This is a genomic window from Butyrivibrio sp. LB2008, assembly GCF_000621565.1.
Taxonomy (GTDB): domain Bacteria; phylum Bacillota; class Clostridia; order Lachnospirales; family Lachnospiraceae; genus Butyrivibrio.
In genome coordinates, this window is the sequence record NZ_KK211307.1 from 1 (window position 1) to 49249 (window position 49249).

Consider the following 49249-nt stretch of genomic DNA (forward strand, 5'->3'; position numbering starts at 1 on the left):
TTCGGTCCCTATCCGGCGCGGGCGTAGGATATCTGAGAGGAGCTGTCCTTAGTACGAGAGGACCGGGATGGACGGACCGCTGGTGTATCAGCTGCATCGCCAGATGCATAAGGCTGGGTAGCCACGTCCGGACGGGATAAACGCTGAAGGCATCTAAGCGTGAAGCCCTCCTCAAGATGAGATATCCCTGCTTCGGCAGTAAGACCCCTTGTAGAGTACGAGGTTTGATAGGCACAAGGTGTAAGCATGGTAACATGTTCAGCTGATGTGTACTAATAGGTCGAGGGCTTATCCATAAAGTGGTATAGAAGAATCTGGAAGAGATAATTCAGTGTTCGGTTTTGAAAGTACAAATCTTTTTTTAATTTTTAAAACAAATTGCATAAAGTATAAAAAAGATATTAATGAAAACTAAAAAGATGGTCAACTGCCCGCCTTTTTAGTTTTTTTGTATTTATTTTCAGAAAACTATGCTATACTATTTAGAGATATATCTATGAGATATTTATCGATTTTTTGATTGGTTTTTTATGGAAAAATCCTAATCTATTATATTTACACGTGAGGTGAGAGAATGGAATCAAAAATCCTGCTTGAAAACGGAACTAACGAACTTGAGGTCCTTGAGTTCAAGATTGATGATCATTGCTATGGAATTAATGTGGCTAAGATCAAGGAGATAATTGTCTATCAGGAGGTAACACCGGTACCTAATGCTCATCCGAGTATTGAAGGAATATTTATGCCGCGTGATACTATGATAACGGCAATTGATCTGAGGAACTGTTTGCAGCGTGGTGCTTCACAGCCCGGAGGATTATTCATCATTACAAACTTTAACAAACTCGATATCGCCTTCCACGTTGATGCTGTAGTTGGAATTCACAGAGTGTCTTGGGCTGACATCATTAAGCCTAACGCTACAATTTCTAAGACTGAGGAGAGTATCTCCACAGGTATCATTAAGTTTGAAAATCAGCTTATTATTATTCTTGATTTTGAGAAGATAGTTGCTGATATCAATCCTAATACCGGTCTTAATATGGATGCTCTTGAGGAAATCGGAACAAGACCGAGAAACGAAGTACCCATCGTTCTTGCTGAAGATTCCCAGCTTCTTAACAGACTTATCGTAGATTCTCTTAACAAAGCGGGATATAACAACGTAATACATTTTGAGAACGGTAAACTTGCTTACGATTATATTAAGTCCTGCAAGGAAAAAGGAACACTTGATGATATTAAGTGCATCATTACAGATATTGAGATGCCTATAATGGATGGACACAGACTTACAAAGCTCATTAAGAGCGATGATGCTACTAAGAAAATTCCTCTTATTATTTTCTCGTCATTGGTTAATGAAGAGATGAGAAGAAAAGGTGAATCTTTAGGTGCGGACAGGCAGCTTTCAAAGCCTGAGATTGGCAACCTGGTTGCTGTTATCGATGAACTTGTAAATGCACCGAATGCACGCTGATACGGACTGACTTTAACTCCCTTTGTTGGCTCAGTTATGAAACAAGTTTTCAGTGACTGTCTCAATAAAGGGAGTGTTTTCATCTTATACGAAATTATAGGGGTGCTTTTTTTACATGACATGCAAGCTTGCCGATCAGATTGAAAAATCAGATTTGATCATAATTGGAATAGGAAATGAATGGAATTGGGTCAAGAATGGGCTCAAAAATGACGATAGATATAAAGAGCTTATTAAATATTCAAGCCTGGAAGGGAACAGGTGGTTTTTACCTGTGATTGAATATGAATATGCATATTATAATTCCGACGAACGAATTGAGAATGCATATAAAGGGCTCAGGAAGCTTATCGGAGACAAGAAGTATTTTCTTGTAAGTGATCTTTGTTTACAGGATGCGCTTTTTTATGGATTTGATCCGGAAAAAAGTGTATACCCTTGCGGAAATTACATGTTTTTGCAGGATGCGCAAGGAGACGGTGAGCTTTGTAGCGCGGAAAAATGCGAAGAGTTTTTTTCTCTGGTAAAAAAAGTTCATGAAATAGTTGAATCAGGTGAGGTTTTACTTTCAGAAGATATGTCTTTTTCCAAACCTGTTGTGAACGGAAAAGAGCTATATCTTAATCAGAAAAGACAGGAATACAGTGATATTAAATACAATGAGAGTTTTTACCTCGGAAATTGGGATATTTACAAGAAGTATCTTACAAGAACTTTGAATTCCAATCTGCTTGTTTTGGAACTTGGAGTTGGACTTGAGTATCCCACGGTTGTCAGGTGGCCTTTTGAGAAAGTGACATTTATAAATAAAAAGGCTCGTCTTATAAGGGTTCATGAGCGATTATATCAACATATCCCTGAGATAGAGGATAAAACAGATTCAGTAAAAATGAATTCAGTTAATTATATTATTCAGGAGAGTAATGGGCTATGAAGTCTAGTGATGAGGAATATCTCGACAGCTTGCTAAATTCGGCAAAAACAAATAATAATCCTCAATCGGCACTTAGCAGAATGTCTTCGAAATCAAACAATGTAAACTCCGGTGAGATTCTTGAAACCGAATCAGAGAATCTTGATGCGCTTATAGATAATTCGACGGGTAATGAAGGCATCAGGGAAATCGGGGAATTGATGGATAAAGCCGATAAGGACGAACTTATCGATGATGCGCTTGCGAGTCTTCTCGACGATATACAAAAGCCTTCTGATGCAGGTATTCCTTCTTTTACAGTTGGAAACGAACCTTCGGGAGAGGATGTTCGTGATGCTGAGGAGATTGCTTTGGATGAAGCTATTGCCGATGCAGAGAAGATTGATGCAGAGAAGACCGATGCAGATATACAAAGAGGCGGGAAAGAGAGCGAAGAGGCACCGCAGGAAGAGCTTGTGATTCCGGATATTCCGGAACCGCTCCCGATAATAGATGATTCGGAAATAGTGGATGCTCTTGCAGAGATGGCTCCTGAAGTCGATCTTCCCGAGGAAAACAGTCTGATCACTGAAAAGGAATCTGATGCGGATCAGACGCCTGAAGAGATTCTTACTGACCTTTTGGATGATATGCCGGGTGGAAATCTCATGGATTCCCAGGAGGGACATGAGAGCAGCCTTAGCGATATCATTGACAGGGAGAGGAGCGCAGAGGAAGAAGCCGCTCAGAATGATGATAACGGTCTGGACTTGCAGAGCCTTGATAATATGTCAATCGATGAGCCGCAGGAAGCGCAGCCTGAAAGTGAGGATGTCCGGGAAGAATCTGTAGCGAATGATGATATTTCTTTGCAGGAACCCGGCGGCGAAGAAGTTTCCGATATGCCTGAAGTAAACGGTACAGTTGAAGAAGACAGCCTTTCTGAGCTGGAAAGTCTTTTAAACATGGCAGAGCCTGCAACAGAAGAAAGTCCCGAAACAGAAGAAAATCCTGAACCGGAAGAAAATGCTGCAGAAGCAGAAGAAGGTGGCATAGAGGATGCCGGCGAAGCGCCTGCCGTACCCGAAGCAGAAGCTCCTTCTGATACAGAAGAGCTCAATGTTACCGCAACAGAGCTTGGTTTTATCGAAGAAGATGATGAGCATCACGCACCTGTAAGCCTGGATGAGATTTCTGAAGATGATATAAATCTTAATGACCTGGAAGCAAATCTTGATGAGCTTTTGGGCGGAATAGATGAGACATATGAGACGACTGAGGGAGAAGTAGCCAAGATTCTTGGCGATGAACCTCAGGAAATATCTACAGAAGAGATCATGCAGGATTCAGAGGATGTATCTATCCCTGATCTTGACGCTCTTATGAACAGCCTTGCAAATGATGAGGTTGAGTCACTGGAAGATACGGCTCATCTTGATAAAGAGCTTGGACCGCAGGAAGAGGAGCTTCAAAAAGAAGATATTCTTGATGCTCTTACGGAAAGCGGATTTGACGATCTTGGAACGGATGTTGCACTTGATGCGATTTCCGCGCTTCCTCCCATGGATGAAAATGAGGAAGTAGATACCGGAGATTCGAAGTCTCACGGAAAACATAAAAAGCATAAAGAAGGTTTCTTCCAGAGACTTTTTCGTGCTCTTACCGAAGAGGACGAAGATTTTGAAAATATCGGAACAGAGGGACTTGCGGGACTTACAGATGAAAATCAGCAGGTTCTTTCAGAGCTTGGAGAAGTCGAAGTTAAGAAGAAACCCAAGAAAGAAAAGAAGAAAAAAGAAAAGGCCAAGAAACCTCCAAAGGAGAAGAAACCTAAGAAGGAGAAGCCTCCGAAAGAGAAGAAGGAAAAGAAGCCTAAGCCGCCTAAGGATCCGGGAGTTCCGGAAAAGGCCATAGCGCCCAGAAAAGTCATTATTTCCGGATTATTTGCGGCAAGTCTAGGAATACTTGTTTGTATTCCGGCACTTATTCTTCCTGTAAGAATTGCAACAGAGAGAGCAAAGACAGCTTATTCACACAACGATTATGCAAAGACATACAAACTTCTTCATGGAAAGACTCTCACATCCGAGCAAAATACAATGTATGAGAGAGCAAGAGTGCTCGCATGGGTAGACAGGTATATGAAGGGATATGAGAATTATAAAGCCATGAATAAAGAAGTAGAGGCTCTTGATATGCTTCTTATGTCTGAAAGAAATAAGCAGAACCTGCTCGATGAAGCAACGAAGTTTAATGTTGAAATTCAAGTGAGGAGCGTGTACGATAGTATAGAATCGTTGCTTTCAGAGAACTATGGTCTTTCCGAGGAAGATATCAATGAGATCAATTCCATAAAGAAAGACAGAGATTATACTATCAGAATCATGGAAGTTTTAGGGATGTTTGAAGAATGATCTGCATATTGTAACCGAAGGCATCGAAAGTTTTGAAAGGGGTTTGATGCCTGATGGTAGCAATAATTGATTATGATGCCGGTAACATAAAGAGCGTTGAAAAGGCTTTTGAGTATTTGGGCGCCGATACTGTCATCACCAGAGATCCGAAAGAAATATACAGAGCAGATCATGTTGTTCTTCCCGGTGTCGGAGCTTTTTCCGATGCAATGAAAAAAATAGAGGAATACGGAATGGAAGCGCCTATCAAAGAGGTGATAAATAAAAACATTCCGTTTATGGGAATATGCCTGGGACTGCAGCTCTTGTTCGATTCAAGTGAGGAATCGGAGGGAGTCAGCGGCCTGGGCATTTTGCGTGGAAAAATCGTAAGGATTCCCAATACGGATAAAGAAGGAACATATTACAAAGTGCCTCATATAGGATGGAATAACCTTTCATTCCCAAGAGAGGGCAAGCTCTTTAAGGGACTTGATGACGAATCTTATGTTTATTTTGTTCACTCATATTATCTTCAGGCAGAAGATAAGAATATCGTCACCGCTACAACCGATTATTCGGTTCGCATAGAAGCTTCCGTAGAAAAAGACAATGTATTTGCCTGCCAGTTCCACCCTGAAAAGAGCTCTGAGGTAGGAATGCAGATACTTAAGAACTTTTTGGCGGTATAAGGAGGGAGCAGGTATGCATACAAAGAGAATTATTCCCTGTCTTGACGTAAATAACGGCAGGGTTGTAAAAGGAATCAATTTCGTAAATTTGAAGGATGCAGGTGATCCTGTTACCGTCGGAGAAGCATATTCCAAGGCAGGTGCGGATGAACTTGTTTTCCTTGATATAACCGCGTCAAATGAAAGAAGAGCAACTGTTGCTGACATGGTCAGGGAAGTTGCCAAAAAAGTATTCATTCCCTTTACTGTTGGTGGCGGGATCAGAACAGTTGACGATGTCAAGGCAATCCTTAGAGAAGGCGCCGACAAGGTTTCGATGAATTCAGCAGCAATTGACAGGCCGGAGCTTGTCGCTGAAGCGGCAGACAAATTCGGAAGCCAGTGCGTTGTTGTTGCGATTGATGCCAAAAAGAGAGAAGACGGCTTAGGCTGGAATATCTATAAGCACGGCGGAAGAATCGATGTGGGAATTGATGCCGTAGAATGGGCAAAAAAAGTAACTGAGCTTGGAGCGGGTGAGATACTTCTTACAAGTATGGACGCCGACGGAACCAAGGCAGGTTATGACATAGAGCTTACAAGGCAGATATCCGAAGCTGTCGATGTTCCTGTAATTGCTTCAGGCGGAGCGGGAACAATGGAGCACTTCTATGATGCACTTACAACAGGCCAGGCAGATGCGGCTCTTGCGGCTTCTCTTTTTCATTACAAGGAACTTGAGATATGTGATGTAAAGAAGTATTTAAGGAGCAAAGGCGTTTCAGTAAGGCTATAAAAGAAAGAAGGTTGTGACTACAATGGCAATGATCTCAAATGACTGGTTGCCGGCATTGAGCGACGAATTTCATAAAGATTATTACAAAAAACTCTTTGAGTTTGTAAAAGAAGAATACAGTACTCATGTTATATATCCCGATTCTGAGGATATTTTCAACGCACTTCATTTGACACCGCTTGAGAAAGTCAAAGTTCTTGTCCTTGGGCAGGATCCGTATCATGAGCCCGGACAGGCTCATGGACTTTCTTTCTCGGTGCTTCCCGGTAAGGCAGATCCTCCGCCGTCTCTTGTGAATATTTATAAAGAATTAAATGACGATCTTGGTTGCAAGATTCCCAATAACGGCTATCTGAAAAAATGGGCGGATCAGGGCGTACTCTTGCTCAACACCGTTTTGACTGTAAGAGCCCATGCCGCTAACTCTCATAAAGGAAGAGGGTGGGAAGAGTTTACCGATGCGATTATCAGAAAAGTAAACGAACAGGACAGACCTGTAGTGTACATGCTATGGGGAAGACCTGCCCAGATGAAAAAGAGCATGCTAAATAATCCTAAGCATCTGATACTGGAAGCACCTCATCCGAGCCCGCTTTCAGCATACAGAGGCTTCTTTGGGTGCAAGCATTTCAGCAGAGCAAACGAGTTCTTAAAGCAGAACGGCTTGGAGCCGATTGACTGGCAAATCGAAGATATATAATAAAAAGTCGGTTTTCCGTTATAAGTTTTTTCTTGCATTTTTATGCGCTACCATGTTAAAGTGGTAAATGAATTCACACACGTATAATTATTAATTTGTAAAGCAGACATTTTTAGTGAGATATAATGAGAAATAGGGAATTAAAACGAATTGCATGTTGCATCATCGTTTTTGCTTTAGGTGTAACATCTTTTTTAGGATGCGGAAATAAGAACAGTTCTTCCGTTGGAGGCAGCGCTGTTTCCGAAGGCGGAAAGGTTGATAAGGAACGTGTTTTTAAACAGAAAGACTTTGAAGGTATTATTGCTGAAGGCGAAGATATTGTTTTTGCCGATTATGTAAATGGAAAGATTATGCTTGCTGCCAATTCCAAAGACGGAAACGGCAGATGCATTTCATTCAATCCTGACGGTACGCAGCTTCAGTCTTTTGATACAGGTTGTAACATAGCAGCCTGTGCGTTTGACGGAGAAGGAAATGCGTATATTCAATGTGTGGATAAGTCTTCAGGAGAAGATAAAGTTTTTCTCGGTAAGCTTGATCCTAATGGAAAAGAGCTTTTTAAAACGGATGTTTCTGAAGAATTTAGTGAAAATCCTGAAATAAGCGGTTTGGCGTGGAGTGAGAAATACGGCCTTGTATCTTGCACTCCAAACGGAATTCAGACATATGATGATAAAAACGGCTTTGGAATGCTTGTTGATAAAAAAGTTATTGGTGATTATGGCGATTACGGTATTATTTATTCATTTATGATGTTATCGGGTGATCGGATCCTGATGATATACCATGAAGGAAACGGTGAATCCAATGTAATTATCGATCTTGAGAATAAGGCGGCTGACAAAGCGCTTAGTGGTATAAGTGATACATTGCAGTATTCTTTTTTTACAGATAAAGAGGGTAATTTATATGCTTTATGGACTGATGGAGTCTACAAATACGATCCTGATTCCGGAGAAAAGAATAAACTGCTTGATTTTAGGGCTTCAAATATTGATTCGGCAACAGAGTATGTGGAAGGAAACAAGTTCCAAGCTGTTGCACTGAGTGATACAGATTTTATTATAGATTTACCGTTAGGCTCCGGTGATGATACTTCTCTTATGAGATTTACCAAAGAAAATCCCGATGAAGTTTTGAATAAGACTACAATTACTTTGGGAACCATTTGGCTTGAGCCGGAAGTTCAAAGCGAAGTAATGGAGTTTAACAGATCCAATGACAAGTATGAAATAGAAGTAATCGATTATTCTAAGTTATATCCGGACGGTGATCAGGAAGAAGCAAGAAAGCAACTGGATATGGATATAATATCCGGAAAAGCGCCGGATATTATAAATATTGACGGAAACGTAAGAAAGTACGTTGATAAGGGAATTTTTCTTGATCTTACACCTGAATTTGATAAAGGCGGTGCTTTGGAGGGAATAGAACTTCTTCCAAATATCGCCGAGATGATGAAATATGATGGTAAAATATATACATTTATGCCGTCTTTTAAAGTCGCAACATGTGTTGTCAGAGCAAAATTTGCCAAGGGAAAGGGATCACTTACATATAAAGAGCTTGATGATCTCATAAAGAGCAACGGTACTGATTACGAAACAGCTTTTGGCTCCAATCATGATAAATCTTATGGCAATTTACTTATGCCGCATTATGCAGATAAGTGTATTGATTGGAATGAGAAAAAGTGTGATTTTAAAAATCCTGAGTTTATTGAGTTTTTGAACTTTATAAATAAGTTTCCGGATAAAGCAAGCGGAAACAGCAATCTTGCAGAAATAGATAAGAGCTATGCCGAGGATAAAGGACTCTACTATAGAGAACTTTTTTCAAATCTCAATGAATATGCAAGACTTAAGCAGCTTGTATTTAATGACGACATCGAGCTTGTAGGCTATCCAAATAACAGCAGAGAAAATATTGCGTCTATATACGGCGAATTATATGCTGTAAACAGCAACACAGCTCATAAGGATATTGTACTTGAGTTTGTAAAAAATCTTATATTATCGGACAAAGATGATTCTAATAGTGGATTTTCCACTGTAAAACAAAAATTTGAAGAAGAGCTGCAGGAAGCTACAAAGGAAAAAAGCGATGACGATGAGAGCGCTCAGCTATGGGATCAGATAAATCATGTAATGGTGAAAATGAAACCATTATCTCAAGAGGAAGTGAGCAAGTTTTATGATTATACAGTTTCAATAAATTCATTGGATTGTATGGATAATGAAATTATCAATATAATTGCTGAAGAAGCTTCGGCATTTTACTGTGGCCAAAAGACAGCAGAGGAAGTGGCAGACATAATCCAGAACAGGGTCACAGTTTATATAAATGAAAATAGCTAAATATTTTTATGGAGGAAGTAATGAAGAAAGCATTTGTAACAAAAGAACAGGTTGAAGATATAGTAAAGAAGTATCCTACACCTTTTCATATCTATGATGAAAAAGGATTTGTAAATAATGTAAAAGCAGTTTATGACGCCTTTTCATGGAATAAGGGATTTAAGGAGTATTTTGCGGTAAAGGCCAATCCGAATCCTGTGCTTCTTGACATACTCAGAAAGAACGGTTGCGGATTTGATTGTTCCTCCAAGACGGAGCTTATTTTAAGTAAAGCGGTTGGAGCAGAGGGAAGTGAGATCATGTTCTCTTCAAACGATACGCCCGCTGAGGAGTTTGTGCTTGCAGATAAGCTTGGAGCGATAATCAATCTCGATGATTTCACTCATGTGGCATTCCTTGAGAAGACACTCGGTAAGATACCTGAGACAATCTCATGCAGATTTAATCCTGGCGGAGTGTTCAAGATGAGTAACGGAATCATGGATAACCCGGGAGATTCCAAGTACGGAATGACCAAGGATCAGCTCATCGAAGCATTTAAGATACTTAAGAGCAAAGGCGCAAAGCGCTTTGGAATACATGCATTCCTTGCAAGCAATACTGTTACCAATGAATATTATCCTCAGCTTGCAGGCCAGCTCTTTGAACTTGCTGTTGAGGTTCAGAAGGCTACAGGTGCAAAGATAGCATTTATCAACCTTTCAGGCGGCGTTGGAATTCCTTATACACCTGATATGGAACCAAATGATATTTATGAGATCGGTAAGGGCGTTAAGGCGCAGTACGATAAGATCTTTGTTCCTGAAGGAATGGATGATGTAGCAATCTTTACAGAGATGGGAAGATTCATGATGGGACCTTACGGAGCGCTTGTAACTAAGGCAATCCATGAGAAACACATCTACAAGGAGTACATCGGTGTAGATGCCTGCGCGGTAAACCTTATGCGTCCCGCTATGTATGGCTCATATCATCACATCACTGTTCTCGGAAAAGAGAATGAGCCTTGTGACCACGTTTATGACGTGACAGGTTCACTTTGTGAGAACAATGATAAATTTGCAATTGACAGAAAACTTCCCAAGATCGATATGGGAGATTATATCTATATTCATGATACAGGTGCCCACGGCTATGCAATGGGTTACAACTATAACGGTAAACTAAAAAGTGCGGAATTGCTTCTCAGAGAGGACGGTAGTGTTGAACTTATCCGAAGAGCTGAGACTCCTATGGATTATTATGCAACACTTGACTGCCTTGATGTGTACAGCAGATTAGGTGAGTTGGTAGATGGTAAAATCTGAAATGGAATGTCTTGTTGACGCATTTATCGAGTATCTTAAAAGCGTCAAAGATTATTCTGAAAACACGGTTAGTTCTTACAAACATGATGCTCTTATTTTTGTTCGTTTCCTTGAAGAACGGGGAGTACATAATATTGCGGAAGTTACAGAGGATATGATCTCTGAGTACCAGACTTTTCTTAAGGAAAAGAAGATGGCTGTCTCGACTATAGTCAGATATAATACCACGATCAAGAATTTTTTTACTTATCTTGTTGAGAACGGTAATGTATCAGACAACCCTGCGGAGATTATAAAAAGTCCTTCTGTCCCTGCGTCCAAAAAGATTCCGAGAATTCTTTCGGACACAGAGACTATGGATCTTTTGAATCAGGAATTCAGCGATAGTCCCAAAGGAGTGAGAGACAAGGCTATTCTTGAGATGCTTTATTCTACAGGGCTGAAAGTGTCAGAGATTATCGGGCTTAAGCTCAGTGATATTGACATGGGACTTGGTTGTATCATTCTTCCGAAATTGAGATCAGAGGAAGGAAATCGTGTCATTCCGTATGGAAAGATGACAAGAAGCGCTGTGACGTCTTATCTTCTTGAGGCCAGAAAGGCATTACTTGGAAAAAGAGAAGACAAAGGCTATGTCTTTCTTAACTGCGACGGTAAGCCGCTTAGCCGCCAGGGTGTGTGGAAGCTTGTTAAGTTCTATGCCCAGAGAGCAGGCGTGAGCAGCGATATTTCGCCGCATTCATTAAGACATTCTTTTGCGGCGCATCTTGTTAAGAATGGTGCGGAAATCACGGCCATTCAGGATATGATGGGCTTTTCGCCGAGTAATACCTTGTCGAAATATGTAAATAAAGAAAATATGCCTAAAGATCCGTATGAATGGGCAAGAATCAGATAATGTGTTAAAAAATAGATATTAAAGGGGGCTTGTGTTATGCAAGTCCTCTTTTCTATATATAAACAACAATAAATGTCCAAATTTAATACGTCAAATCTAATAAAATTGTGCTAATGTGATATTTTTAACAATAAAGTATTGTGTATTGATTTCACAGGTGGTATCCTTTTGAAGGATTATTTTTGGCAGGCAGGCGTTTTACCTATATAAGGGGAAAGCTTGCCTGACATATTAAGTTTTTTGGGAGGACATACTTTGTTTGCAGCACAGATTTTTGCCGTTATCATTTTTGTCGGAATGTTCGTTATGATCGTTATGGACAAGATTGAGAGGCATTATGTAACACTGGGAAGTGGTATTCTTACGCTTGTCGTTGTCTTTGGAATTTGTATGGGGGACATCAAGGCTATTCTGAATACACTCGCCTTTAAGGACTTTTTTACCCGTGATTTCTGGTATCAGATAGAAGAATCAGAGAGTTCGGGAATCAACTGGGCAACAATTCTCTTTATCGCAGGAATGATGCTGATGGTTGAAGGAATGGCTAAAGCGGGATTTTTCCGTTGGCTCTGCATGAAGATTGCATTTCTGGTTAAATGTAAGACTATTCCTATCTTTATTACATTTACAATAATGGCAGCGGTACTTTCAATGTTCATTGACAGTATAACCGTTATCATGTTTCTGGCAGCTGTGACTGTAGAACTTGCGCAGCTTCTTAAATTTAATCCAATACCAATGATATTATCGGAAATTTTTTGTGCAAACCTTGGCGGAAGCGCAACAATGTGCGGAGATCCGCCGAATATCATAATCGGTACTTCTCTTGGATTATCATTTTTTGATTTCCTTACAAATACAGGTGTTATAGCAGGAATAAGCCTTGTTGTGTCTGTTACCTTTTTGTATTTTGCATTTAGAAAAGAGCTTGTTACAAAAGGTGATGAGAAAACAGATATGAGCAAATTGCCCGATCCTTCGGAAGCAATCAGCAACAAGAAGGATTTCATTGTGAGCAGTATAATTTTTGGCTGCGCTGTAGTGCTTCTTATAACGCATGGCTCAACACATCTTACTGTTGCATCAATAGGTTTGTTTATTGGAGCGATCACACTTTTGACATCAGGCAAAGATGCCGGGGAGATCATTAAGAAAGTAGATTATAAGACACTTGTCTTTTTCATAGGTCTGTTCATTGTCGTAAGCGGATTGGAAGAAACAAAGATTCTTGATATAATCGCTTCGTTTATCGAAAAGATCAGCGGTGGTAACAGTAAAATGATGATAGCGATCATTATCTGGGTTTCAGCGATTGCAAGTGCGTTTGTTGACAATATACCTTTTGCGGCAACAATGGTTCCTGTTATCAAGAATCTTGCAGCAGCTTCGGGAATGCCTATAAATACACTTGCCTGGGCGCTTGCTATAGGTACAGATATTGGCGGAAGCGCAACTCCTATCGGTGCTTCTGCGAATGTTGTAGGTACTTCTGTTGCGGCTAAGAACGGATATCCCGTGACATGGGGACGTTACTGCAAAAAGCTTGCTCCGGCAACAATTTTAGTTTTGATCATTTCAACAATATATCTTTTTGTAATATACTTATAATAGTAATATTCAGGAGGGGTGCTTATGTCACAGATCATTATTTCCGTAGGACGTGAATTTGGAAGTGGCGGACGAGTTATTGCAGAAAAATTGTCGGAAAGATTTAACCTGCCTTTGTACGATCGCCATCTTATTACAGATATTGCTGAGAAGATGGGTATGACAATTGAGGCAGTGGCAAAATATAACGAGACTCCGAAGAATGTGTTCGTTTCAAGACGCGTAAACGGTTACAGCAACTCGATAGAGGATAATATAGCCGAGATGCAGTTTAATGTCATGGAAGAAAAGGCAAAGAGCGGAGAGTCATTTGTTGTAGTCGGCAGATGTTCGGAGACAAAATTAAAAAAATATCCGGGACTTATTTCATTCTTTATCCTTGGCGATATGGATAAGAAGATTGAGCGTGTCATGGATGTTTACGGACTTGATGAAGATGACGCGACAAGATTTATCCTTAAAAAGGATAAAAAGAGAAAGCGTTATCACAATTATCATTGCCAGGGTAAATGGGGCGATTCAAGATTGTATGATTTCTCAATTAACAGCTCGAAACTGGGGATTGATGAGACGGTAGATATAATTGAAGGGTATATAAGAGCCCGCATGGCAAAAATGGACTGAGAGTGCAAATAATGCATAAATATGAAAGGTGCAGAGGAAATGAAAAAACCTCTGCACCTTTTCTTATTTGAATATGATCAGACTAACTCAGCAATATCGAGAAGGAGACGCTCTGTGTCTGTCCATCCAAGGCAAGGATCTGTGATTGACTTACCGTAGATACCTTCGCCGATCTTCTGGCAACCTTCCTCGATGTAACTCTCGATCATGACACCTTTAACAAGGTTCTTGATATCGTTGTTGTGGTTCCTTGAGTGAAGAACCTCTTTAACAATCCTGATCTGTTCCTTGAACTGCTTGTTTGAATTGTTGTGGTTAGCATCAATTATGGCAGCAGGGTTAACGATGTTTCTTGAGTTATAGAGCTGTAAAAGAAGGCTCAGATCCTCATAGTGGTAGTTGGGGATCGACTGACCGTGCTTATTGTTTGAGCCTCTGAGTACGCAGTGCGCAAGAGGGTTTCCGTTTGTCTTAACTTCATAACCTCTGTATACGAAAGAGTGAGACTGCTGAGCTGCATATACTGAGTTAAGCATTACTCCGAGAGCTCCGCTTGTGGGATTCTTCATTCCGGCGGGAACATCAAATCCGCTGGCTGTCATACGGTGTTCCTGATCCTCAACAGAACGCGCACCGATAGCGACATATGAAAGAATATCAGCGATGTATCCCCAGTTCTCGGGATAGAGCATCTCATCGGCAGCAGTAAGACCTGATTCCTGAATTGCCTTGATCTGCATATGTCTCATGGCAATAAGACCTGCGCGGAAATCTGTCTTTCCCTCAGGATCGGGCTGAGAAGTGATTCCTTTATAACCTTCACCTGTTGTACGAGGCTTGTTTGTATATATTCTGGGAATAAGGATAAGCTTATCCTTAACTTTGTCATTGAGTTTTCCGAGGCGTGAAACATAGTCGCACACGGCATCCTCATTGTCTGCAGAGCAGGGGCCGACGATAACAAGGAATTTATCACTTTTACCTGTGAAGACATCGCTTATCATCGCGTCTCTTTCAGCCTTGAGTGCGGCAAGTTCTTTTGTTAATGGAAACTCCTCCCTGATTTCATCGGGTGTGGGAAGTTTCTGTATGTATTCAAATGACATTAATATATCCTCCGTGAATAAATATTCGTAAGCTACTATAGCACTTTAAACTGTAAAAGTAAACCTTTATTTACTTACTTTTAGTATTATATCAAGTTCGTCAAGAGTCAGGCCGTAAAGCTCTGCAATCAAGCCGTCTATCTCAGTAATGAACTGTACCGGAGCATTGTTATCGATAATTTTTTTCGCAAGGTCCGATATTTTCTTTTCGGTTAACTGATCGCACGCTGCAATCGGAAGCCTCTCAATCTCAGACCTTAGTACCTTCATATTTTTGCAGGTATGAGAGTAGTAAAAAGAAATAACGGGTGAATTCAGAACCGCAAGTATATAAAGTGCGCTGTAGCCCGGAACCTTGGGAATCAGTATATTTGCGCTGTTAAGTGAAAGGCGCTGCTTATCGTCATATGCAAAGACGGGCGTTCCCGATATAAATTTATAAAGCAGCTTTTCTTTTGCCCTGTACATACTCTCGGGAGCTATCTGCTGGAACCTTTTGGGCTCGTATTTGATGAAGTTTGTTATCGTTTTGATTGTATATTTATCAATATCAGAGCCTTTTATTATCTCTTCAAATCCCGGATTCTTAACGGGAGACAGCAGTGTTTTATTGGCTCCTGTGACGATCCCTAAGGCAAATTCGCTGTTTCCTTTAAGTGTGAAGTGCTCACAGCTTTCTATTTTCTTAAGTATCTTTTTCTCGGTATCGTCAGATAACATGTGAAAAGAGCTTGTATCAAGGCTCTCATTTTCAGTCTCAAAGGCCTTTGTTAGGATAAGTCTCTCGGGAAAGATTCCGTTTGCGGGATCAATCTTACCTTTTGCAGAAAGGCTTTTTTTGTAAAAAGCGACGGAGGTCTTTTGTCCGTTTACGTTAGGAACTTTAAGTGTGAGCAGTATGCAGGGGCACTGCACGTTATCAAATATTTCGCCCATATAATAAAGGGAAGAAATGTGCGAATTTTGTGCGATTATGCTCCGTATATTCTCGTGTACACCGGCGCCCAGCAGTGTTTCGGGGAGGACAAAAGACATGGTTCCTCCTTCTGATAACAGGCTGAGAGCTCTTTCCGTAAAAATAGAAAAAGACTCGGGATTGCCCGATACGCGCGCACATTTATAGGATTCGCTCAAAGTCCTTATTTCGTCCTTGCTGTAAGAGTAGCCCCAAGGTGGGTTTCCTATTATATGATCGTAGTTTGGCGTCGCGGCGCCGGTTGCAGATGGTGTCAGGAAATCATCCGCTTTGATGTTATTAAATAAAATATCGAGATCGGTGTTATCTTTTATTCTATATTTTACTGCGAGATTTATCCTTGCTATGGAGGTAGCAGTAGCGTCTATATCATATCCGTATATGTTCTTAAGCAAAATGGTTTTTGGAAGCCGAAGGAGAAAGTTTCCAGTTCCGCATGAAGGATCGCAGATTGTCTCATTCTTTGCCATATGCAGATTTTCTACGCATTTATCTACAACAAAGAAAGGTGTGTAATATGCGCCCGATGCCTTTTTTTCCTTGAGTGAGCGAAGCGAGATGTAGAGCATTCCCAAAGTGTCTTCGCCTTCTGTATATATAAGAGGATATTCTTTTAATATAGGTAAGATGCGGGAAAAAGAAGTGCCCTCTTCATAATGTAAAGGCGATAGAAGCTTCTTTTTGCCGGACTCATCGAGTGAAAGAGTATCGAGGAAAGACCTGCCGTAATAGGCGAGAATTGAAAGGAAGTCTTTCTCTGTGATGTCGGTATTTTCTTCAAGGCTCTTTATGAGCGTTGAGATCGTATTGTAATTTCCGGATGATTTGCTGATGTAAGATTTAGGGATAAAACGGCCGTTTGCGGTGCTCTTATTTCTTCTTCGCTTAAGGAAATCGGAGTCTGCAAGGCTTTCCTTTAGATTCAAGATCTTTTCTTTATTAAGAAGATATGTCTTTGCGCTTTTTTCGGCCGGGATTTTATCAAGCTTTATCCAGTTTTTTACAGTCGCTGAAGAAACGCCCAGAATCTCGGCTGTTTCGTCAATTGAGAGTATATCATTTTTGATAGAGATTTGTTCTTGTATGTCCATAGAAACAATTATCTCGGTAACGTGCTTTTTTTTCAAGAGCGGAATTGGGTATATATATGCATATGTGAGGAATATTGAATAAATGATGAATATATGTGCAAAATATGTGTTAAACTGAATTTGCGTGGTTATCATCTGATGGTGAAACTGCGAAGATAATAATTTCAAAATTTTTTATGAGAGGCATCTTAAATGGATAGAACCAAAAGTATTGTAAGAACAAGTATTATAGGAATTGCGGCAAATATTTTGCTTTCGGTATTTAAGGCATTTGTGGGAGTTATGTCACATTCGGTTGCGATAACGATGGATGCCGTCAACAATTTAAGTGATGCTTTTTCATCGGTTATAACTATAGTCGGAGCGAAGCTTTCAGCGAGAGAACCTGACAGGAAGCACCCTTATGGATACGGAAGAGTTGAATATCTTTCGGCAATGGTGATCGGCATCATTATTTTGTACGCCGGAATCACATCGTTTACCGAGTCTTTATCGAAGATAATTCATCCGGAGACGCCTGATTACGGGGCACCGGCGCTTGTCATCGTTTCGGCTGCGATCGTCGTTAAGATAGCGCTTGGCTTATATACTAAGAAGATGGGCGAAAAAGTTGATTCCGATTCACTTGTCGCATCGGGAAAAGATGCACTCAACGATTCAATAATCTCAGCATCAACGCTCATTGCCGCAATCATATTTATTGCTACTGGCTTTAGTATTGAAGCGTATATCGGAGTTGTAATTTCTTTTGTCATCATAAAGACTGGTTTTGAGACGCTTCGAGATACGATAAGCATGACACTCGGAGAGAGGATTACGCCCGAACTTGCAAAGAGCGTTAAGACAAGCATAAATGAGCTTGAGGAAGTTAGAGGCGTGTATGATCTTATTATTCATAACTACGGCTCCGAGAAGCTGATAGGCTCCGCGCATGTGGAGATTCCCGATACACTTTCCGCTGTCGAGATCGATGCACTTGACAGGATTATCGCCAAGAAAGTGTTCGCCGACACTGGAATCATGATGAGCGGCGTATCCGTCTATTCAACAAATACAGGAGATAAGGTCGCTGTAGAAGCGCACAAAAAGATTAAAGGCATCATCGGCGATTACAAAGACGCTCTGCAGATTCACGGCTTTTACATGAATCACAAGACAAAAGAGATCAGATTCGATCTTGTTATTGATATAGAGGCAAAGAATAAGAAAGAAGTACTTTCCAAGGTTTCAAAGCGCGTCGAGGAAATGTACCCCGGCTATGTGGTGGAAGTGCTCCTTGATTATAATTTCTCGGATTGAGGATGATATATTCGGATTTAAATATTCGAAAATTACATCGCAGACGTACGCAGCGCATTTCCGGACATATACCTTGCGGCCGGGCGTACGGAAAGGCAGCCACACCAATCTAGCGCGACTGCCTTTGCTTGTTAATTCAGCTACACCTTTCTATAACAAAATTGCTGCTGAAGATCACTCGAGATTGAGCTTCTTGTTCATGATCTTTATGGTTGCAAAATAGCAGCCTACCAAAAGGATAAATAAGAAGATCAGGTTTGCGGGACACCACAGATCGCGAAGGTCCCACCACCAGGTGCCGCGTTTAGCTACGCATACTGCAGTGTTGTAATAAATGATTATAAGCGAAGCTATAGCAATACCTGTATAGCTAAGTGCAGTAATCCCGGTTTTGTGTTTTTTGCACAGGTGTCCAATACTCATGCAGAAGAAAAGAGCCATGAGCTGGGAGAAGAGCCCGAGAAAAAGCAAAAACAGGAGAGGAAAAAGTTCTTCTAAAAGTTCTGCTACTGCACTTAAGGTAATCGGTTCGAAAACAGGATCATAAAGTCTTGTGATAATGGTTTCTCCGATAAAGAAGATGGTGGTCGCTGAAATTACATAAATAACAGCCCATGCAAATATAACTATCATTTTGGAAGAAACAACTTCGGTGATACTTGAAGGAAGAGTAAATGAAAGATATCCCTGATTCGAGTATAAAGTCTTGTGGTAGTATTTGATCATATATATTGCTGCAATTGTAGCTATAGCCGAAAGTATTAAAAAGAATACAAATGACATATTAGACAGTGAATAATAAAGATCAGGCAGGTTATCACTGTTTACCTGAATTGTATTTGCGTCTACTTCGACTGAATTGGCATAATATAATTTTTCCATAATGGCGTGAGTAATTAAGCCTATGATCTCCGGTATGAATAAAAGTGTTATTATTGCAAGCATTGCCGGACTGGTTTTTTTAAAGTCATATGCGATTAGTTTTTTTAACATCTGTATACCTCCCTGAATAATTCATCAACAGACTTACCGTGTTCAGCCCTTATGTCATCAACCGACTTGAAGAGTTTGATACTACCGTCCTGTAAAAAGATGGCTTCATCCAGCACCGGTTCTATGTCGCTGATAAGGTGAGTAGCGATGATCAAGGAAGCAGATGAATCGAAGTTACTTATGATAGTACGTAAAATATAATCTCTGGCAGCAGGATCCACACCGGCGATAGGCTCGTCGAGAATGTAGAGCTTAGCCCTGCGGCTCATTACAAGCATAAGCTGGACTTTTTCTTTGTTTCCTTTTGAAAGAGTCTTGAGCTTACTCTTTGGATCTATCTTGAGGCTTGCGAGCATCTCATTAGCCCTGTTTTCATCAAAGTCGTCATAAAAATATTTGAACATTGCAACAACGGCTTCTACCTTCATATCTTCATCAAGGTAGGTCTTGTCGGGAAGATAGGATACGACTGCTTTACTCTTTGGTCCTACCGGGTTATCGTCGATAAGAACTGTTCCGCTATCGGGCTGTAACAGTCCGCAAAGTATCTTGATAAGTGTTGTTTTTCCGCTTCCGTTTGGCCCAAGAAGCCCTATAATGTGCCCCGGAGCGATGCTAAGAGTTACATCGTTAAGGGCTTGGGTTTTGTCATATTTTTTTGATACTCCCTGTATTTCTAAAAGATTACTCATACTTTTCTCCTTCTTTCTCCAAAATTATTTTTCTACGTGCTGTTCAACCAGCTGTATGATCTCTTTCCCGGTAAATCCGAGTTTTCCCATGTTCTTGAAGAATTCTTCGATCTGCACATCTACAAGTGACTTTCGAAGTTCTTTTATTAAATTATCATCGTTTGTAATAAAACGACCGCTGGTCCTTTCTGAGTGAACCAGTCCCGTCGATTCAAAATCACTGAGCGCTTTTTGCATTGTGTTGGGATTAACGCCTGCTTCAGCAGCAAGGTCACGAACACTTGGCAATTTATCGCCCGGTTTATAAACGCCTGTAATAATATCAATCTGGAGATGCTCAATAATCTGAACAAAAATAGGTCTGTCCGAATTAAGATTCCATGGCATAGTGAGCGGTTCCTTTCTATAAAAATATTTTTTATCTATAATCAATCATTCAAGATTAAGCTTTTTATTTGTAATGAATATTGATGCGGCGCATGAGAATGCTGTCAATGCAATCGCGCAGAGCACAGTGGGAAGGCAGAATACATCTTCCCATTCCCAATATCCATCATTACCGCCTCGCCAGATATAGTTGTGTGAAAAGTTATAGAAAAATATATACAGCGAAGCGAAGCCTATAACCATATAGCACAGTGTTGCACATGTTTTTTTGTGCTTTTTACAGATCTGACCAAGGCTTATGCAGAAGAAGAGTGCCATAAGCTGTGAAATGATATAAAGTGAAAAGGCCAAAAAATTATATATACTCATCGCTAATTGATTAAGGGCTCTGTTGTGCTCAGGGTTAAGGTCAAACAATGCATCCGGATAACTTAGCATAAATGAGATAAGTATTGATAAAATAAAAAGTATTATCCATATGCAGGTAACTATCATTTTCGATACAACAACATTTGTTTTAGTTGTTGGAAGAGTAAATGAAAGATACCCCTGTGAAGAGTACAAACTCTTGGAGTAGTACTTGAGAATATATATTGTTGCTATCATGCTAAGTGATGCAATTGCCATTAAATGAAATAACGCTATTACTGTATCATCGGGAAAATGTTTAACATGTATGCCAATCGGAATACCCATTAGCATATTTACAAGGCATATCATGGTCATTGTCGCCTTTGTGTTTTTAAAATCTTGTACAATAAGTTTTTTTAACATCTGAAAAACCTTTCTTATAAAATATTGCTTGTGTTATTTACTGTGTATTGCTTAACCAGTTGTACAATCTCAGCGCCTGTAAATCCGAGCTTTTCCATGCTTCTAAAGAATTTTTCTATCTGAACATCTACAAGTGGTTTTCTTGGTCTCTTGATCATATTCCTGTCCTCCGTAATAAATTGTCCTTATGTTCTGTCTGTGAAAAAATATCTTGTACCATTGTACTAATCACTTAATACAGTAATACAATAACGCCTGTGATAAAATTTGTCAACAGGTTATACTTTTTTTGTTACGGACAATATAGTATTATCAAGGAAGTAATTGAAATTATGGAGGAAAAAGAAAATGGGAATCAATTCAATAGATGCAGAGGATGATCAGTTTGCATATCGTTATGATACACAGCTTTTGATAGACAGACGCGATAAAGATCTTGATGAGGATGAGATTGCTGATTATATTACGGAGCACTTTGAAGGAAACAGCCTGATCGCTGCAGGAGATGAGGATCTTATTAAGATTCATTTTCATACAAATGAACCTTGGAAGATTCTTGAGTATTGCAATACTGTAGGCGAGATCTATGATATCGTTGTTGAAGATATGATCAGACAGGCCAACGGGCAGCAGGGGTGAGATTGCTAGGGAAGCAGTAACATATGCTGAAAGCTTTTTTTATAGCAATGACCAATGAAATGATTTCCGGGAGAGCAGTGTGAAGAGCGAATATAAGACTAAACCAAGAAATCTTATCATAGAATATCTGAAGGATAATGCGGATACCAGGTTCACGGCAAGAGACATCCTTAACGCGGTCAAGGATAATGGCGACGGTCTCGACAGATCTACAGTTTATCGTAATCTTGAGAGGCTTAGCAAGGAAGGCAAGCTTGTCAAATACAAGGAAGCCGATGTAAATGCTACATGCTATCAGTACTCTGAGGAGCACGAATCATGCTGTGAGCACATGCACGCCCAGTGCTCGGTGTGCGGGAAAATTTATCATCTTGATAACAGTATGTTCAAGAGTGCAGCCAAAAAGATGATGGATGAATATGGAATTGAGATTGATTACGGTAAGAGCGTGATCATATGTATTTGTGATGAATGCAGAAACGCAGGTATGTCAGAGAACTTGCAATCTTGAATCAAAGATTCAAGATGTTCGCAAACAGGCCATTGAAGTTGGCTTCGCCGAAGGGCCTGTTTGCCTCCTGTATCATGTTCTCACGAAATCCGCAACCGGTGCGGATTTCTGTAATTTCATTTAAGATGTCATATATACTTAATTTGGCTCTTTCGGTATATTGAATTATGAAATCAATAAATCGGAGTTTGTTGCGATAATTATATTCCAGGATATCTTTCTACTAAGGAGCAATATAAAGGACTATGGAAACATTACGTAAGGTATCAAAAATCATAGATATATTTGTGTTTATAGCGACTACTCTGGCTATTGCAGGTGTGTTCTATGAAGGAATGACTTTGAAATGGTATGGCATAGTGGGAATACTTGTGATTTGTATGGATTATTCTTTTATGCCAGCAACTATCATACACCTTATCGTGGATAGAAAAGAAAAAATGATATGGTTCCATGTATTTTCTATGGTTATTATTTTGATAGCCATAGTAATGAAGATAGCTGGAATAGATTATCCAGCAATTACTCTTGTCTTGTGGTATTTCTACATATGGTTCCTATACGGAGCGTTAATAATAAAATCGTTTTAGCAGTCAAAAAAATAACCTTCCAGTATAATGGATGAAGTTTGATACAGGGAGAAGAAGGTTTGAACGAATCAGAGCTTCCGGGTTCTTGGCAAACGCAGACCGGAGTTTGTCATGCCATATATTACACAGTTACAGAAAATGTCAGAGACAGATAGTAACCGCGTAGTAAGGATACATTGCTTAGGTGCAATTAAAGCAACTAAGCGGGATTAGCGGAGGATATTATGCTAAAAGATTATGAAATAGATAAACCAATTCTTGAAACGGACAGATTGATCATTCGTGTGCTTAACGAAAATGATGTTCCGGATTTAAGAGAGTGGCTTGGGCGAGATGAAATCTATACATATTGGGGAAGAAAAGCAAGTAAGAATGAGAAAAATCCTGAACTTATGTTTATTGACGCCCGCCCTTGGGTAAAAAGAAAACCTTCGCCTGATTTTAATTGGGGAATTGTATTGAAAGAATCCAATAAAGTGGTAGGCATGATTGAGGTATTTAATATCCAAAATGCCAGAATGGGTGATATAGGGTACAGAATTAGTCCTGAGTACTGGAATATGGGAATTACTACAGAAGCTTTAAAGGAAGTGCTACGGTTTATATTTGAGAACACTGAATTAGAACGTTTGAATGGGAATGCAGATGTAAGAAACATTGCATCAAATAAGGTTATGGAAAAATGTGGCTTTATAAAAGAGGGGACCGTTCGCCAAGGAAAAATGGTTTCCGTTTATTGTGACTATAATATTTATGGCTTGCTCAGAGAGGATTGGAAGATATTGGAGGACAGTATGTCTGAAAGACCAACACTAACATTGGGATTAAAGAGACAAGATTTTCTTGAATATTATTACCTGAAGGAAGAACTTGTAAAGTTCTGCCACGATAACGGGTTGCCTGCTTCCGGCGGAAAACAAGAGCTTACTGAGAGGATTGCATACTATCTTGATACGGGAAAAATCAAGAATTCATCGGGGACAACATCTACTAAAAGAAAGGCAAAGATAACTACTATAACAGAGGCCAGTAAAATTGAAGAGAACATTATTTGTTCGGAGGTTCATAGAGCCTTTTTCAAGAGCAAAATAGGGGAGTCATTTTCTTTCAATGTGAAATTTCAAAAATGGCTCAAAGCGAATTCCGGGAAAACATATGGTGATGCCATTGATGCTTATTATGAGATTAAAAGAACAGCAAAGCAGGGGCAGACCGTTATTGGAAAGCAGTTTGAGTATAATACCTATATTAGGGATTTTTTTGCAGATAACAAAGGTGCTTCGCTGGATGATGCTATAAGATGCTGGAAGTATAAGAAAAGCCTCAAAGGTCAAAACAAATATGAGAGATCTGATCTTAAAGTGTTGGAACAGTAAATAGTAACGTGAACAATCGGTGTAAGACCAAACAAAAAAACAGACTTCATATATCCTAAATCTGTCCTTTTGTTTGGGCTTCAGACCGATTTTCATCAGAGTGAACTAAGTCGCGTCCGGGTGGCTGTGGAATTTCAATCTGCCACTATCTATACAAATCTTATCATTGTTTCCGGCTAAAAGACATCAATCATTCTCAAATACAGTCTTTATTCCACGCAAAATAAGCCTTCGTGAAAAGGCTTGTCTATCGATATGAGATCCATTTATTCAACAGAGCATATATCTGCCGTCCATGCGAAAAGTGATGAGAGGTTCACCACATTTGGAACATTTGCAAATGTCATGGTTGTAAAGAATCTTGATCTTTTCAGCAGTTGTCTTGCCTCTGAGCTTGGAAAGATATTGCTCGCATCCAAGAAGATTCCTGCATAGAGTCATTTTCTGTGCTTTGCATCTGCAGGCAAGTAACCCATAGTAGCGTATTCTTATAAATCCTTTTGGGAGTATGTGCAGCAGAAAGCGAGACACAAACTTTTCTCCTGAGATAGTCATAGGCCTGTACTTGCCATCTACACGGTAGTCCTTTGCCGCGAAGGTTACATTCTCAGAATCTATACTCAGAATTCGACTGTTGCTTATAGCAATTCTGTGAGTATATTTCCCCAGGTATTTAAATACTTCCTGTGCTCCTTTGAATGTCCGCTTGGAATATACAACCCAATCCATAGCGTAGAGCTTATCAAGAAGACTTTTGAACTCAAAGGTATTCCTTAGCTTTTCTGCGCCACCGGTATAAGACAGCTTCTCGGACTCATAAAGGTATTTAAGTTCTTCCAGATAGTATCTTTTGAAGACGGCAGACATAACCTTAGCTGGCAGGAAGAATTTATTTCCTTTGTCCTTCCAATGATTCCTGTCATCAAGCCCGCCTCCTAGAACTATCGTATGAATATGCGGATGATAGTTAAGTTTGGATCCCCATGTATGAAGAATGCAGATGTAGCCTATCTTTGCGCCAAAGTGCTTTGTGTCTTTGGAAAGCTCTGACAGAGTTTTATTAGTTGCATGGTAAAGCGCATCATAAAGAAGCTTCTGATTGGCATAGATCAGAGGATACAAAAGTCCCGGCACAGTAAATACAGTATGAAAGTATGGTGCATCCAATACGTCTTCACGCCTTAAGTCTATCCACTCATCCACCTCCATTGCCTGGCACATAGGGCAGTGCCTGTTCTTGCAGGAGTTGTAATGTATAAACTTTGAATGACAGGATTCACACTCACTTACATGTGCACCCATTTCAGCAGTGCGGCATGATCTTATACACTGGATTGCTTTGAACTGTTCATCAGAAAACGATCTGTCAGCGACCATTGGCAGGAACTGCTCAAATACATCCTGTATGGTCACGTTATTCATCCCCATTGTCCTCATTGTCTTTTGAAGTATCTTCCTCTATTGGAAGATCAAATGGACTCTTGACACCCATAATTGCTTTATTTGTCACATGAACGTAAATGGCAGTGGAAGAAGCAGATTTGTGTCCTAACAGTGTCTGCACATACTCTCTAGGCGTTTCGTTTTCTATAAGATGGGTAGCAAAAGAATGGCGCAGGATATGAGGATGCACATCAATCCCGGCCTCTGCTCCAATTTTTTTTAACATGATCTCGATACCGCCAGTTTTTAAAGGTTTATGGGGCTTGCGAAGAGTAACAAATAGAGTGTCTCTTTCCTCCGGGCATTCACGCCAGTATTGCTTTAGAAGTTCAAGCGTCCGTTCTGAAAGAATGCTCCAATGATCACCATGATTTTTACTGTTGCGGACATGAATCTGCATAGTAGACATATATATGTCACCAGGAGCGAGCTTTACAACCTCACCTACCCTTAATCCAGACGAATAGATCAATGCAATGATTGCTTTGTTTCGGGTATTTTTGGCGGTGTCCACAAGCTTTTCTATTTCAGAGCGGGTTAAGACTTGGGGGAGAGTCCATTCAAGCTTCATGCGTGGAACAATGTCATAGTTCCATGGCTGATGGAGTATATGTTTATAAAAAAATGTGAGCGCAGAATTAATACCATTGCAATATCCCGTAGTTTTACCATCCTTACGTTTCTCCAGGATATAGTCGCGGGCATTGTAAATGGTCAGTTCATCAATGTTTTCGCAATCATTCCATGCGATAAACTTGCTGATATGATACTCATATATACTGCAGGTCCGAGGTGATAAGTTTCTGATAAAGCACTCCTCTTTGAGTTGCTTTCTAATTTCGTTATTCATAAAAAAATCCTCCAGAATTAAATATTTTCAGTAATAAAAAACATTCTTCCGGAGGAGGGCGAACTCTCAGCAGTAAAGAGTTGTGAAGAAATACAGAAAATGTTAATCTTTTCATAGGCGGAAGTAGTGGTTTTGTTTTGGTGTGGTAACTTAAACAATACTCCTTTTAGGAGACACTATCTACCGCCTTTCTAAAAAGAAAAACGCTGCGCCACAGCCTTGGCAGGCCGTCGCGCAGCGACTTAGTTCAATTGGAAGATAAAAAGACAAATTCCAGTTTGTCGGGATGAGGGCATAGCCTTTTATCTCGCAATTTAAGCTGCTAAAAGGAAAGAGTTATGGAAATCAAACTGATTGATAATATTTTGAAAGCCGAGGATTTTGTAAGGCTCCGTATAGAAACAGGATTTGCTGAAGTTCCTTTGGAACATGCACGTCGAGCACTAGAGAACGGACTTCTAAATGTATCTGCATATTACCAAGGTGAATTGATTGGAATTGGTAGGTTAGTCGGTGACGGGGCCATGTATTGGTATCTTCAGGAAATAATTGTTTTACCTGAATATCAGAAAAAAGGTGTAGGAACTCAGATAGTTAATCATTTAATCGGGTATGCTAAGGAAAATTCAAAGACTTGTAAATTTACTACTATCGGCGGGGTTTCTGCAAAAGGAAAAGAAGGCTTTTATCAAAAACTTGGATTTGAAATAATTTCGAATGGAATTAAGAAAATGATAGAAAACGAATTATAAAGTTGATTCGTAATAGAACTTCCAATGTTCGGATGATTTTGTCTGTGCAATTCTATGCGGAGCATATGCTGTTTTGGATGAGGAATCTGAAATCAAATAAAAGGAGATGAAATGAAAGCATTTATAGTTTACTGTCATCCGTCAGAGGATTCATTTACAAGGAATATTCGAGATGCTTTTATCAATGGAATCATTGATTCGGGAAATGAATATATTCTATCGGATCTATACAAGATGAATTTTTCTTCCGATATGACGGAAAAGGAATACCAAAGAGATGCAAATTATCTTGATACAGATGATATTGCGGAAGATGTTCTGGCGGAACATGAGAAGATTAACTCATCGGATGTTATAGTATTCATTTATCCTGTTTTCTGGACTGAAGCTCCCGCAAAGCTTGTCGGGTGGTTTGACAGAGTCTGGTCATATGGATTTGCTTACGGTAACAGAAAAATGAAGATGCTTGATAAGGGCCTTGTCATGTGTTCTGCCGGGAATCCTGTTGAAAGACTTGAACAATTTGGACTTCTTGACAGCATGAAAAAGGCAATGCTTGGAGACAGGCTATATAACCGTATAAAGCAATCGGAATTTGTTGTATTTGACTGTACATCAAGAGAAAAAGAACAGAGAGATAAAAACTGGGATCGGAATCTTCGTAAGGCATATGAAAAAGGAAAGAATCTCTTTGCAAAAACCGATGAGGAGTTCTCTTTGGAAAATAGATTCTTCACAGCACTTGAAAACTCTGAGTCAGGTGAGGTTTCCTCAGATACAATCTTTAGCTATCATCAAAAAGGAAATGTTATTTGGGCAGAATATTCGGGTGGCAGTATTGTCAAAGGATACCTGATCGGAACCATGGATGATAAACACGAACTTCATTTTGATTACCGTCATATCAATACCAATGGCGAGTCAAAGTCCGGGACATGTGATTCGAAACCGTTAATCATAAATGAAAAACTACGGTTTAGCGAGAACTGGAGATGGTCAACCGGACAGGAAGGTACATCGGTAATTGAAGAGATCTGAACTGAAATTATAAATCGGAATTTGAGGTGATATGCATGAGAATAGAAATGGAGCCAATTGGTTACGTTAGAAATGAAGTAAAGGATAGAAAAGATACTGCTTGGGGAGAAGACACTTCTTCTATCTTGTTGGATAAACGGTACATATCAGGTTTGAAGGGCCTTGAAGACTTTTCTCATGTAATCATCATTTATCATCTTGATAAAGCAAAGTATGAGAAGGATAAGCATCTCCAAAGAAGGCCTCAGAACAGAGAAGATATGCCATTAGTTGGTATTTTTTCGCAGCGTGGAAAAGATAGACCTAATCGTATCGGTATGACTTCCGTCAAAGTGGTTTCTGTTTCAGAGGATGCACTTGTTGTTAAAGGACTTGATGCTGTGGATGGTACCCCAGTGTTAGATATCAAGCCATATTATCCTGTTTATGATAAGAAAGATGCAGTTGTTCCAGAATGGGTTAATAGATTGATGGAGCATTATTTCTAATAGATAAATTCAAATTTGCACGAATGACCTCTGAGCTCAAAATGAGCTCGGGGGTTTTTTTGTAAAAAATTGAGAGTGCCAAATTAAGTGTGTAAGTTTTTACAGCGGCGTATCATATTGACACGCCGTGTATTATAGAATTATAATGATTTGCAATTGTGTTGCATATTTAGAAGGAGCGATAATGGAAACAGCGGTACATATTTTTGCAGGGTTCCTTGATAGTGGTAAGACTACGGCTTTACAGGGGACTTTATTAAGAAAAGAAGATGTCGCAAAACGTTCTGTAGTCATATGCACAGAAGAAGGCGAGGAAGAGTACGATATTGATGCTCTTAATGATAGGGGAACAAGCCTTGTCACAATTGAAGAAGAGGAAGAACTGACAGAAGACTTTCTTGAGGAAATAAAGAAGGTTCACAATCCGGAAGTCGTATATATCGAATTTAACGGAATGTGGGATCTTAAGGCGTTTGTCAGAAAAGATCTGCCGGAAGGTTGGTATTTTTCAAATGTTTTCAGCCTTGTAGATGCGAACACTTATGATATGTACCTGATGAACATGCGTCAGACTATCATGAATCCGCTTAGTGTTTCGGATGTGATCCTTTTTAACAGGTGCGATGAAAGTTTCAAAAAGAGTGACGTAAGGCGTTCTTTAAAGATCTTAAACAATTTGGCTGAGGTTTATTTTACAAAGCCGGACGGAAGTATAGATTTTGCAAATGAAGAGTTTTCAGTTCCTGAAAAAGACGGAGTTCTTGATGTTACCGACAAGTTCTTTTGCCCATGGTTTATTGACTGTATAGAGGATACCGACAAATACTATGGGAAGACGGTCAGGTTCACGGCTCTTATAACAGGTGGTAACGGACTTGGCAGTAATCAGTTCTATGCGGGGCGTTATGCTGCGATATGTTGTGCGGAAGATGCGCAGTATATCGGATTTGTGGCAAAGTATGACGGTGAGATTCCCAAAAACGGCGACTGGGTGGTACTTGAAGCAAGGATTGCCAAGGGGCAGAGATCGGACAATAAGCTTGTTATTCTTTTGGTTGTAAATAAACTTACCAAGATAGAAGCACCGGAAGACAGATTTTTATATTTTTGAATAAAAAAGAATGGAGAAATGCAATGTCAAAGAGAGAAGTACCTATAGTGATCATTACCGGATATCTCGGATCGGGCAAGACAACCCTGATGCAGAATATCCTTAAGCAGGAAAAGAGAAAGATAGCGCTTATCGTAAATGATATGGGAAGCGTAAATATAGATGCGTCCATATTGAATAAATCGGGAAACAAGCTCCTTCAGGTTGAGATGGTTGAGATGCAGAACGGATGTATCTGCTGTACTTTGAAGGACGAGTTCATGGCAGAGATAGAGCGCTTGTCAGCTGATAAGTCAATTGAGGCTATTTTTGTTGAAGCATCAGGAATCAGCGAGCCGTCGTCAATTGCGGGCGCGTTTATAAATTACGAAGAGATGACTCCCGATACTAGAGTGTATCTTAAGGCTGTCGTTTCCGTGGTTGATGTAGACAGGATATACCGCGAGTTCCTTCATAACCTTGCTTCCGAGGAAGAGAACGACGACGGAGACATCATAAACCTCATCATGGATCAGATTGAATTTTGTAATCTGATGATACTTAATAAGACGGATCTTTTGACCGAAAGCGAGCTTTCAGAGGTAAAAGCGGGACTCCGAAACATCCAGCAGGAGGCGGAGATGGTAACTGCCGTACACGGAGACGTCGACCTCGATGTTATATTAAACAGACCTGACCTTGATTATGAAGAGGTTGAGGCCTACAGCGCTGTTCAGAAGGCTCTTAACAACTGCGAACATGACGATGAGAAGGCATGCGTTGACGAGTACGGAATTTCTTCATTTGTTTTTGAGGAAAAGAAACCCTTCAACCGTGAGGCTTTCAACAAGCTTGTAATGGATTATCCCGAGACGCTTATCAGAACCAAAGGTTACATCTGGTTCAGCGATGACTGGGATCACATACAGCTCTTCGAGCAGGCCGGAAGAAACGCTTCCATAACCGAAATGTCCGAGTGGGTATCCGCATGGCCCGAGCAGGAGCTTGCGCCTGTATTAAAAGACTTTCCCGATCTCACGGACGACTGGGACGAAGTATACGGCGACAGAGGCAACCAGGTCGTGTTCATCGGCAAGGGGTATGAGAAAGCGGAGATTGTGAAGCTTTTGTATGATTGTATAGATGAGAAATAAAGAGGAATAGTTGTATTAAAAAAGATAAGGACTTCAGTTTGTTTATGGTAATAGACTGAGGTTCTTTTTAATCTGTGGTATAAGAAAAGTAAATTTGAATGAATTCTACTGTATAATGTAAATAGATTTAAGGAGGGTGTTTAATGGAGCAGGGAGATATCATTAAAATTTCAGGCTTCAAAAAACAACTTTTTTGTTATAATTCTAGTAAGCTTCAATGAAAGAGTTAATGCGAGGAGGAGAGCTTATGAATACGGCAGATAAACTTGAGATACTTTTGGAAAAAGCAAAGAGTGATTCGGCGCTTAAGCAGAATCTTCTTGATACAAGAAATGAAGCAGATCCGCTTGCAGCTTTTTGCAAAGTGGCAGCAGGCGTAGGAGTTGAGCTGTCTGTTATGGATATAGTTAATCAGGGCGAAGAGTTTTACGCCGAAATCAAGCGCAGTACCAATGGCGGCGGAGAGAATTCACCGGATCTTGATTTTCAGAATGACGAGTATTCTATATTCATGATGAGGCTTTCTGATCTGTGAATTGATGGATTGTAAATGCTGAGTCTGTTTGCATTAGATGATATAATAAATGTATATTGAACGATATATACTAGGAGAAAGAAGTATGACTAAGGAAGTATTCTCTTTTGTTATATATATGATACATGCATGTGCAAATAAGTGGGGAAAACTACCGTCAGAAGTATATTCACTTTTGAAAAAAACTGAATGTATTAATTCATTTTTGGTTCCTCATTTTGATGTGCTCCATACGCAGAGTACAGCATATGTAGTAGATGATATCATGGAATATTTAAATGTCAGGGGAATAAAGATATGATTGTATACCATGGAACGGTTGAAGTGATAAAGAAACCTGATGTTTTTCATTCTTTTAGACCGTTAGATTTTGGAAAAGGTTTTTATGTTACGACGGTAGAAGAACAAGCTCGTAAATGGGCTGAACGAAAAGCTGATATATTGGGAAAGACAACAGGAATTGTCAATATGTATCATAACGGAATCTGGGACAGGGACAGAGCTTTAAAGGAAATAAAGGTGTATCAGACCTACGATCAGATTGCATTTATAACTCAAAAAGCTATTGATAAGTTGCTTAAGTTTGATTCATCATATGAGGTTTAAATATGGATGATAAAGTATTAGAACAGGTATATCAGGAGGGTTTGGAAGAGCGACTTATTGCATATATTGCAGAGCAGCATAATATTTCGCTTGATGAGGCAATGGATATTTACTATCGAAGTAAACTGGCGGATAAGATTAATGCGGGAACATATGGAATACAGTACTTGGATTATAAAGTTCTTGCTGATATATTAGAACAGACTGAGCCTGAATTATTGGTATGAGTATATAGTTTGATGGATTTTTGGGGAGTTGCTATTGTGGCGGCTCCCATTTTTGTTATAATGCTATAGCAGATAGAGAAAAATGTTTTAGGAAAGAAATAAATACAATGAAAGAAATATCACTTAATGACCTTCGCAAGCTGGCGGAGGGCTCATACAGACTTATAGATGTGCGCGATGAGGCGCTGGCTTCGTATGGCATGCTTCCCGGTGCGGTTCGCATTGATATGGAAGAGCTGGAAAAAGAAGATAGTGCGGTTATCGGCGAAATTCCGCAGGATAAGAAGCTTATTCTTTACTGCCAGATCGGTAAGAAGACCAAAGAAGCATGCGACCTTCCTGCTCTTAACGGGCGCGAGTATTACGGACTTGAAGGTGGTTATATGGGCTATCTTCAGGATGAGCTTGCGCACATGGAAGAAGGCGGCGAGAAGCAGAAGAAGGCTGAGATGAGTATCAGGAAGAAATACCATAAGCAGCTCTTTTCCAGATTCGCCAAGGCTTGCAAGACTTACAAGCTCATAAATGAAGGCGATCATATTGCGGTTTGTATTTCAGGTGGCAAGGATTCCATGCTGATGGCTAAGCTCTTTCAGGAGATTCAGACGCACAGGCAGGTGAAGTTCGATGTGACCTTCCTTGTCATGGATCCCGGTTACAACAAGGAGAACAGGCAGCTTATTGAGAGTAATGCCAAGGCGCTGGGAATACCGATCACGATTTTTGAGAGCAATATTTTTGACTCCGTCGACAATATAGAAAAGAGCCCTTGCTACATCTGTGCGAGAATGCGCAGAGGCTTTTTGTATAGCAAGGCAAAAGAGCTTGGATGTAATAAGATCGCACTCGGTCACCACTACGATGACGTTATCGAGACCATTCTTATGGGAATGCTCCAGGGCGGACAGATCCAGACGATGATGCCTAAGCTTCACAGCACTAACTTTGAAGGCATGGAACTTATAAGGCCGATGTACTTTATCCGCGAGAGTGATATCTGTGCGTGGAGAGATTACAACGAGCTTCATTTCCTTCAGTGCGCATGCCACTTTACGGAGACGTGCTCGACCTGTCATACGGATGGAACGACATCATCAAAGAGACTTGAGACCAAGAAACTAATCGAAAGGCTCAAAAAAGACAATCCTTTTGTTGAGTCAAATATCTTCAGAAGTGTCGAGAACGTGCAGCTTAATACGATCATCGAGTATAAAAAAGACGGCGTAAGACACAACTTCCTCGATGAGTACTGATCTGATCAAAAAACAAAAATAACGAAGATGGCATTGACGGAACTTGCGGAGTAAGGAAAGAGAATTATGAAAACAGCTTTTATAACGGGAGCAACTTCGGGGCTTGGCGCCGAGTTTGCACGCAGATATGCAAAAGAAGGATACAGACTTATTCTCACAGGCAGAAGAACGGAGCGTTTAAATGCCATGAAAGATGAGCTTGGCACAGAGTGCAGGATCATTACGGCGGACGTTTCGGATGAGAATAAGTGCAAGGAACTGCTTGATGATATAGCAGGCGAAGAGATAGATGTATTTATCAACAACGCAGGCTTTGGCACGGCGGGAAGCTTTCTTGAGACAAATCTTGAAAAAGAAATATCGATGGTGAAGGTAAATGATGTTGCGATGCACATCCTGTTCAAGGGAGTGCTTGCAAAGATGCATAAACAGGGGCACGGTACGATTTTGAATGTCGCATCGTCGGCAGGTCTTTTCCCTGCAGGGCCTTATATGGCGACCTACTATGCGACAAAGGCTTATGTAACATCGCTAACCAAGGCAGTAGCACATGAGCTTAAAGAAATCGGCAGCAGCGTGTATGTAGCATGCCTTTGCCCCGGGCCTGTAGATACAGAGTTCAACATGAATGCAGACGTTACATTTGCTCTAAAAGGCATAACTGCCGAAAAATGCGTTGATGAGTGCCTTAAAGGTATGAACAAAAAGAAAACGGTTATCATACCGACACTTAGAATGAAAGCTGCTATCTACGGAAGCAGGCTTGTTCCCGAGAACTTTGTGATCAAGATGACTGCAGGGCAGCAGAAGAAAAAAAGGCAATGAATTCGGTCAATTTTTAAGGCAGATGCACCACATAATAAATATATAATCGTGCTTTAGAAATTTGCAATCAACTGAACGAGTAATTATGGTTCAACCGGATCGAGAGATTTGGTTGAACCTTTTTATATTTCCGGGCTATTCTCTATCATTGATAAAAACGAAAGTATATGATAAAATGTTAATACATTGTTACGCAACTCTATATTGTAAAGTTACATAGCGAGGTGGGCTTGTAATCGGTGTGCTGGTTTGTGAGCATTTGAATTACTGAATTATCATCGGCCGGTACACCGCGATATAGAGATTTTGAGGAGTTTGATCATGCTTAGTGCGAAGATTTTTGTGGTAGGTTGCCTTTTATTTATTGGGATTATTTCTTTTATTGTGTCTGTTGCACTTAAGATTCATGGAAAGAAGCTTGCAAAGAACTGTGTCGGAAGTTGCATGGCTGAAGTTGTGGATATGAAACGCAGGGCCGGTAGTGATCATATGAATGATTCTCCCGGAATACACTACTCATATTTTCCGGTGTTCAAGTATATTGTAGATGGAAAAGAGTATAAAGCAGAAACAACTATGGGAAAGGAACTCAATAAGGTTCCGCAGATCGGAGAAAGAATCAATATTTTTTACAATCCGGTCAATCCCAAAGAAATCCTGGTTCCGGGAGATGATAAGCTATTTAAGATTGTATCTGTAGTAATGCTGATTACCGGAATTGTTTTAACTATCGCAGCAATCCTGTGCTATAGATTTATAGATATTGTATAATTCACTTTTATCAAAAATAACAGGATTGTTATTTAGTCTCGAGGTATTTACTGAGTCTGCAAGGGTGTTAAGGTCATCTGCATTAATGGTGACCGCCGGCAGATTCAGTTTTTTTATTATGTCACTTACATAGCTTATGCTTTCATCAATTCCTGATTTAGTAAGAACACTTGCAAGTGAAAGCAAAGTCTCTTCTAATTTCTTGTCGGTTTTTGCTTTTTCTTTTAGCAGTTTCCAGCATGGAATAAGGCAGAGAGCGACAGCATGTCCGTGAGCTATTTTATACAGAGAGGTCAGTTTGTAGCTCATTGCATGCGGGGCGGTGGTTTTGGAAATATTGATTGCTTTGCCGCTGTAATTTGAGGCTCTCAGTATATTTTTGGAAGCTGTAATATCGCCGCATAAAAAGGATTCGAGATTAGCCAATATCATCTCAATGCATCTTGCTGAATAGTGCCTGCTTTCATCATTTGCATTTGCAGCCCAGTAGGATTCTATCGCCTGGCACAAAGAGTCAGACAGAGTAGAGTTTCTCTGATATTCGGGAAGCGAAGCTAAAAAGCTGTGATCAAGTATTGCTACATCCGGAAGAACAGAGCCGTGTTCAATCGAGAGTTTTTGGCCATTATAATAGATCACGGCAAATGAAGTGGATTCACTTCCTGTACCGCAAGTTGTGGGAACAGCGATATGATATATGTTGTTGTAGTTGTACTTGCCGTTTAGAAAATCGTATTCGTTATCAAGAGTCGCAAACAGTTTTATGCATTTAGCTACATCAATGGCGCTTCCTCCGCCGATTGAAACAATCGTTTTGCAACCGGATTTTTTAAAGAGACAGGCTCCTTTTTTTACATCTTCATATTTGGGATTGGGAGAGTAGTCGCTGAAAAAAACGGCATCCACGCCTATACTCTTAAAATCTTCAGAAGCTTTTTCTTTTAATGATCTTGTGCATACAACAAAAGACGGCGACTTTTTATCGATATGTTTTTTAATACATGATATATAGTCGGAGCTTTCCTTTATTGTCTGTTCTCTATAGTCAAAATATTTTATCTCATTCGAAACGCGGATGTAGTCCTGCTCGTTGTCTATCTCGTCAATATAATCATCTTTGTAAGATAAGCCGTAAATACTGATCTCATCACTGATCTCGTTGAGGGCGTTCTCTGCATATACCGTGGTGATGCCGTTATTTACGAATTCCCTGACTTTGTTTTTCCATGCGGTTATAGCGCTTTTACCAAGCTTATACAGAGGCTGGAAAGCGTAGCAATCGGAATCGAAAATATTTATCGAGACCTCTTTTAGAATATTATCCTTAAAACGTCCCTTGAAATCCTTGGAGGGAAGGTCTTTATTCTCATTAAAAAGACATACCGATTCATGCGGATCTGAAAGGAGCTTGGGCACTAAGTTCTTGTTAAATACAAGATCTCCGTGCAGCATCAGGATATCATCATCCAGCATGTCATAGGCATAGTCCATGGATACGATATAATTTGTTGTCCTGTAATCAGGATTGTTAATAAAGGTAAAGTTAAGATGAGAGTACCTTTGTGAGGCTTCTTTAAGCTGTTCCTTGCAGAATCCCGTCGTTACGATGAATTCTGTTATCCCGCAGCCGCTAAGTATTCTTATCTGTCTTTCAAATATAGTTTCTCCGTTATATAATTCGGCCATGCATTTGGGAGCTTCTTTGGTAAGATGCCCCATTCTGGCTCCGATTCCGGAATTAAATATTAGTGCTTTCATATGTGCTCGCAATCTTTTTCATGAATTGTTCTTTGTTATAAATGGGAGTTGTGGTCGGTCTTCTGAGGTCTTTTCGCGAATCTGAATTTACGTTTATCACGATGGCGACCTTACCGGCTTCCTGCTGCTCTTTGAGTGCTGATACTATAGCCTCTTTGCAATCTGCGACAAGAACTTTTTTAAAGCCAAAACCTGAGAGGATTTTGGGAATATCGATATCATAAGCGATGGTAGGTTGTCCGCCGACCGATTCGTGGCAGCCATTGTTTATCAGTATATATTTAAAGTTATCGGGAGCGTTCTGCACTGCTACGGCAAGTCCGCCCATGTGCATGATAAAAGCGCCGTCGCCGTCAATACAATAGATGTTCTTGTCGGTGCTGCGGCTTATGCCAAGAGCAAGAGACGAAGTGTGGCCCATAGAGCCGACGGTGAGAAAGTCATTTGCGTGGCCCTCGTTATTTTTTTCTCTTATCTCAAATATTTCTCTTGAAGTTTTACCTGTGGTGGAAACAATAAAATCGTTATCATTAAGACTTTCTATGATCGCTGCGAGCGCTTCCTCGCGGGAGAGGGCATTTGTATTGGCTCGGTTACGACCTTCTTCGAATTTGGAAAAAGAATCTTTTCTTACGACAAGTGCGATCGGTCTTGAAGTCTCGGCTACATAGTCGCGGCAGTATTTTATCTGCTGCATGTAATTTTCGCACAGGATCATATACTTGATGCCCAATGTGTCAAGAAGCGGGAGAGTAAGTTCGCCCTGCTTTATATGCTGGGGCTCGTCCTTGGTTCCCGGTTCGCCGCGATATCCGATAATTAGTAGCATCGGAATCTTATATACCTTCTCGTCAGATAAGGACAGAAGCGGGTTAACGGCATTGCCAAGTCCCGAATTTTGCATATAGACAACGCCGTATTTTGACGTCGCGATATTATAGCCGCTTGCGAGGGCAACAGCATTTCCTTCGTTGGCGGTTATGATGTGATTTTCTTTGGAAAGAGTATTTACACAAAGGCAGAATTCTTTCAGTAATGAATCGGGAACGCCCGCAAAATAATCGAAATCATTGTTGATCAGTGTTTCATAAAAGGCCTTGGTATCAATCATTTTCATCTCCGATAAGATTTAGTATTTCTTTCATTGAAGTGCAATATTCTTTACTTGCGGCAAAAGAGCTTTCATCTTCAAGGATCTTTTTTGCGGCAGCGGACATACTCTTGTATGCGCTTCTAAGCAGCTGATTGGCGTAGATGACAATATTTGCGCCGTTTTCAAAGAGCTCTGTTTCGGTATATTTGGAGTACGTTGTCGGAATCAGAACGACCGGAACTTCAGGGTGTTTTTCTCTAAAACGCTTCAAAAATTCCATTATTTCAGCGCCGTCTTCTTTGTAACTGTGGATCATGATCCCGTCAGCACCTGCTTCGATGTAGCAATCGGCTCTTTCAAGAGCATCGCTTAAAGGCTTGTTTGCGATAAAACTTTCAATCCTTGCGATGATCATGAAGTCACTTGTTTGGAGAGCTTTTTTGCCCTGCTTTATCTTGTTTGCAAAAATCTCTTTGTCTTCAAGAGTATGCAAAGAAGGATCGCCGATAAGGGAATTTTGCTTTAAGCCCTTCTTGTCTTCAATTATGATGGCTGAGACGCCGAGCTTTTCAAGTGTTTTTATATTATATGCAAAGTGCTCCGGATGACCGCCTGTGTCGCCGTCAAAGATAAGAGGCTTTGAGGTGACTTCGAAGATTTCTTCAACAGTCTTTATCCTGCTTGAAAAATCAACTACTTCATTATCGGGCTTTCCCTTTAATGTCGAATCGCATAAAGAACTAAGCCACATGGCATCATATTCTTTGCCACAGACTTTGGTATTTTCAACGATAAGGCCGGTCAGTCCGTTAGATGCTTCCATGACTCTGACGGTTTTCTTCGCGGAAAGTAATTCCTTTAATTTTTTTCTTCTTACTTCGGGTAAACTATTCTTCGTACCGCATCAGTCCCTTCTTTTTGTATTTAATAGATTTCTATTGAACAGAAGCCTGTGGATGAGTATCAGATTAAGTGTTAAGAACATGCAAGTGTTTTGAAATACACTGACTTTATCCATGTAATTTACAGTTTCAACTCTTGTTTTATAAAAGTATTTCTCTTCGTAGATGTAAGCTGACAGCAGCGCGTCAATATCTTTTATGTTGTATCTGTAATACTTTTTATCCATGGTCACGGCGCCTGACAGCTCTATAAGCTTTGCGACAAAAGACATGCAGTTGTGCGCTTTGTAGATCCTAAAGCCGTGAATTACGGGCATTGTAGCCATGGAATAAAGGTTGAATACATAATTTGGATCATTTTCAATTTTTGAGATATAAGCCTGTATCTTAAGCTTGTTTTCCGGAGACACGGGGAGTCTTAATACTTTCATTTTGACTTTTTTGTTATCGCCAAAAGCGTAGCAATCAAGCGTCTCATGCATGAATCCGGAGTAGAACGGAGCATAATGCTTTTTTCTTGAAAAAGTAATAAAATCATCAAGCCTGTCATTTAAGCAGACCGCGATGTGAGTATATTCATATTTGGAAAAAACTCTTACGAATTTTCCAAGGCCCGAAAGAGCCTTTATAAGCACTACATAAATATATTCCTGTGTTTTATCGTTTTTCATCGTCTTTTAATTTTAATCTTTTGAATAATTGAATCTGTAACCGTATCATTTCGTAATACATTGGTATTCCGCCGGCGATAAATATGATGTCTGCGGCTTTAAATCGGAATCCGGATAATTCCAAAACAGGTTCGCTTCCGAATATCATGCCGAGGATGCAGATCGCTATGAACAGAAGATGCGTTTCGATAGGACCAAGTCTCGGGAAAAGAAATTCGTTTAAGTACCTGATATAGTTCATGGCCGTAAACATAAGAAGTCCGTAGACCGGAACCAGGAATATCGTTATCTCAAAGCTTGCGATTCCGGAGAAGGAGAGGGCTATCAGCAGATAAGTGATATGAAGTATATCTGTGATAAGGTCAAAAAAAGCTCCTGCGTCGGAAGACATATTCTTTTTGCGGGCGACATATCCGTCCAGATCGTCGCAGATAATATGCGTAAGGAGCCCAAATATTGTGCCGATTAAAAGCACCTTATTATATTTGGATAAAAAAGCACATATAATCCCAAACAATCCGCCAAGCGAACCGATCAGGGTTATCTGATTCGGTGTCATCCACGAAGGGACTATCTTGCCAAATGTGTTATATACGATTGGATAAAAAGCATTTTCCAATTTGCTTGGGACTATTTTCTTTACTTTGTTTTCGTCATTGCCGCTTGCTGAAGTATTATTCATATTCATTCCTTATCTTTTTAAATATGTTTGCGATGAATGATCTTATATAATCACCGTAGTCTATAAAATCGTATATTCCTTCTTTTTGCGCCTTTAAAAACAATTTGATTATCAAAATATAATAATGGAAATAATATCTCCTTATACTCATATTATTTGGCTTTGCAACTAAATGCAAATAGTCAAAATGAGACGGATCGTCTGTTATGATCCTGTCCTTGTAATTATCGTAATTTTCTATGCCAAGCTCAGGTGTGAGAATGGAAATCGCAACATGTTTAAGGTTGTGATCTTTTACCCATTTGTAGAGATACTTGAAATCCTTTTTGGTGAAATCAAGGTCGACAATAAACATGCCCATTAAGTTGATGCCTAAACTGTTGCAGATTTCTATGCTTTTTATATTTCTGTTTACGTCGGATCTTTTGTCATAGCCGCTTAAATGGTTATCGTTTACGGATTCAAGTCCTACGAGTACGTAATAAAGCCCAATGCTTTTTAAGTCTTTCATTAACTCTTCGTGCGTTGATATAAAGTCGGAGCGCCCGTAGCATATGTAATTCTTCTTGATGTTTCGCGCCTTTATAAGAGCTATAAACTTTTTTATCCTGTTTTCGTCAAAGAGAAAGTCATCGTCCACAATGTAGATGTTATCTGACTTTATCTCGGCTATTTCATTTACGACATCTTCAATATCACGCTCTATATATTTGCCGGAATTCATTCTGTTTCTTATACAGAATTTGCAGCGGTAAGGGCAGCAGTATGCGGTTCTGACCCAGGCGGAGTGCTCGAGCTCCAGATATCTGTAGTTGTTTGGATGCTCGTAGAAATAGCTCCTGTCAGGGCGGGGCAATCTTTTTATATCAAACGGAAGAGATTTATTCTTGTGCCACTTTCCGTCTTGCTTATAGCAGATGCCGTCAAGCTGCGAAAGATCTGTTTCCTTTTTGTATACGGAATAGTCGATGATATCAAGTATCTTAAAGATATCAAACGTGGTCAAAATATAATCGACATAGTCCCTGTACATTCTTTCGTAGCATAACTGGGCGTGAAGTCCGCCTATTACAGTCACGATATTTTCGTTATATTTCTTTGCGTCTTCGCAGTACTCGAGCATAAAGCTTTCCTGTCTGGTTCTGCCGCAAACATAGACAACGTCAGGATTGTATTTCTTTAGTGCATTTGGAATGCCTGTATTTTCTATCTGACCGTCATATAAATAAACGGTATGTCCTTTTTCTTTTAAAATGGTTGATATGTACTCTAATTCTAAACACTCGTTCTCGATAACACCGACAAAATTATACTTTGTTCTGGATATTTCCGGATGGACAAGCAGAATTGTTAGCTGGATCTTATTCATGCGTTGTCTGTTCTTCTTTCATTAATTCGTTATAAGCGACCTTTCCCACCAAGGTCTTGGGGAGATCGGTCCTAAATTCATATTCAAAAGGCCATGAATATTTGGCAAGATTTTTTTCGCAATGTTCTCTTATTGAGCGCATCACGTCATCACTTGCGGTTATGCCGTTTTTTAGGACTATAAATGCCTTTGCGACTTGTATTTTATAAGGGTGATCGATACCGATCACGCAAGACATCAGTACGTCAGGGTGCGAGTCTATCACGTTTTCGATATATTGCGGATAGATGCAATAACCGGAGCTTACAATGAGTCTTTTAAGTCTTTGCTTAAAATACACAAAGCCGTCCGCGTCCATATACCCGAGATCACCTGTATGAAGCCATGAAAGGCCGTCCTCATGAATCTTTATGGCTGCATCTGTTTCTGACTGATCGCCCAGGTAACCTTTCATAACGGTAGGACCGCTTAAGACGATCTCACCTTCTTCGCCGTAAGGAAGCTCTGTTGTTGTCTTGGGCTTTACTATTTTGTAATAGGTATCTGGATAGGGTATTCCGATACTTCCTTCGCGGTACTGATCTATCGGAGTAATGCAGCTTCCGGTAACGCACTCGGTAAGGCCGTAGCCTTCGCGAACCTGGGTATTTGAGCCGTGCTCGTGCAAAAAATCATCTATCTTTTTCTTGAGACTGACTGAGAGGGAATCGCCGCCTGAAATGACGCACTTTAAGAAAGACAGATCATAGCCGTCTAAATTCTTGTTCCGAAGCAGTGCTTCATATAAAGTCGGAACACCGGCAATGACATTTGGTCTGTATTTTTTGAGTAATTTATCAAAGGTTTTAATACTGAAAGTCGGGAGTAATATTGATGTCATACCGTGATATTGAGCGGTATGGATGCAAATACCCAGACCAAAACCGTGAAAAACGGGCATTATGGCTAAAATTTTATCTTTCGGATCCAAACAGGCACATGCTTCGATTCCTTGCATCGCAAGCGCATTGAAATTCAGATTCGTAAGTTCTATTCCTTTCGGGTAACCGGTAGTTCCGCCGCTGTATAATATTGCAGCTACTTCGGCGCCTTTGGAATTACAGGTCGAATGATCTGTATTGCCCTGACCTGATCTTATAAGGTCTTTCCATTTGAGCATGGAATCATTTTTTTCTAATTTAATTTTCCTGCCTTTTGTGAGCATGTACAAAACTTTCATGTACAAAGGCATTGAATCGGCAACAGAAACCAAAATGATCTTTTTTAGCCCGGTTTCATGGGATATATGATTGATCTTGTTAAAGGCAAGGTCGATCGTGATTATGTATTTGCTGTCTGATATGTTTATGAAGTATTTTATCTCGGGCTCTGCGGATAAAGGATGTATCATGTTTGCAACCGCACCGATCTTGTTTAGGGCATAGAAGCTTATGATCGCTTCCGGTGTGTTGGGCATGCAGATGCTTACTTTATCTTTGGGGCCGATGCCTAAATTTCTGAATGAGCGCGCACACAGGTCGATCTGATCCAGAAACTGTCTGTAGGTCTTTTTATTGCCGAAATAGTTATAACTTATGTTGTCCGGGTGACTGCCGGCAGTCTGCTCAAGCAGCTCAAACAAAGATATGTCGGGATAATCCAGGTGCTCTTTTATTCCGTTGTAAAAACGGTACCAGGGAGTTTTAACTGTATTTGTCATACTTAATCCTCACGGTTATTTCCTGTTATCGAGTATCAGCTGTTTTACTGTTTCGAATAATAAGACGTTTGCCTCTTCAACACTTAGAGCTGAAACATCCAAGGGCTTACCGAATACGATCTTCAGGTCTTTACTTCTGAATCTGTAGTCGCCGGTAATAGAGTAGGGGATTATCATGCTGTTTGTCTTTTTGGCCATTACGACCGCGCCGAATTTAAAGGGTAGCAGTACTTCGTCTGTGTAATTACGCTTTGCTTCCGGTGACAGATTTATCAGATTGCCTTCTTTCAGGTAATCGATGGCACTGTTAAGCGCTTCTTTGTTATGCTCGGCATGCAGGTCGACGGGAATCGTTCCGATTGCTTTGAAAAAACCTCCGAACGGGCCGTCGTGCAAATCCTTTTTGGCGAGAGTATGAACGACTCTGCCGGTACAGGCATCTACCAGGATAGGATCGAGGGCATGCTTGTGATTGCCTGCGATAACAGCGCTTCCTTCACTTGGAATATAATCTTTATTCACAATGGTCGGATTATAATAAAGTTTAAAAATAGGTCTGATAAGAGGCTGTATTATTTTATACAGAAAAGCGTCTTTGTTCTTCATAGACCACCTGTTTTATTTATCCGTAGTAATTATTATTGTTGTTGTTGTTATTCATCTGCTGATCGTTGTAGTAGTTGTTATCCGGCTGCTGGCCGTTGTAGTAGTTATTGTTATTTGCGGGTTGTTCGTTGTAATAGTTGTTGTTAGCCTGCTGATCGTTGTAGTAATTGTTGTTTATCTGCTGGTCATTGTAGTAACCGTTATTATTCATCTGCTGATCGTTGTAGAAAGTATTGTTGTTCATCTGCTGTCCGTTGTAGTAAGTATTATTGTTTGCGGACTGCTCATCGTACCACCCTGTTGACTGGAGGATAGTCTGGGGCTTTTTGTTGCTGATGACAACTTTGACCACTACTGCGACAATGATCACAAACACTGCTCCAAAGAAAATCCTTCCTGCCCAGTAATAGGGATTGGAAAAGAGCTCGTCGTCTGACTGGCCGATTCCGGGACGGCTGTTAAAAAATGCGTTCATGTCGATTGTCTGCTGGCTGCTTATATCCTGATAAGTCTCATAGGTGTCTGTGTTATTTACAGCCTGATCAACATCTTCAGGTGAACCCGAACCCTGTGCCGGAGCGGGCTGCGAACCTCCGGAATATCCGGGTGCTCCTGATGCGAGATTCGTAAATGTTGTGCCTTTTATGAGTTCTTCGGAATATTTCCTGAGTTCTCCCATACCTACACCTTGCTTATCACTTTTTACATTAAAATAATATGATCTTCCATGGAACATTGTTGAGAGCGAATATACACTCATCACTTCTCCGTCGTCGGTATATGTCGTCGAAAGTCCCATGTACTTGTTGCCGTTAATGGTGCAGACCTGGTCAAAAGTAGTTACATCATTCTTGCTCGCACCGTAGGATGTAGCTGATGAAGCCAGATCCTGAGCAATTTCTTCAATCTCTTCGTCGGTTAGCATATTTATGTTGGCCTGAGATGAAACGGTGATGCTGGATATTGATGCTTCATAATAACAATCTCTTTTCAGCATGACGGCATCAACATATGTATCGTTGTTTCTTAGTGAGTTCATAAGTTTTTCGGAGGATATTCCGTATTCATCTATATTTTTACGATATGATCTCTGTCTGTCAAAAAGGAAATCATATTGTGCCGGAACATTAACCTCTATGCCAATCTCAGGTACCTTTACTATATTTTCATCTATATTTCCGTTAGCGGCTGCATTGGATGCGATTGGCTGTGCCATGAATAAAACAGCACCCATTAATGCTGATGCAATTTTAATTATATTTTTCATTTTTTTCCTCGTCAAAATTATAATAATTAATCTTTTTATAACATAACACAAGTTTGTTAAATTAGCAATAATATTATCGGATTTGTGATTTTGAGTGGAAATCGTTGAGATTTAGTTGAATGCTGAGATTTTGCAGGATAACAGAGAGTTAACAAAAGGTTGTTTTTGGGGTAGAAAAAATTTTTTTGCCGCACAGTAGGTAACCTTGACAGCCGTAATATTATACGGTATATAATATTGTATCGAAACAAGTTTAGCGAGGTGAGTGCATGACGTATCAATTAACGGCACCTTTACTCGATGCATGTGTCTTGGGGATTGTCCGAAGTGAAGATTCATACGGATATACGCTTACGCAGAAAGTCAGGCAGGTCGTAGATGTCTCGGAATCGACGCTTTATCCGGTGCTCAGACGTTTACAGAAGGCAGATTATCTAAGGACATATGATGCACCTTATCAGGGGAGAAATCGGAGATATTACGCTATCACTGAAGAAGGTAAAAAAATGCTCGAGTTCTATGAAAGCGAGTGGAATGAATATAAGGGAAAAATCGACGGCCTTATCAAGGGGACAGGATTGGAGCCGTCGGAGGGAGTAACGGAGGAAAAAGGGTAATGAACAAAGAACAGTTTTTGAAGGAGCTTAATGCAAAGCTTAAATATCTTCCCGAGGCAGACAGAAGTGATGCAATTCGTTTTTATGACGAATATATTTCGGAGATGGAGCTTACGGATGATGAGGATGTTGCGGCTAAGCTCGGAACGCCGAAGGAAGTTGCTTCGGACATCATAAGCCAGTGCACTCAGAAACATATGGATAATGTAAGTGAACAGAAGACAGTAAAGGGAAGTGCCACAACAGCATGGCTTATCATACTCGGTATACTGTCGCTTCCGCTGTCGCTTCCGATCGCGATAGTGGTATTTACGATGATCTTTGTTTTAATAGTGATGTTTTTTGCGATGCTTGTCGTTGCATTTGTCGGAGCGCTTGCAATTCCGTGGAGCATAGCCGTTCCGGGATTTTCGCAGAAGATGTTTACTTTAGGCTACGGCCTTGTATCGCTTGGCGGCGGAATTTTGATGGCCTACGCACTTACGGCTGCGCTTAGAAAATTATTCAGATCTATTGTTTCAAAAGTTTCAAAGAAGAGAGTGAGGGTTGCATAAATGAATAAAAAAGTAATTCTTATTGCCGCCGCTTCAATGGTAGTTGCCGGTGCGGTATTCGTGGCTTGGGGAGTAAAGGGCGGAGCAACTCCCGTCATAATGATTGGTAACAAAAACGTTGAAGACTACAATAGCAGTAAAGAGAACGGAACAATTGATATCTCTGATTTTGATACACTAACAATTAACGCTGATTCAGTAGATGTGCGTATTATTGAAGGTGATGAATATAAGCTTGAGTATTATGTAAATAAGGAAAAAATACCTGAAGTAAGTCAGGACGGTAAGCATTTGACAATCAATCAGCCTGCTGTTAAGCAAGCGTTATACTTTTTTTCATGGGAGTACGCTATAGGTTTTCATGAAGAATCCAATTATACGATCACTGTACCCAAAGATGCAGCGCCTTTGAATGTTGATATTAAAAACGACTATGATGATATAATTATTGACGGCGTTGATGTGAACGGAAGCATTGTGACGGATAGCGACGATGTGGAACTTGAGAATGTTTCATCAAGTGACCTCAGCGTAAAGACTTCGGATGGAGAAATTCGTCTCAATAATTCTGAATTTGATAAGCTTACACTTGAGAATTCTGATGAGGAGATGTTTGCCGAAAAGTGCACTATAAATAATCTTGATGCGAAGTCTTCAGGTGATGCGATCACACTTAATGATGTCAGGATAAACACAGCAAATCTCGAGGCCGGCAATGATATAAGAATTGATATAGTCGGACCGAATGACTATTCGTTTGACCTTGTTTCCGACGACGGAGAAGATGTTGTTGTGGGAGAAAATAGGATGGAAGGCTCTTTTAAAGTGGATAATGGAAGCGGCAAGAGCATAACGGCCAGGTCCGATTCCGGCGAGGTCAGAGTTTCTTTTTCGGGCGAATGATGAGTGTATTTTGAGCGGTGCTTTTTTGCGTCGCTCATTTTTTAATTGAATAGGAAATTCCTATTCAATTAAAAACGCTCCGCTATGGATGCGACCGATGCGAAGAAGTATTATGCAAGCTAAAGCTTGCGCGCATCGGCGCGCAAAGAGTTGCAAAGCAACTCTTTGTTTTTGAATAGGAAATTCCTATTCAATTAAAAATACTCCGCAGAGATGCGCAGCTCGCGGAGTGGTAGATAATTGCTTCGCAATACCGCTCGCGCGCTAGCATTTCTCGAGCGAAATGCTTTTTTTATTTGTATTAAAGAAAAAAGTAATAATTTGTACGCAAATTACTCTGTAATCTTCATTGACAGCACTGTATCATATTGTATATGATATTTTGGATAATTGTAGAAGGAGAGAAGCAATGCAGACCGAAGTAATGGAAAAATGTGATCTTTTAGTCCAAAACAGAAATCTGATCTACAGAGGATTTATGCTTGAGGACAGCCTTATGCAGGTAATTGCTGCAACTGCTTTTGTTGATCGCGATGAGACAACGGAAGTTAAGGCAATAAAAGAGTGCAGAAAACTTTTACGTAAAAAACATAGCGCATTTTCATATCTTCGTGGAAATAATGAGCTTTTTATTTCATCCAAAATGGCACTTTCCGATGATCCGGAGAAGTATCTTAATAATGTCACTGAAATTTATGAAAAACTTCAAAGAGGTAAATTCATTGGTTCGATATTCAGGGTTTTATCCGCTGTGATCATTTGCGATGCAGGAAAAGCTGATGAGGCGGATGCGATAATAGAAAAGACCGAAGATCTTATGGAAGGCATGAAGTCGGCGCATCCTTTTCTTACCAATGATGAAGATACATGCATGGCAGTTCTTCTCGCAATGACCGATAAGAAGACCAAGGATATATTAAAAGAGCTTGAGTCGACTTATCTTGAGATAAAAAATGACTTTATGTTATATAAGAATTCAGCATATTCGTTGTGCCAGGTTCTTACGACATTTGACGGAGCATACAAGAAAAAGTGCGACAGGATACGTAAGTTGTCCGATGCATTTAATGAAGCGGGGATCAAGTATGGTAAGGAGTACGAGCTTGCATCCATAGGGCTTTTGGTAAATATTCCGATGGAACCTAAGGATATCGTCGCTGAGGTTGTGGGAACAGCAGAGTATCTTAGAACAAAGCCGGGCTTCAACTTCTGGTATATGACCAAGCAGACTCGTCTTATGTTTGCTGCGCTTATCTTCTCAGCAGTTCATCTTGACGACAAAGCCAAGGCTGAAGCCACAGTCACCGCCGGCACGCTCACAAGAGTAATAGCCCAGCAGGTAGCAATGCTCGTTGTGGTGGCAACTTCCTCGGCGGTTGCGATATCGGCTTCGACTAATAACTGATGGCTTCGCGGGCGCGGGGACGCATTGGTATATATAGGAATGTGCAGTGTACGGCTGCGCAGTGATTTTCATGGATTAAAAAAACAGGAAATGCCTCTTTTCACTTCGTTCAGAGAAGTCGGCATTTCCTGTTTTTTTAAATCTTGAAAATAATCTTGCTCGTCCGAAGACTGCACATTCCTATATATACCAACGCGTCCCAGCTGTTCTGTGAATGGAATCAGAATTATGAGGTGGAAGCGAGCACCGCACAGGAAGGCTGAGGAAGTATGCGGTGTAAAAAGTGAAGATGTCACCGCACAGGAAGGTTGCGGAGAATGTGTGCGGTGCAGAAAAGAGAAAGTGCACCGCACAGGAAAGCTGCGGAAGATGTGTACGGTGCGAAAAGGTGAAAGTGCACCGCACAGGAAGGCCACAGAGGAAGTGTGCGGTGCGGAAAGGTGAATGAGCACCGTACAGGAAGGTTGCGGAAGATGTGTACGGTGCGAAAAGGTGAAAGTGCACCGC

50 protein-coding genes, 1 rRNA gene and 1 pseudogene are annotated in these 49249 nt (G+C 40.3%); 34 read left to right on the forward strand and 18 right to left on the reverse strand.

Features of this window, described 5'->3' with window-relative positions; genetic code table 11:
- From T356_RS0114670 to T356_RS0114725, 12 genes are all read left to right on the forward strand, one after another.
- A 23S ribosomal RNA gene (locus T356_RS0114670) occupies positions 1-296 on the forward strand; the annotation flags it as partial.
- Between the two features lie 278 nt (positions 297-574).
- Positions 575-1480 carry a chemotaxis protein gene (locus tag T356_RS0114675; protein WP_026515137.1) on the forward strand — a complete coding sequence of 302 codons (906 nt, stop codon included), beginning with the start codon at positions 575-577 and terminating at the stop codon, positions 1478-1480.
- A 115-nt stretch (positions 1481-1595) separates the two neighbouring features.
- Complete coding sequence (locus T356_RS20565; protein WP_026515138.1) at positions 1596-2414, forward strand: hypothetical protein; 819 nt, start codon at positions 1596-1598, stop codon at positions 2412-2414.
- Positions 2411-4807, forward strand: coding sequence for a hypothetical protein (locus T356_RS0114685; RefSeq protein WP_026515139.1), 2397 nt, complete (start codon positions 2411-2413; stop codon positions 4805-4807). Before T356_RS20565 ends, T356_RS0114685 begins: the two co-directional genes overlap by 4 nt.
- Positions 4808-4860: 53 nt before the next feature.
- Positions 4861-5478 (forward strand): imidazole glycerol phosphate synthase subunit HisH, encoded by a 618-nt coding sequence (gene hisH, locus T356_RS0114690; RefSeq protein ID WP_026515140.1) that lies wholly within the window; start codon positions 4861-4863, stop codon positions 5476-5478.
- Positions 5479-5491: 13 nt separating this feature from the next.
- Positions 5492-6253 (forward strand): imidazole glycerol phosphate synthase subunit HisF, encoded by a 762-nt coding sequence (hisF, locus tag T356_RS0114695; RefSeq protein WP_026515141.1) that lies wholly within the window; start codon positions 5492-5494, stop codon positions 6251-6253.
- Between the two features lie 22 nt (positions 6254-6275).
- Positions 6276-6953, forward strand: coding sequence for a uracil-DNA glycosylase (locus tag T356_RS0114700; protein WP_026515142.1), 678 nt, complete (start codon positions 6276-6278; stop codon positions 6951-6953).
- A 125-nt stretch (positions 6954-7078) separates the two neighbouring features.
- The gene (locus tag T356_RS0114705; RefSeq protein WP_026515143.1) at positions 7079-9313 is read left to right on the forward strand and encodes an ABC transporter substrate-binding protein; all 2235 of its coding nucleotides are present in this window, start codon (positions 7079-7081) and stop codon (positions 9311-9313) included.
- 20 nt (positions 9314-9333) lie between these two features.
- Positions 9334-10620 (forward strand): diaminopimelate decarboxylase, encoded by a 1287-nt coding sequence (locus tag T356_RS0114710; protein WP_026515144.1) that lies wholly within the window; start codon positions 9334-9336, stop codon positions 10618-10620.
- The gene (locus T356_RS0114715) at positions 10607-11518 is read left to right on the forward strand and encodes a tyrosine-type recombinase/integrase (RefSeq protein WP_051563467.1); all 912 of its coding nucleotides are present in this window, start codon (positions 10607-10609) and stop codon (positions 11516-11518) included. The genes T356_RS0114710 and T356_RS0114715 overlap by 14 nt, the downstream gene beginning before the upstream one ends.
- 255 nt (positions 11519-11773) lie before the next feature.
- Positions 11774-13126, forward strand: coding sequence for an SLC13 family permease (locus T356_RS0114720; protein WP_026515146.1), 1353 nt, complete (start codon positions 11774-11776; stop codon positions 13124-13126).
- Between the two features lie 24 nt (positions 13127-13150).
- Positions 13151-13750, forward strand: coding sequence for a cytidylate kinase-like family protein (locus T356_RS0114725; RefSeq protein WP_026515147.1), 600 nt, complete (start codon positions 13151-13153; stop codon positions 13748-13750).
- A gap of 77 nt (positions 13751-13827) precedes the next feature.
- Here the strand turns inward: T356_RS0114725 and T356_RS0114730 are convergent, their stop codons facing one another.
- Positions 13828-14856: a 3-deoxy-7-phosphoheptulonate synthase gene (locus tag T356_RS0114730; RefSeq protein WP_026515148.1), complete on the reverse strand. Its 1029-nt coding sequence runs from the start codon at positions 14854-14856 to the stop codon at positions 13828-13830.
- A 66-nt stretch (positions 14857-14922) separates the two neighbouring features.
- Positions 14923-16923: a TaqI-like C-terminal specificity domain-containing protein gene (locus tag T356_RS19650; protein ID WP_197020926.1), complete on the reverse strand. Its 2001-nt coding sequence runs from the start codon at positions 16921-16923 to the stop codon at positions 14923-14925.
- 192 nt (positions 16924-17115) lie between these two features.
- Here T356_RS19650 and T356_RS0114740 point away from each other — a divergent pair, with 192 nt between their 5' ends.
- Positions 17116-18222 (forward strand): cation diffusion facilitator family transporter, encoded by a 1107-nt coding sequence (locus T356_RS0114740; RefSeq protein WP_026515149.1) that lies wholly within the window; start codon positions 17116-17118, stop codon positions 18220-18222.
- A gap of 174 nt (positions 18223-18396) precedes the next feature.
- Here the strand turns inward: T356_RS0114740 and T356_RS0114745 are convergent, their stop codons facing one another.
- From T356_RS0114745 to T356_RS21180, 5 genes are read right to left on the reverse strand one after another with little or no spacing between them, the layout of a single operon-like run.
- Positions 18397-19215, reverse strand: a complete 819-nt coding sequence (locus T356_RS0114745; protein ID WP_026515150.1) for a hypothetical protein — start codon at positions 19213-19215, stop codon at positions 18397-18399.
- Complete coding sequence (locus T356_RS0114750; RefSeq protein WP_026515151.1) at positions 19209-19907, reverse strand: ABC transporter ATP-binding protein; 699 nt, start codon at positions 19905-19907, stop codon at positions 19209-19211. The genes T356_RS0114745 and T356_RS0114750 overlap by 7 nt, the downstream gene beginning before the upstream one ends.
- A gap of 24 nt (positions 19908-19931) precedes the next feature.
- Complete coding sequence (locus tag T356_RS0114755; protein WP_026515152.1) at positions 19932-20294, reverse strand: GntR family transcriptional regulator; 363 nt, start codon at positions 20292-20294, stop codon at positions 19932-19934.
- Positions 20295-20339: 45 nt separating this feature from the next.
- Entirely contained in the window at positions 20340-21068 is a 729-nt protein-coding gene (locus T356_RS0114760; RefSeq protein ID WP_026515153.1) for an ABC-2 transporter permease, read from the reverse strand.
- Positions 21069-21082: 14 nt separating this feature from the next.
- Positions 21083-21226, reverse strand: coding sequence for a hypothetical protein (locus T356_RS21180; protein ID WP_155839053.1), 144 nt, complete (start codon positions 21224-21226; stop codon positions 21083-21085).
- A 190-nt stretch (positions 21227-21416) separates the two neighbouring features.
- Between T356_RS21180 and T356_RS0114770 the strand changes: the two genes are divergently transcribed.
- The 4 genes from T356_RS0114770 (at position 21417) to T356_RS21725 (ending at position 24184) form a co-directional block, all read left to right on the forward strand.
- A complete protein-coding gene (locus T356_RS0114770) occupies positions 21417-21707 on the forward strand; it encodes a hypothetical protein (protein WP_026515154.1) in 291 nt (96 codons plus the stop codon).
- A 79-nt stretch (positions 21708-21786) separates the two neighbouring features.
- On the forward strand, positions 21787-22218 hold the full coding sequence (locus T356_RS19655; RefSeq protein WP_051563469.1) for a Fur family transcriptional regulator: 432 nt from the start codon (positions 21787-21789) through the stop codon (positions 22216-22218).
- Between the two features lie 245 nt (positions 22219-22463).
- A complete protein-coding gene (locus tag T356_RS0114780) occupies positions 22464-22808 on the forward strand; it encodes a hypothetical protein (protein WP_026515155.1) in 345 nt (114 codons plus the stop codon).
- A 224-nt stretch (positions 22809-23032) separates the two neighbouring features.
- Positions 23033-24184, forward strand: coding sequence for a GNAT family N-acetyltransferase (locus T356_RS21725; protein WP_081777876.1), 1152 nt, complete (start codon positions 23033-23035; stop codon positions 24182-24184).
- Positions 24185-24454: 270 nt separating this feature from the next.
- Here T356_RS21725 and T356_RS0114790 read toward each other — a convergent pair whose 3' ends face one another.
- Positions 24455-25606, reverse strand: a complete 1152-nt coding sequence (locus T356_RS0114790) for an IS91 family transposase (protein ID WP_051563470.1) — start codon at positions 25604-25606, stop codon at positions 24455-24457.
- On the reverse strand, positions 25599-26477 hold the full coding sequence (locus T356_RS0114795) for a tyrosine-type recombinase/integrase (protein ID WP_026515158.1): 879 nt from the start codon (positions 26475-26477) through the stop codon (positions 25599-25601). The genes T356_RS0114790 and T356_RS0114795 overlap by 8 nt, the downstream gene beginning before the upstream one ends.
- A gap of 338 nt (positions 26478-26815) precedes the next feature.
- On the opposite strand from T356_RS0114795, the gene T356_RS19660 reads away from it, so the two are divergent.
- From T356_RS19660 to T356_RS0114855, 12 genes are all read left to right on the forward strand, one after another.
- A complete protein-coding gene (locus T356_RS19660; protein WP_035781336.1) occupies positions 26816-27229 on the forward strand; it encodes a GNAT family N-acetyltransferase in 414 nt (137 codons plus the stop codon).
- A 111-nt stretch (positions 27230-27340) separates the two neighbouring features.
- Positions 27341-28267 (forward strand): NAD(P)H-dependent oxidoreductase, encoded by a 927-nt coding sequence (locus T356_RS21345; protein WP_197020927.1) that lies wholly within the window; start codon positions 27341-27343, stop codon positions 28265-28267.
- A 35-nt stretch (positions 28268-28302) separates the two neighbouring features.
- Complete coding sequence (gene tsaA, locus T356_RS0114810) at positions 28303-28755, forward strand: tRNA (N6-threonylcarbamoyladenosine(37)-N6)-methyltransferase TrmO (RefSeq protein WP_026515159.1); 453 nt, start codon at positions 28303-28305, stop codon at positions 28753-28755.
- Between the two features lie 184 nt (positions 28756-28939).
- On the forward strand, positions 28940-29866 hold the full coding sequence (locus T356_RS0114815; RefSeq protein ID WP_026515160.1) for a TIGR03943 family putative permease subunit: 927 nt from the start codon (positions 28940-28942) through the stop codon (positions 29864-29866).
- A 23-nt stretch (positions 29867-29889) separates the two neighbouring features.
- Entirely contained in the window at positions 29890-30999 is a 1110-nt protein-coding gene (locus T356_RS0114820) for a CobW family GTP-binding protein (RefSeq protein ID WP_026515161.1), read from the forward strand.
- A gap of 247 nt (positions 31000-31246) precedes the next feature.
- Positions 31247-31534: a hypothetical protein gene (locus tag T356_RS0114825; protein WP_026515162.1), complete on the forward strand. Its 288-nt coding sequence runs from the start codon at positions 31247-31249 to the stop codon at positions 31532-31534.
- Positions 31535-31619: 85 nt separating this feature from the next.
- Positions 31620-31835, forward strand: a complete 216-nt coding sequence (locus T356_RS0114830; protein ID WP_026515163.1) for a DUF3791 domain-containing protein — start codon at positions 31620-31622, stop codon at positions 31833-31835.
- Positions 31832-32140 carry a DUF3990 domain-containing protein gene (locus T356_RS0114835; RefSeq protein ID WP_026515164.1) on the forward strand — a complete coding sequence of 103 codons (309 nt, stop codon included), beginning with the start codon at positions 31832-31834 and terminating at the stop codon, positions 32138-32140. Before T356_RS0114830 ends, T356_RS0114835 begins: the two co-directional genes overlap by 4 nt.
- A 2-nt stretch (positions 32141-32142) precedes the next feature.
- Complete coding sequence (locus tag T356_RS0114840; protein ID WP_026515165.1) at positions 32143-32367, forward strand: hypothetical protein; 225 nt, start codon at positions 32143-32145, stop codon at positions 32365-32367.
- 107 nt (positions 32368-32474) lie between these two features.
- Positions 32475-33620 carry an ATP-binding protein gene (locus tag T356_RS0114845; RefSeq protein ID WP_081777878.1) on the forward strand — a complete coding sequence of 382 codons (1146 nt, stop codon included), beginning with the start codon at positions 32475-32477 and terminating at the stop codon, positions 33618-33620.
- A 66-nt stretch (positions 33621-33686) separates the two neighbouring features.
- Positions 33687-34445: an SDR family NAD(P)-dependent oxidoreductase gene (locus T356_RS0114850; RefSeq protein WP_035781338.1), complete on the forward strand. Its 759-nt coding sequence runs from the start codon at positions 33687-33689 to the stop codon at positions 34443-34445.
- A 321-nt stretch (positions 34446-34766) separates the two neighbouring features.
- Positions 34767-35216: a DUF3592 domain-containing protein gene (locus T356_RS0114855; protein WP_026515168.1), complete on the forward strand. Its 450-nt coding sequence runs from the start codon at positions 34767-34769 to the stop codon at positions 35214-35216.
- Here T356_RS0114855 and T356_RS20570 read toward each other — a convergent pair.
- From T356_RS20570 to T356_RS0114900, 9 genes and pseudogenes are all read right to left on the reverse strand, one after another.
- Positions 35169-36974 (reverse strand): iron-containing alcohol dehydrogenase, encoded by a 1806-nt coding sequence (locus T356_RS20570; RefSeq protein WP_051563471.1) that lies wholly within the window; start codon positions 36972-36974, stop codon positions 35169-35171. The two genes, T356_RS0114855 and T356_RS20570, sit on opposite strands and share 48 nt — an antisense overlap.
- On the reverse strand, positions 36955-38085 hold the full coding sequence (aepY, locus tag T356_RS0114865; protein ID WP_026515169.1) for a phosphonopyruvate decarboxylase: 1131 nt from the start codon (positions 38083-38085) through the stop codon (positions 36955-36957). The genes T356_RS20570 and aepY overlap by 20 nt, the downstream gene beginning before the upstream one ends.
- Positions 38078-38917 (reverse strand): annotated as a pseudogene (gene aepX / locus T356_RS19675) (phosphoenolpyruvate mutase); the annotation flags it as partial. The gene aepY and the pseudogene aepX, both read right to left, overlap by 8 nt.
- Before the next feature lie 54 nt (positions 38918-38971).
- Positions 38972-39640: a hypothetical protein gene (locus T356_RS19680; protein ID WP_051563473.1), complete on the reverse strand. Its 669-nt coding sequence runs from the start codon at positions 39638-39640 to the stop codon at positions 38972-38974.
- The gene (locus T356_RS0114880) at positions 39627-40322 is read right to left on the reverse strand and encodes a CDP-alcohol phosphatidyltransferase family protein (RefSeq protein ID WP_035781425.1); all 696 of its coding nucleotides are present in this window, start codon (positions 40320-40322) and stop codon (positions 39627-39629) included. The genes T356_RS19680 and T356_RS0114880 overlap by 14 nt, the downstream gene beginning before the upstream one ends.
- Positions 40315-41691, reverse strand: a complete 1377-nt coding sequence (locus tag T356_RS0114885; protein WP_026515171.1) for a B12-binding domain-containing radical SAM protein — start codon at positions 41689-41691, stop codon at positions 40315-40317. The genes T356_RS0114880 and T356_RS0114885 overlap by 8 nt, the downstream gene beginning before the upstream one ends.
- Positions 41684-43390, reverse strand: coding sequence for an AMP-binding protein (locus tag T356_RS0114890; protein ID WP_242846624.1), 1707 nt, complete (start codon positions 43388-43390; stop codon positions 41684-41686). Before T356_RS0114890 ends, T356_RS0114885 begins: the two co-directional genes overlap by 8 nt.
- A 15-nt stretch (positions 43391-43405) precedes the next feature.
- Positions 43406-43996 (reverse strand): lysophospholipid acyltransferase family protein, encoded by a 591-nt coding sequence (locus T356_RS19685; RefSeq protein ID WP_051563474.1) that lies wholly within the window; start codon positions 43994-43996, stop codon positions 43406-43408.
- Positions 43997-44012: 16 nt separating this feature from the next.
- Positions 44013-45263 (reverse strand): hypothetical protein, encoded by a 1251-nt coding sequence (locus T356_RS0114900; protein WP_026515173.1) that lies wholly within the window; start codon positions 45261-45263, stop codon positions 44013-44015.
- Between the two features lie 269 nt (positions 45264-45532).
- Between T356_RS0114900 and T356_RS0114905 the strand changes: the two genes are divergently transcribed.
- The 5 genes from T356_RS0114905 to T356_RS0114925 all read left to right on the forward strand — a co-directional run bounded on the left by T356_RS0114905 (position 45533) and on the right by T356_RS0114925 (position 49186).
- Complete coding sequence (locus T356_RS0114905; protein ID WP_026515174.1) at positions 45533-45880, forward strand: PadR family transcriptional regulator; 348 nt, start codon at positions 45533-45535, stop codon at positions 45878-45880.
- Entirely contained in the window at positions 45880-46434 is a 555-nt protein-coding gene (locus T356_RS0114910) for a DUF1700 domain-containing protein (RefSeq protein ID WP_026515175.1), read from the forward strand. Before T356_RS0114905 ends, T356_RS0114910 begins: the two co-directional genes overlap by 1 nt.
- Positions 46435-47337, forward strand: a complete 903-nt coding sequence (locus T356_RS0114915; RefSeq protein ID WP_026515176.1) for a DUF4097 family beta strand repeat-containing protein — start codon at positions 46435-46437, stop codon at positions 47335-47337.
- A gap of 409 nt (positions 47338-47746) precedes the next feature.
- On the forward strand, positions 47747-48742 hold the full coding sequence (locus T356_RS0114920; RefSeq protein WP_026515177.1) for a DUF4003 family protein: 996 nt from the start codon (positions 47747-47749) through the stop codon (positions 48740-48742).
- Positions 48743-48970: 228 nt separating this feature from the next.
- Entirely contained in the window at positions 48971-49186 is a 216-nt protein-coding gene (locus T356_RS0114925) for a hypothetical protein (RefSeq protein ID WP_026515178.1), read from the forward strand.
- Positions 49187-49249: the final 63 nt, after the last annotated feature.

What these genes read in the sequence shown, in the direction of transcription:
- T356_RS0114825 (WP_026515162.1), top strand. Translation starts at nt 31,247, where the DNA reads ATGAATACGGCAGATAAACTTGAGATACTTTTGGAAAAAGCAAAGAGT.
- T356_RS0114685 (WP_026515139.1), top strand. Translation starts at nt 2,411, where the DNA reads ATGAAGTCTAGTGATGAGGAATATCTCGACAGCTTGCTAAATTCGGCA.
- T356_RS0114780 (WP_026515155.1), top strand. Translation starts at nt 22,464, where the DNA reads ATGGAAACATTACGTAAGGTATCAAAAATCATAGATATATTTGTGTTT.
- T356_RS21180 (WP_155839053.1), bottom strand. Translation starts at nt 21,226, where the DNA reads ATGATCAAGAGACCAAGAAAACCACTTGTAGATGTTCAGATAGAAAAA.
- T356_RS0114705 (WP_026515143.1), top strand. Translation starts at nt 7,079, where the DNA reads ATGAGAAATAGGGAATTAAAACGAATTGCATGTTGCATCATCGTTTTT.
- T356_RS20570 (WP_051563471.1), bottom strand. Translation starts at nt 36,974, where the DNA reads ATGAAAGCACTAATATTTAATTCCGGAATCGGAGCCAGAATGGGGCAT.
- T356_RS0114710 (WP_026515144.1), top strand. Translation starts at nt 9,334, where the DNA reads ATGAAGAAAGCATTTGTAACAAAAGAACAGGTTGAAGATATAGTAAAG.
- T356_RS0114750 (WP_026515151.1), bottom strand. Translation starts at nt 19,907, where the DNA reads ATGAGTAATCTTTTAGAAATACAGGGAGTATCAAAAAAATATGACAAA.
- T356_RS0114850 (WP_035781338.1), top strand. Translation starts at nt 33,687, where the DNA reads ATGAAAACAGCTTTTATAACGGGAGCAACTTCGGGGCTTGGCGCCGAG.
- T356_RS0114755 (WP_026515152.1), bottom strand. Translation starts at nt 20,294, where the DNA reads ATGCCATGGAATCTTAATTCGGACAGACCTATTTTTGTTCAGATTATT.
- T356_RS0114770 (WP_026515154.1), top strand. Translation starts at nt 21,417, where the DNA reads ATGGGAATCAATTCAATAGATGCAGAGGATGATCAGTTTGCATATCGT.
- T356_RS0114905 (WP_026515174.1), top strand. Translation starts at nt 45,533, where the DNA reads ATGACGTATCAATTAACGGCACCTTTACTCGATGCATGTGTCTTGGGG.
- hisH (WP_026515140.1), top strand. Translation starts at nt 4,861, where the DNA reads ATGGTAGCAATAATTGATTATGATGCCGGTAACATAAAGAGCGTTGAA.
- T356_RS0114675 (WP_026515137.1), top strand. Translation starts at nt 575, where the DNA reads ATGGAATCAAAAATCCTGCTTGAAAACGGAACTAACGAACTTGAGGTC.
- T356_RS0114700 (WP_026515142.1), top strand. Translation starts at nt 6,276, where the DNA reads ATGGCAATGATCTCAAATGACTGGTTGCCGGCATTGAGCGACGAATTT.
- T356_RS0114835 (WP_026515164.1), top strand. Translation starts at nt 31,832, where the DNA reads ATGATTGTATACCATGGAACGGTTGAAGTGATAAAGAAACCTGATGTT.
- T356_RS19680 (WP_051563473.1), bottom strand. Translation starts at nt 39,640, where the DNA reads ATGAAAAACGATAAAACACAGGAATATATTTATGTAGTGCTTATAAAG.
- T356_RS19685 (WP_051563474.1), bottom strand. Translation starts at nt 43,996, where the DNA reads ATGAAGAACAAAGACGCTTTTCTGTATAAAATAATACAGCCTCTTATC.
- T356_RS0114890 (WP_242846624.1), bottom strand. Translation starts at nt 43,390, where the DNA reads ATGACAAATACAGTTAAAACTCCCTGGTACCGTTTTTACAACGGAATA.
- T356_RS0114715 (WP_051563467.1), top strand. Translation starts at nt 10,607, where the DNA reads ATGGTAAAATCTGAAATGGAATGTCTTGTTGACGCATTTATCGAGTAT.
- T356_RS0114900 (WP_026515173.1), bottom strand. Translation starts at nt 45,263, where the DNA reads ATGAAAAATATAATTAAAATTGCATCAGCATTAATGGGTGCTGTTTTA.
- T356_RS21725 (WP_081777876.1), top strand. Translation starts at nt 23,033, where the DNA reads ATGCTAAAAGATTATGAAATAGATAAACCAATTCTTGAAACGGACAGA.
- T356_RS0114845 (WP_081777878.1), top strand. Translation starts at nt 32,475, where the DNA reads ATGAAAGAAATATCACTTAATGACCTTCGCAAGCTGGCGGAGGGCTCA.
- T356_RS0114760 (WP_026515153.1), bottom strand. Translation starts at nt 21,068, where the DNA reads ATGTTAAAAAAACTTATTGTACAAGATTTTAAAAACACAAAGGCGACA.
- T356_RS0114795 (WP_026515158.1), bottom strand. Translation starts at nt 26,477, where the DNA reads ATGAATAACGAAATTAGAAAGCAACTCAAAGAGGAGTGCTTTATCAGA.
- T356_RS0114920 (WP_026515177.1), top strand. Translation starts at nt 47,747, where the DNA reads ATGCAGACCGAAGTAATGGAAAAATGTGATCTTTTAGTCCAAAACAGA.
- T356_RS0114880 (WP_035781425.1), bottom strand. Translation starts at nt 40,322, where the DNA reads ATGAATAATACTTCAGCAAGCGGCAATGACGAAAACAAAGTAAAGAAA.
- T356_RS0114840 (WP_026515165.1), top strand. Translation starts at nt 32,143, where the DNA reads ATGGATGATAAAGTATTAGAACAGGTATATCAGGAGGGTTTGGAAGAG.
- T356_RS0114745 (WP_026515150.1), bottom strand. Translation starts at nt 19,215, where the DNA reads ATGTTAAAAAAACTAATCGCATATGACTTTAAAAAAACCAGTCCGGCA.
- T356_RS0114915 (WP_026515176.1), top strand. Translation starts at nt 46,435, where the DNA reads ATGAATAAAAAAGTAATTCTTATTGCCGCCGCTTCAATGGTAGTTGCC.
- T356_RS0114925 (WP_026515178.1), top strand. Translation starts at nt 48,971, where the DNA reads ATGAGGTGGAAGCGAGCACCGCACAGGAAGGCTGAGGAAGTATGCGGT.
- T356_RS0114885 (WP_026515171.1), bottom strand. Translation starts at nt 41,691, where the DNA reads ATGAATAAGATCCAGCTAACAATTCTGCTTGTCCATCCGGAAATATCC.
- T356_RS21345 (WP_197020927.1), top strand. Translation starts at nt 27,341, where the DNA reads ATGAAAGCATTTATAGTTTACTGTCATCCGTCAGAGGATTCATTTACA.
- T356_RS0114790 (WP_051563470.1), bottom strand. Translation starts at nt 25,606, where the DNA reads ATGAATAACGTGACCATACAGGATGTATTTGAGCAGTTCCTGCCAATG.
- T356_RS0114820 (WP_026515161.1), top strand. Translation starts at nt 29,890, where the DNA reads ATGTCAAAGAGAGAAGTACCTATAGTGATCATTACCGGATATCTCGGA.
- T356_RS0114815 (WP_026515160.1), top strand. Translation starts at nt 28,940, where the DNA reads ATGGAAACAGCGGTACATATTTTTGCAGGGTTCCTTGATAGTGGTAAG.
- aepY (WP_026515169.1), bottom strand. Translation starts at nt 38,085, where the DNA reads ATGATTGATACCAAGGCCTTTTATGAAACACTGATCAACAATGATTTC.
- T356_RS0114855 (WP_026515168.1), top strand. Translation starts at nt 34,767, where the DNA reads ATGCTTAGTGCGAAGATTTTTGTGGTAGGTTGCCTTTTATTTATTGGG.
- T356_RS0114725 (WP_026515147.1), top strand. Translation starts at nt 13,151, where the DNA reads ATGTCACAGATCATTATTTCCGTAGGACGTGAATTTGGAAGTGGCGGA.
- hisF (WP_026515141.1), top strand. Translation starts at nt 5,492, where the DNA reads ATGCATACAAAGAGAATTATTCCCTGTCTTGACGTAAATAACGGCAGG.
- tsaA (WP_026515159.1), top strand. Translation starts at nt 28,303, where the DNA reads ATGAGAATAGAAATGGAGCCAATTGGTTACGTTAGAAATGAAGTAAAG.
- T356_RS0114830 (WP_026515163.1), top strand. Translation starts at nt 31,620, where the DNA reads ATGACTAAGGAAGTATTCTCTTTTGTTATATATATGATACATGCATGT.
- T356_RS0114910 (WP_026515175.1), top strand. Translation starts at nt 45,880, where the DNA reads ATGAACAAAGAACAGTTTTTGAAGGAGCTTAATGCAAAGCTTAAATAT.
- T356_RS19650 (WP_197020926.1), bottom strand. Translation starts at nt 16,923, where the DNA reads ATGGACATACAAGAACAAATCTCTATCAAAAATGATATACTCTCAATT.
- T356_RS0114740 (WP_026515149.1), top strand. Translation starts at nt 17,116, where the DNA reads ATGGATAGAACCAAAAGTATTGTAAGAACAAGTATTATAGGAATTGCG.
- T356_RS20565 (WP_026515138.1), top strand. Translation starts at nt 1,596, where the DNA reads ATGACATGCAAGCTTGCCGATCAGATTGAAAAATCAGATTTGATCATA.
- T356_RS0114730 (WP_026515148.1), bottom strand. Translation starts at nt 14,856, where the DNA reads ATGTCATTTGAATACATACAGAAACTTCCCACACCCGATGAAATCAGG.
- T356_RS19660 (WP_035781336.1), top strand. Translation starts at nt 26,816, where the DNA reads ATGGAAATCAAACTGATTGATAATATTTTGAAAGCCGAGGATTTTGTA.